The 55,485-nt window shown below is 66.6% G+C and carries 52 protein-coding genes and 1 tRNA gene (1 of these 53 only partly in view); 32 read left to right on the top strand and 21 right to left on the bottom strand.

Translation table 11 applies throughout. From position 1 onward, the window contains the following. Window positions 1-1,827 carry the 5' portion of a PAS domain S-box protein gene (locus tag ACW4E8_RS06845; protein WP_456803829.1) on the bottom strand. Its footprint begins 759 nt before the window's first position, so only the first 1,827 of its 2,586 coding nucleotides appear in the window; its start codon is at window positions 1,825-1,827; the stop codon falls past the left edge of the window. A 423-nt stretch (window positions 1,828-2,250) separates the two neighbouring features. Between ACW4E8_RS06845 and aceE the strand changes: the two genes are divergently transcribed. The 7 genes from aceE (at window position 2,251) to amrS (ending at window position 11,460) form a co-directional block, all read left to right on the top strand. Further along, window positions 2,251-4,938 (top strand): pyruvate dehydrogenase (acetyl-transferring), homodimeric type, encoded by a 2,688-nt coding sequence (gene aceE, locus ACW4E8_RS06840; RefSeq protein WP_456803828.1) that lies wholly within the window; start codon window positions 2,251-2,253, stop codon window positions 4,936-4,938. A gap of 167 nt (window positions 4,939-5,105) precedes the next feature. Continuing rightward, a complete protein-coding gene (gene aceF / locus ACW4E8_RS06835) occupies window positions 5,106-6,761 on the top strand; it encodes a dihydrolipoyllysine-residue acetyltransferase (protein WP_456803827.1) in 1,656 nt (551 codons plus the stop codon). A gap of 72 nt (window positions 6,762-6,833) precedes the next feature. Next, window positions 6,834-7,511: an MFS transporter gene (locus ACW4E8_RS06830; protein WP_456803826.1), complete on the top strand. Its 678-nt coding sequence runs from the start codon at window positions 6,834-6,836 to the stop codon at window positions 7,509-7,511. Between the two features lie 33 nt (window positions 7,512-7,544). Further along, the gene (lpdA, locus tag ACW4E8_RS06825) at window positions 7,545-9,329 is read left to right on the top strand and encodes a dihydrolipoyl dehydrogenase (protein ID WP_456803825.1); all 1,785 of its coding nucleotides are present in this window, start codon (window positions 7,545-7,547) and stop codon (window positions 9,327-9,329) included. A gap of 319 nt (window positions 9,330-9,648) precedes the next feature. Beyond that, entirely contained in the window at window positions 9,649-10,086 is a 438-nt protein-coding gene (locus ACW4E8_RS06820; RefSeq protein ID WP_316149167.1) for a universal stress protein, read from the top strand. A gap of 94 nt (window positions 10,087-10,180) precedes the next feature. Beyond that, complete coding sequence (locus ACW4E8_RS06815; protein ID WP_456803824.1) at window positions 10,181-10,375, top strand: hypothetical protein; 195 nt, start codon at window positions 10,181-10,183, stop codon at window positions 10,373-10,375. After that, window positions 10,372-11,460, top strand: coding sequence for an AmmeMemoRadiSam system radical SAM enzyme (amrS, locus tag ACW4E8_RS06810; RefSeq protein WP_456803823.1), 1,089 nt, complete (start codon window positions 10,372-10,374; stop codon window positions 11,458-11,460). The genes ACW4E8_RS06815 and amrS overlap by 4 nt, the downstream gene beginning before the upstream one ends. Before the next feature lie 281 nt (window positions 11,461-11,741). Here the strand turns inward: amrS and phaP1 are convergent, their stop codons facing one another. Then, entirely contained in the window at window positions 11,742-12,320 is a 579-nt protein-coding gene (gene phaP1 / locus ACW4E8_RS06805; RefSeq protein ID WP_456803822.1) for a TIGR01841 family phasin PhaP1, read from the bottom strand. 358 nt (window positions 12,321-12,678) lie between these two features. Between phaP1 and ACW4E8_RS06800 the strand changes: the two genes are divergently transcribed. From ACW4E8_RS06800 to pbpG, 5 genes are all read left to right on the top strand, one after another. Further along, window positions 12,679-13,599 carry a histone deacetylase family protein gene (locus ACW4E8_RS06800; protein WP_456803821.1) on the top strand — a complete coding sequence of 307 codons (921 nt, stop codon included), beginning with the start codon at window positions 12,679-12,681 and terminating at the stop codon, window positions 13,597-13,599. Next, on the top strand, window positions 13,596-14,519 hold the full coding sequence (locus tag ACW4E8_RS06795) for a DMT family transporter (protein WP_456803820.1): 924 nt from the start codon (window positions 13,596-13,598) through the stop codon (window positions 14,517-14,519). The genes ACW4E8_RS06800 and ACW4E8_RS06795 overlap by 4 nt, the downstream gene beginning before the upstream one ends. A 72-nt stretch (window positions 14,520-14,591) precedes the next feature. After that, window positions 14,592-15,050 (top strand): acyl-CoA thioesterase, encoded by a 459-nt coding sequence (locus tag ACW4E8_RS06790; protein WP_456803819.1) that lies wholly within the window; start codon window positions 14,592-14,594, stop codon window positions 15,048-15,050. 17 nt (window positions 15,051-15,067) lie between these two features. Further along, window positions 15,068-15,790, top strand: a complete 723-nt coding sequence (locus ACW4E8_RS06785) for a nitroreductase (RefSeq protein WP_456803818.1) — start codon at window positions 15,068-15,070, stop codon at window positions 15,788-15,790. Window positions 15,791-16,062: 272 nt separating this feature from the next. Beyond that, window positions 16,063-17,295 (top strand): D-alanyl-D-alanine endopeptidase, encoded by a 1,233-nt coding sequence (gene pbpG, locus ACW4E8_RS06780; protein ID WP_456803817.1) that lies wholly within the window; start codon window positions 16,063-16,065, stop codon window positions 17,293-17,295. A 68-nt stretch (window positions 17,296-17,363) separates the two neighbouring features. On the opposite strand, the gene ACW4E8_RS06775 is transcribed toward pbpG, so the two are convergent. From ACW4E8_RS06775 to ACW4E8_RS06765, 3 genes are all read right to left on the bottom strand, one after another. Then, entirely contained in the window at window positions 17,364-18,776 is a 1,413-nt protein-coding gene (locus ACW4E8_RS06775) for an FAD-binding oxidoreductase (RefSeq protein ID WP_456803816.1), read from the bottom strand. Window positions 18,777-18,791: 15 nt separating this feature from the next. Then, the gene (locus ACW4E8_RS06770) at window positions 18,792-19,541 is read right to left on the bottom strand and encodes a FadR/GntR family transcriptional regulator (protein ID WP_456803815.1); all 750 of its coding nucleotides are present in this window, start codon (window positions 19,539-19,541) and stop codon (window positions 18,792-18,794) included. 139 nt (window positions 19,542-19,680) lie between these two features. After that, window positions 19,681-20,466, bottom strand: a complete 786-nt coding sequence (locus ACW4E8_RS06765; protein ID WP_013956405.1) for an IclR family transcriptional regulator — start codon at window positions 20,464-20,466, stop codon at window positions 19,681-19,683. 236 nt (window positions 20,467-20,702) lie between these two features. On the opposite strand from ACW4E8_RS06765, the gene ACW4E8_RS06760 reads away from it, so the two are divergent. From ACW4E8_RS06760 to ACW4E8_RS06750, 3 genes are read left to right on the top strand one after another with little or no spacing between them, the layout of a single operon-like run. Then, complete coding sequence (locus ACW4E8_RS06760) at window positions 20,703-21,428, top strand: (Fe-S)-binding protein (protein WP_011615043.1); 726 nt, start codon at window positions 20,703-20,705, stop codon at window positions 21,426-21,428. Between the two features lie 29 nt (window positions 21,429-21,457). Next, complete coding sequence (locus tag ACW4E8_RS06755; protein ID WP_456803814.1) at window positions 21,458-22,870, top strand: LutB/LldF family L-lactate oxidation iron-sulfur protein; 1,413 nt, start codon at window positions 21,458-21,460, stop codon at window positions 22,868-22,870. Continuing rightward, window positions 22,867-23,136, top strand: a complete 270-nt coding sequence (locus tag ACW4E8_RS06750; RefSeq protein WP_456803813.1) for a hypothetical protein — start codon at window positions 22,867-22,869, stop codon at window positions 23,134-23,136. The genes ACW4E8_RS06755 and ACW4E8_RS06750 overlap by 4 nt, the downstream gene beginning before the upstream one ends. A gap of 18 nt (window positions 23,137-23,154) precedes the next feature. On the opposite strand, the gene ACW4E8_RS06745 is transcribed toward ACW4E8_RS06750, so the two are convergent. Next, complete coding sequence (locus ACW4E8_RS06745) at window positions 23,155-24,042, bottom strand: LysR substrate-binding domain-containing protein (protein WP_456803812.1); 888 nt, start codon at window positions 24,040-24,042, stop codon at window positions 23,155-23,157. Between the two features lie 151 nt (window positions 24,043-24,193). Here ACW4E8_RS06745 and ACW4E8_RS06740 point away from each other — a divergent pair, with 151 nt between their 5' ends. The 3 genes from ACW4E8_RS06740 to ACW4E8_RS06730 are packed head-to-tail and all read left to right on the top strand — an operon-like array spanning window position 24,194 to window position 27,131. After that, window positions 24,194-25,195, top strand: a complete 1,002-nt coding sequence (locus ACW4E8_RS06740; protein ID WP_011615047.1) for an ornithine cyclodeaminase family protein — start codon at window positions 24,194-24,196, stop codon at window positions 25,193-25,195. Further along, window positions 25,192-26,028 (top strand): phosphate/phosphite/phosphonate ABC transporter substrate-binding protein, encoded by an 837-nt coding sequence (locus ACW4E8_RS06735; RefSeq protein ID WP_456803811.1) that lies wholly within the window; start codon window positions 25,192-25,194, stop codon window positions 26,026-26,028. The genes ACW4E8_RS06740 and ACW4E8_RS06735 overlap by 4 nt, the downstream gene beginning before the upstream one ends. Window positions 26,029-26,084: 56 nt before the next feature. Beyond that, complete coding sequence (locus tag ACW4E8_RS06730) at window positions 26,085-27,131, top strand: tripartite tricarboxylate transporter substrate binding protein (RefSeq protein ID WP_456803810.1); 1,047 nt, start codon at window positions 26,085-26,087, stop codon at window positions 27,129-27,131. A 64-nt stretch (window positions 27,132-27,195) separates the two neighbouring features. On the opposite strand, the gene ACW4E8_RS06725 is transcribed toward ACW4E8_RS06730, so the two are convergent. The 3 genes from ACW4E8_RS06725 to ACW4E8_RS06715 all read right to left on the bottom strand — a co-directional run bounded on the left by ACW4E8_RS06725 (window position 27,196) and on the right by ACW4E8_RS06715 (window position 30,041). Beyond that, window positions 27,196-27,990, bottom strand: a complete 795-nt coding sequence (locus tag ACW4E8_RS06725; protein ID WP_456803809.1) for an ABC transporter ATP-binding protein — start codon at window positions 27,988-27,990, stop codon at window positions 27,196-27,198. Window position 27,991: 1 nt separating this feature from the next. Next, window positions 27,992-28,888, bottom strand: coding sequence for an ABC transporter permease (locus tag ACW4E8_RS06720; RefSeq protein WP_035815711.1), 897 nt, complete (start codon window positions 28,886-28,888; stop codon window positions 27,992-27,994). A 175-nt stretch (window positions 28,889-29,063) separates the two neighbouring features. Next, window positions 29,064-30,041, bottom strand: a complete 978-nt coding sequence (locus ACW4E8_RS06715) for an ABC transporter substrate-binding protein (protein WP_456803808.1) — start codon at window positions 30,039-30,041, stop codon at window positions 29,064-29,066. Window positions 30,042-30,241: 200 nt separating this feature from the next. Between ACW4E8_RS06715 and ACW4E8_RS06710 the strand changes: the two genes are divergently transcribed. Genes ACW4E8_RS06710 through ACW4E8_RS06700 form a run of 3 tightly spaced genes read left to right on the top strand, consistent with a single transcriptional unit; the run spans window position 30,242 to window position 31,992 of the window. Then, complete coding sequence (locus ACW4E8_RS06710; protein ID WP_456803807.1) at window positions 30,242-30,433, top strand: hypothetical protein; 192 nt, start codon at window positions 30,242-30,244, stop codon at window positions 30,431-30,433. Window positions 30,434-30,481: 48 nt separating this feature from the next. After that, window positions 30,482-31,498 carry a DUF2092 domain-containing protein gene (locus tag ACW4E8_RS06705; protein ID WP_456803806.1) on the top strand — a complete coding sequence of 339 codons (1,017 nt, stop codon included), beginning with the start codon at window positions 30,482-30,484 and terminating at the stop codon, window positions 31,496-31,498. A gap of 11 nt (window positions 31,499-31,509) precedes the next feature. Continuing rightward, complete coding sequence (locus tag ACW4E8_RS06700) at window positions 31,510-31,992, top strand: hypothetical protein (protein WP_456803805.1); 483 nt, start codon at window positions 31,510-31,512, stop codon at window positions 31,990-31,992. A 54-nt stretch (window positions 31,993-32,046) separates the two neighbouring features. On the opposite strand, the gene ACW4E8_RS06695 is transcribed toward ACW4E8_RS06700, so the two are convergent. The 11 genes from ACW4E8_RS06695 to ACW4E8_RS06645 form a co-directional block, all read right to left on the bottom strand. Then, window positions 32,047-33,081 (bottom strand): quinone-dependent dihydroorotate dehydrogenase, encoded by a 1,035-nt coding sequence (locus tag ACW4E8_RS06695; RefSeq protein WP_456804101.1) that lies wholly within the window; start codon window positions 33,079-33,081, stop codon window positions 32,047-32,049. Between the two features lie 89 nt (window positions 33,082-33,170). Continuing rightward, the gene (locus ACW4E8_RS06690; protein ID WP_456803804.1) at window positions 33,171-33,959 is read right to left on the bottom strand and encodes an arginyltransferase; all 789 of its coding nucleotides are present in this window, start codon (window positions 33,957-33,959) and stop codon (window positions 33,171-33,173) included. A gap of 68 nt (window positions 33,960-34,027) precedes the next feature. Further along, entirely contained in the window at window positions 34,028-34,780 is a 753-nt protein-coding gene (gene aat / locus ACW4E8_RS06685) for a leucyl/phenylalanyl-tRNA--protein transferase (RefSeq protein WP_456803803.1), read from the bottom strand. A gap of 40 nt (window positions 34,781-34,820) precedes the next feature. Further along, the gene (locus ACW4E8_RS06680; RefSeq protein ID WP_456803802.1) at window positions 34,821-35,405 is read right to left on the bottom strand and encodes an NUDIX hydrolase; all 585 of its coding nucleotides are present in this window, start codon (window positions 35,403-35,405) and stop codon (window positions 34,821-34,823) included. A gap of 215 nt (window positions 35,406-35,620) precedes the next feature. Continuing rightward, window positions 35,621-35,696: transfer RNA gene (locus tag ACW4E8_RS06675), tRNA-Met, on the bottom strand. A gap of 122 nt (window positions 35,697-35,818) precedes the next feature. Next, window positions 35,819-36,571: an RES family NAD+ phosphorylase gene (locus tag ACW4E8_RS06670; RefSeq protein WP_456803801.1), complete on the bottom strand. Its 753-nt coding sequence runs from the start codon at window positions 36,569-36,571 to the stop codon at window positions 35,819-35,821. Beyond that, the gene (locus ACW4E8_RS06665) at window positions 36,531-36,920 is read right to left on the bottom strand and encodes an MbcA/ParS/Xre antitoxin family protein (protein WP_316153494.1); all 390 of its coding nucleotides are present in this window, start codon (window positions 36,918-36,920) and stop codon (window positions 36,531-36,533) included. The genes ACW4E8_RS06670 and ACW4E8_RS06665 overlap by 41 nt, the downstream gene beginning before the upstream one ends. A gap of 93 nt (window positions 36,921-37,013) precedes the next feature. Continuing rightward, window positions 37,014-38,264: a benzoyl-CoA 2,3-epoxidase subunit BoxA gene (gene boxA / locus ACW4E8_RS06660; RefSeq protein ID WP_456803800.1), complete on the bottom strand. Its 1,251-nt coding sequence runs from the start codon at window positions 38,262-38,264 to the stop codon at window positions 37,014-37,016. 43 nt (window positions 38,265-38,307) lie between these two features. Further along, on the bottom strand, window positions 38,308-39,732 hold the full coding sequence (boxB, locus tag ACW4E8_RS06655; protein ID WP_456803799.1) for a benzoyl-CoA 2,3-epoxidase subunit BoxB: 1,425 nt from the start codon (window positions 39,730-39,732) through the stop codon (window positions 38,308-38,310). Window positions 39,733-39,767: 35 nt separating this feature from the next. Next, window positions 39,768-41,477, bottom strand: a complete 1,710-nt coding sequence (gene boxC / locus ACW4E8_RS06650) for a 2,3-epoxybenzoyl-CoA dihydrolase (protein ID WP_456803798.1) — start codon at window positions 41,475-41,477, stop codon at window positions 39,768-39,770. A 105-nt stretch (window positions 41,478-41,582) separates the two neighbouring features. Further along, window positions 41,583-42,542 (bottom strand): helix-turn-helix transcriptional regulator, encoded by a 960-nt coding sequence (locus ACW4E8_RS06645; RefSeq protein WP_456803797.1) that lies wholly within the window; start codon window positions 42,540-42,542, stop codon window positions 41,583-41,585. Window positions 42,543-42,810: 268 nt separating this feature from the next. On the opposite strand from ACW4E8_RS06645, the gene ACW4E8_RS06640 reads away from it, so the two are divergent. The 11 genes from ACW4E8_RS06640 (at window position 42,811) to ACW4E8_RS06590 (ending at window position 54,899) form a co-directional block, all read left to right on the top strand. Further along, the gene (locus tag ACW4E8_RS06640) at window positions 42,811-44,466 is read left to right on the top strand and encodes a benzoate-CoA ligase family protein (RefSeq protein ID WP_456803796.1); all 1,656 of its coding nucleotides are present in this window, start codon (window positions 42,811-42,813) and stop codon (window positions 44,464-44,466) included. A gap of 35 nt (window positions 44,467-44,501) precedes the next feature. Next, complete coding sequence (locus ACW4E8_RS06635; RefSeq protein WP_456803795.1) at window positions 44,502-45,338, top strand: alpha/beta fold hydrolase; 837 nt, start codon at window positions 44,502-44,504, stop codon at window positions 45,336-45,338. A gap of 123 nt (window positions 45,339-45,461) precedes the next feature. Next, on the top strand, window positions 45,462-46,664 hold the full coding sequence (locus tag ACW4E8_RS06630) for an ABC transporter substrate-binding protein (RefSeq protein WP_013956428.1): 1,203 nt from the start codon (window positions 45,462-45,464) through the stop codon (window positions 46,662-46,664). Window positions 46,665-46,736: 72 nt separating this feature from the next. After that, window positions 46,737-47,603: a branched-chain amino acid ABC transporter permease gene (locus ACW4E8_RS06625; RefSeq protein WP_153956163.1), complete on the top strand. Its 867-nt coding sequence runs from the start codon at window positions 46,737-46,739 to the stop codon at window positions 47,601-47,603. 1 nt (window position 47,604) lies between these two features. After that, window positions 47,605-48,702, top strand: a complete 1,098-nt coding sequence (locus ACW4E8_RS06620; RefSeq protein WP_456803794.1) for a branched-chain amino acid ABC transporter permease — start codon at window positions 47,605-47,607, stop codon at window positions 48,700-48,702. Further along, window positions 48,699-49,469, top strand: a complete 771-nt coding sequence (locus ACW4E8_RS06615) for an ABC transporter ATP-binding protein (RefSeq protein WP_114134773.1) — start codon at window positions 48,699-48,701, stop codon at window positions 49,467-49,469. Before ACW4E8_RS06620 ends, ACW4E8_RS06615 begins: the two co-directional genes overlap by 4 nt. Further along, window positions 49,466-50,191, top strand: coding sequence for an ABC transporter ATP-binding protein (locus tag ACW4E8_RS06610; RefSeq protein WP_456803793.1), 726 nt, complete (start codon window positions 49,466-49,468; stop codon window positions 50,189-50,191). Before ACW4E8_RS06615 ends, ACW4E8_RS06610 begins: the two co-directional genes overlap by 4 nt. Window positions 50,192-50,510: 319 nt before the next feature. Further along, complete coding sequence (locus ACW4E8_RS06605) at window positions 50,511-52,409, top strand: potassium transporter Kup (protein WP_456803792.1); 1,899 nt, start codon at window positions 50,511-50,513, stop codon at window positions 52,407-52,409. A 281-nt stretch (window positions 52,410-52,690) separates the two neighbouring features. Then, complete coding sequence (locus ACW4E8_RS06600) at window positions 52,691-53,095, top strand: hypothetical protein (protein ID WP_456803791.1); 405 nt, start codon at window positions 52,691-52,693, stop codon at window positions 53,093-53,095. A gap of 210 nt (window positions 53,096-53,305) precedes the next feature. Next, the gene (locus ACW4E8_RS06595; RefSeq protein WP_456803790.1) at window positions 53,306-53,695 is read left to right on the top strand and encodes a hypothetical protein; all 390 of its coding nucleotides are present in this window, start codon (window positions 53,306-53,308) and stop codon (window positions 53,693-53,695) included. A 67-nt stretch (window positions 53,696-53,762) separates the two neighbouring features. Then, on the top strand, window positions 53,763-54,899 hold the full coding sequence (locus tag ACW4E8_RS06590) for an alpha/beta fold hydrolase (protein WP_456803789.1): 1,137 nt from the start codon (window positions 53,763-53,765) through the stop codon (window positions 54,897-54,899). 29 nt (window positions 54,900-54,928) lie between these two features. On the opposite strand, the gene ACW4E8_RS06585 is transcribed toward ACW4E8_RS06590, so the two are convergent. After that, window positions 54,929-55,485: bifunctional UDP-4-keto-pentose/UDP-xylose synthase (locus ACW4E8_RS06585; RefSeq protein ID WP_456803788.1), on the bottom strand; the 557-nt coding region annotated here is incomplete at its 5' end.

The following is a 55,485-nucleotide window of genomic DNA, read 5'->3' as shown; positions in this document are numbered from 1 at the left end:
CTCGGCGGCCTTGCGCGCGGTGATGTCGGTGGCGATCTGCATCTGCGCCAGGTGGCCGTCGACCCACTGGATATAGCGGCGGCGCACTTCGAACCACTTCTGCATGTCCGGCACGAACACCTCGCGCGCGTCGGACGCATATGGCATCAGCTCGGACGCGGGCAGCCCGGCGTAGGCGTCGACGTAGTCGGTGTTGTCGCTGGAGACCTGGTCCTTGTCGAGTTCGTCGCCGGCCAGCTTCAGGTGGCCCTCGGCCTCCCAGCCGAACAGCTGGCGGTAATAGCGGTTGGCAAAGAGCAGCTCCGCCTTGTCGGTGGCCAGCACCGACACCGCGGCGTCCAGGCTTTCCAGCACCGTGGTGAAGCGGTCGTGCGCCGCGGCCAGTTCCTCGCGCGCGCGCTTGGGCTCGGTGATGTCCGTCATCGAGCTCATCCAGCCGGTATGGCGGCCGCGGCTGTCCACCAGCGGCGACACGTACATGCGCGCGTAGAAGCTGCTGCCGTCGCGGCGCATCACGCGCATCTCATAGCCGCCGGCGGGCGACTTGCCCTGCAGGGTCAGGTCGATCTGCTTCTGCATCTCCTGCTGGTCGTTGGGCGGCCAGTAGGGGAAGGGCGGCAGGCGCCCGACCAGGTCGTTCTCCTGCCAGCCGGTCATGCGGCAGAAGGCCGGGTTGACATAGGTGATGCGGCCGTTCAGGTCGAGCGCGCGCAGGCCGATCAGCATCGAGTTTTCCATCGCGCGCCGGAACGAGGTCTCGGCCAGCAGCGCGCGCTGCGCCTCGGAGCGGCGGCTGGTGTGGCGCCACATGCTCCACAGGCTCCACAGCAGGAAACACGACAGCCCCACCACCAGCCACAGCAGCATGTTGTTGGGCAGGTTCGACGCCGACGGGTAGGCATCGGCGCGCAGCGACAGCGAGTGGCCCGGCGGATCCAGCAGCACCTCATACGACAGCGCATTGCCCGGCACCGGCCGCAATGAGGTGCTGGCGCGGGTCTGGTTGTTCTTGTCGATCAGCGAGAAGCGGTAGCGCTCGGTCAGCTCGGGTGGCAGCAGGTGCGTCAGGATGCCGTTGATCGAGTACAGCGCGCCGAGCGTGCCGAGGAACTCGTTGTCGCGCACGATCGGCACTTCCATCAGCATGAAGCTGTCGCCGCGCTCGTTGACCAGCGGGCGCGAATAGACCACGCGCTGGGTCTCGCGCGCGGCGTCGAAGGTGTCGAGCACTTCCGGTTCGAGCGGCTGGTCCTGGTTCTCGCGCAGGCGGCTGGCGAATTCCGAGGTCGATGGCAGCGACCAGCGGCCGCGCTTGGTGGCATCGAGCCAGTTGATGAAGACGATCTCGGGGTTTTCGCGCAGGATTTCCTGCGCCGCGGTGCGGTAGGCGCCTTGCTCAAGCTGCGCGGCGGCGATGTCGCGCGCCAGCGAGGCCAGCTGGTCCTGGTTGCTCAGCAGCGACAGGCGCACGCGCTGCTGCGCCCAGGCGGCGTCGCGGTACAGGGCGTCGCGCTGCTGCTGGCGCTCGGTTTCGTGCAGGGACCACAGGATCACGCCCATGGCCACCGTGAACAGTACGATGGCAACCAGCGGGATAAACATGAACCAGCTGGTGGCCACCAGGTTGCGCCAGCGCAGCCACCACAGCCCGCGCGGTGCGGCCACGGGGGCGCCGTCGTCGGGGCCCAGCGCCTCGATCGGCCCCAGTCCGGCCGCCGGCGAAGGGGCGTGCGCGGGATCGCCTCCGGCCGCCTTGACTGACCCCGACGCGTCGGGAGGAAGCATGGCTGCACGCAGGCTGGAAAGGAGTCGGTCGAAAAACGGCATGGGAGGGATTGACGGCTGACCGACCAGTGTACCGAGATTATTGCGGTGCGTCGCTTGGGGAAAGCGCCAATGAAAACATTGCTGCTGCGGCCGGTGCGGGCAGGCTTATGGCACATGGCGGGCCGGCCGGGCGGTGATTCTTGGTGCGCTGCCGCATAATTCCACATTATAAAAAACGATACCGCAATTTGAAAATTTCGCTTGTGTTGGACTTTGGGCTTTCATAGAATCGGTTCGACCCAAGAATGCGGGCGGCAGCCATGCGCCTGCCGCGCGGAGAAACCGGAACAGGTTTCCCGGCGGTGGCCCCGATGCAAGGCGGCATGGCGCCGGATCCGCAAGTCGGTGCGAGTCATACGTAAAGTCGTGTCCGGGCGCTGCCAGCGCGGGCGCGGATGCAAAGAATTCACCCAGGAGACAGTCATGTCCGCCGTACCAGAGCAGATTCTCGGCGCCTCGAGCGCCAACGACGCCGATCCCCAGGAAACCCATGAATGGCTCGACGCCCTGCAGGGCGTCCTGGCCGCCGAAGGTCCGGCGCGCGCCGCTTTCCTGATCGACAAGCAGATCGAATACGCACGCGTGAACGGCGTCACCCAGCCGTTCCACGCCGAAACGCAGTACATCAACACGATTCCGGTCGAGCAGCAGGCCCGCATCCCCGGCGACCAGGACATCGAGCACCGCATCCGCTCGTACACCCGCTGGAACGCCATGGCGATGGTGCTGCGCGCCAACAAGCACACCAACGTCGGCGGCCACATCTCGTCGTTTGCCTCGGCGGCCACGCTGTATGACGTCGGCTACAACCACTTCTGGCGCGCCCCGTCGGAAGCCAGCGGCGGCGACCTGGTCTTCGTGCAGGGCCACTCGGCTCCGGGCGTGTATTCGCGCGCCTTCCTGCTCGGCCGCCTGACCCAGGACCAGCTCGACAACTTCCGCCAGGAAGTGGACGGCAAGGGCATTTCGTCCTACCCGCACCCGTGGCTGATGCCGGACTTCTGGCAGTTCCCGACGGTGTCGATGGGCCTGGGCCCGATCATGGCCATCTACCAGGCCCGCTTCATGAAGTACCTGGACAGCCGCGGCCTGGCCAAGGCCGGCGACCGCAAGGTCTGGGCCTTCCTGGGCGACGGCGAGACCGATGAGCCGGAATCGCTGGGCGCGATCGGCATGGCCGGCCGCGAGAAGCTCGACAACCTGGTCTTCGTCATCAACTGCAACCTGCAGCGCCTGGACGGTCCGGTGCGCGGCAACGGCAAGATCATCCAGGAACTGGAATCCGAGTTCCGCGGTGCCGGCTGGAACGTGATCAAGGTGGTGTGGGGCAGCAAGTGGGATTCCCTGCTGGCGCGCGACACCAAGGGCCTGCTGATGAAGCGCATGATGGAATGCGTCGACGGCGAGTACCAGACCATGAAGGCCAAGGACGGCGCCTACGTCCGCGAGCACTTCTTCAACACGCCTGAACTGAAGGCGATGGTGGCCGACTGGTCCGACGACGACATCTGGCGCCTGAACCGCGGCGGCCACGATCCGCACAAGATCTATGCCGCCTACAAGGCCGCCAGCGAGCACAAGGGCCAGCCCACGCTGATCCTGGCCAAGACCATCAAGGGCTATGGCATGAGCGAAGCCGGCCAGGCCATGAACGTGGCCCACCAGCAGAAGAAGATGCCGGTGGACGCGATCCGCAAGTTCCGCGACCAGTTCAGCATCCCGGTTGCCGACGACAAGCTGGAAGAGGTGCCGTACATCACCTTCGAGGAAGGCTCGAAGGAACTGGAATACATGCGCCAGGCGCGCATGAACCTGGGCGGCTACCTGCCGGCCCGCCGCCAGAAGGCCGAGGCGCTGCCGGTGCCGCAACTGGCTGCGTTCGACGCCCTGCTCAAGGCCACCGGCGAAGGCCGCGAAGTGTCCACCACCATGGCCTTCGTGCGGATCCTGAACACCCTGCTGAAAGACAAGCAGATCGGCAAGCACGTGGTGCCCATCGTCCCGGACGAGTCGCGCACCTTCGGCATGGAAGGCCTGTTCCGCCAGATCGGCATCTGGAACCAGGAAGGCCAGAAGTACGTGCCGGAAGACCATGACCAGTTGATGTTCTACAAGGAATCGCAGACTGGCCAGGTGCTGCAGGAAGGCATCAACGAAGCCGGCGCCATGTGCGACTGGATCGCCGCCGCCACGTCGTACTCGACGCACGGCGTGCAGATGATCCCGTTCTACATCTACTACTCGATGTTCGGCATCCAGCGTATCGGCGACCTGTGCTGGGCCGCTGCCGACATGCGCTCGCGCGGCTTCCTGCTGGGCGGCACCGCTGGCCGCACCACGCTGAACGGCGAAGGCCTGCAGCATGAAGATGGCCACTCGCACGTGTTCCACGCCGCCATCCCGAACTGCATCTCGTATGACCCGACCTTCCAGTACGAGTTGGCGGTGGTCATGCAGGACGGCCTGCGCCGCATGTACGCCGAGCAGGAAGATGTCTACTACTACCTGACGGTGATGAACGAGAACTACGAGCATCCGGAAATGCCGGCTGGCGTAGAGCAGGACATCGTCAAGGGCATGTACCAGTTCCGCAAGGGCGTCGAGAACAGCAACGCGCCGCGCGTGCAGCTGCTGGGCTCGGGCACGATCTTCCGCGAAGTGATCGCCGCTGCTGACCTCCTCAAGAAGGACTGGGGCGTGGAGTCGGACCTGTGGGGCTGCCCGAGCTTCACCGAACTGGCCCGCGAAGGCCACGACGTCGAGCGCTTCAACCTGCTGCACCCGACCGAGACCCCGCGCGAATCGCACGTGGCCAAGAGCCTGAAGTCGGCCCGCGGCCCGGTGATCGCCTCCACCGACTACGTGCGCGCCTTTGCCGAGCAGATCCGTCCGTTCGTGCAGCGCCGCTACGTGGTGCTGGGCACCGACGGCTTCGGCCGCTCGGATACGCGCGAGAAGCTGCGCCACTTCTTTGAAGTGGACCGCTACTGGGTCACGCTGGCCGCGCTCAAGGCGCTGGCCGACGAGGGTGCGATCGGCCGCGACAAGGTCGCCGAGGCCATCAAGAAGTACAACCTCGACCCGAACAAGCCCAACCCGATGTCGGTCTGATCCGGCAGCCAGCACCAACCCCCGCAGTACGGCAACGCCGTGCCGCGGGCGCCCCGGGCAGAGCCCGGACGGCGCCTTGCGGCATGGCGGCGTGACAGAAGCGGGCGGCGAAGGTAATCTCGCCGCTTGCGGACGTCGCGCGTGCCGGCCTGCCCAGGAGACACTGAATGAGTCAAGCGATTGAAATCAAGGTGCCGGATATCGGCGACTATGACGCCGTTCCCGTCATTGAAGTGCATGTGAAACCCGGCGACAGCATCGACGCGGAAGACGCGCTGGTGACGCTGGAGTCGGACAAGGCCACCATGGACGTGCCCTCGCCGCAGGGCGGCGTGGTCAAGGAAGTCAGGATCAAGGTTGGCGACAACGTTGCCGAAGGCTCGGTGCTGGTGATGCTGGAGCCGGCCGGGCAGGCCGCTGCTGCGCCCGCGCCCGCAGCCGCACCGGCGCCTGCCGCCGCTGCCCCGGCCCCGGCACCCGCCGCAGCCCCTGCGCCGGCCCCGGCCGCAGCGCCGGCTGGCGGTGGCGGCATCATCGAGGTGAAGGTGCCTGATATCGGCGACTACGACGCCGTGCCGGTCATCGAAGTCCACGTCAAGGCGGGCGACACCATCAACGCCGAAGACGCCGTGGTGACGCTGGAGTCCGACAAGGCCACCATGGACGTGCCGTCGCCGCAAGGCGGCGTGGTCAAGGAAGTCAAGGTCAAGGTCGGCGACAACGTCGCCCAGGGCACGCTGCTGCTGATCCTGGAAGGCGCGGCCGCTGCGGCCGCCCCCGCCGCCGCTGCGGCCGCGGCTCCGGCTCCGGCTGTCAGCGCGCCCGCACCGGCCCCCGCAGCCGCCCCGGCTCCGGCCGCAGCGCCTGCTGCCGCGCCGGCCGCCGCTGGCGCAACCGGCAAGGCCGCCCACGCCAGCCCCTCGGTGCGCAAGTTCGCACGCGAGCTGGGCGTGGAGGTGTCGCGCGTGCCGGGCACCGGCCCCAAGGGCCGTATCACCCAGGAAGACGTGCAGAGCTACGTCAAGGGCGTGATGAGCGGCCAGGCCGCCGCGCCCGCGCAGGCCGCCGCGGCTGGCGCCGGTGGTGGCGAGCTCGGCCTGCTGCCGTGGCCGAAGGTCGATTTCACCCGCTTCGGCGAGGTCGAAAGCAAGGCCCTGTCGCGCATCAAGAAGATCTCGGGCGCCAACCTGCACCGCAACTGGGTCATGATCCCGCACGTCACCAACCATGACGAAGCGGACATCACCGAACTGGAAGCCTTCCGCGTCCAGCTGAACAAGGAAAACGAGAAGGCCGGCATCAAGGTGACGATGCTCGCGTTCATGATCAAGGCCACGGTGGCGGCGCTGAAGAAGTTCCCGAACTTCAATGCCTCGCTGGACGGTGACAACCTGGTGCTGAAGAAGTACTTCAACATCGGTTTCGCCGCCGACACCCCGAACGGCCTGGTCGTGCCGGTGATCAAGGACGCAGACAAGAAGGGCGTGCTGGAGATCAGCCAGGAGATGAACGATCTGGCCAAGCTGGCACGCGACGGCAAGCTCAAGCCGGACCAGATGCAGGGCGGCTGCTTCTCGATCTCGTCGCTGGGCGGCATTGGCGGCACGTACTTCACGCCGATCATCAATGCGCCGGAAGTGGCCATCATGGGCGTGTGCAAGTCGTACCAGAAGCCCGTGTGGGACGGCAAGCAGTTCCTGCCGCGCCTGACGCTGCCGCTGTCGCTGTCGTGGGACCACCGCGTCATCGACGGTGCCGAGGCCGCGCGCTTCAACACGTACTTCGGGCAACTGCTGGCGGATTTCCGCCGGATCCTGCTGTAAGCGGGGTTGCGCCGGGCGGGCAGGGCGACGGCCTGGCCTGCCTGGCGCACCACGCGCAACCGGGAGCGAGCCATGACTACCTGCGTGGTCGTCAGGAAGGGCGCCGAGGTGGCCATCGCGGCAGACGCGCTGGTCACCTTTGGCGACACGCGCCTGTCGCGCGCCTACGAGCGCAACCAGAAGGTCTTCCCAGTCGGCGACGGCTTTATCGCGCTGGCCGGGACCACCGCGCACTTCCCGGTCATGCGCACGCTGCTGGCGGGGCTGGGCGACGAGTGCCGGCTGGGTTCGCGCGATGACGTGTTCCGCACCTTCCTGAAGGTGCATGAGAAGCTGAAGTCGGAATATTTCGTCAACACCAAGGAAGACGAGGACGATCCCTACGAGTCGTCGCAGATCGTATGCCTGATCGCCAATCCGGCGGGCATCTTCGGCGTCTACTCGTACCGTGAGGTGTTTTCGTTCGACCGCTTCTGGGGCATCGGCTCGGGCCGCAACTACGCGCTGGGCGCGATGCATGCGGTCTATGACCGGCCTGACCTGGATGCGGGCGAGATCGCGCGTATCGGCGTCGATGCGGGCGTGGAGTTCGACAAGAGTTCGGCGGGGCCGATCGAGGTGCACACCGTGCGGCTGCACGAGGGTGACGCCGCACCGGCACCGGCGGCTGGCGGTGCCACGGGCGGCAATCCGTCGGCCGGCAATACAGCACCCGACAGCGCGGCAACCAACAACGACGGCGCGCCCTGAAGCCGAGAGGCGGGCGCGCATAGAGGAGCAAACATGAGTGTGATCGAAGTCAAGGTGCCGGATATCGGCGATTTCGACGCTGTGGAAGTGATCGAGGTGCTGGTCAAGGCCGGCGACACGGTCGAGGTGGAACAGTCCCTGATCGTGCTGGAATCCGACAAGGCCAGCATGGACGTGCCGTCGTCGGCCGCCGGCAAGGTGGTCGAGGTCAAGGTCAAGGTCGGCGACAAGGTCGGCCAGGGCGCGGTGATCTGCACCATCGACGCCCAGCAGGCCGCGGCCGCCCCGGCGCCCGCGCAAGCCCCGGCACCGGCGCAGGCTCCCGCACCCGCGGCGGCTGCTCCGGCCCCGGCTCCTGCCGCCGCCAGCCACAGCGGCGGCGCCGATATCCAGTGCGAGATGCTGGTGCTGGGCGCCGGCCCCGGCGGCTACTCGGCCGCCTTCCGCGCCGCGGACCTGGGCATGAACACCGTGCTGGTGGAGCGCTACGGCACCCTGGGCGGCGTCTGCCTGAACGTTGGCTGCATCCCGTCCAAGGCGCTGCTGCACAACGCCGCCGTGATCGACGAAGCCAAGGCGCTGGCCGCCCACGGCATCCTGTTCGGCGAAGCCAAGATCGACCTGGACGGCCTGCGCCACTACAAGAACCAGGTGGTCGGCAAGCTGACCGGCGGCCTGGCCGGCATGGCCAAGGCACGCAAGGTGCAGGTGGTGCGCGGCGTCGGCAATTTCCTCGACCCGCATCACCTGGAGGTGGAGCTGACTGAAGGCGAGGGCAAGCAGACCACCGGCAAGAAAACCGTGATCCGCTTCGAGAAGGCCATCATCGCCGCCGGCAGCCAGGCGGTGAAGCTGCCCTTTATCCCGGAGGACCCGCGCATCGTCGACTCGACCGGCGCGCTGGAGCTGCCCGAAGTGCCCAACAAGATGCTGGTCATCGGCGGCGGCATCATCGGCCTGGAAATGGCCACGGTGTACAGCACGCTGGGTGCCGACATCGACGTCGTGGAAATGCTCGACGGCCTGATGAACGGCGCTGACCGCGACCTGGTCAAGGTCTGGGAAAAGAAGAACAAGGACCGCTTCGGCAAGGTCATGCTGAAGACCAAGACCGTCGGCGTGGAAGCCAGGCCGGACGGCATCTACGTCAAGTTCGAAGGCGAGGCCGCGCCGGCCGAGCCGCAGCGCTACGACCTGGTGCTGGTGTCGGTGGGCCGCTCGCCCAACGGCAAGCGCATCAGCGCCGAGAAGGCCGGCGTTGCCGTGACCGACCGCGGCTTTATCGACGTCGACAATCAGTTGCGCACCAACGTGCCGCATATCTTTGCGATCGGCGATATCGTCGGCCAGCCGATGCTGGCGCACAAGGCCGTGCACGAAGCCCACGTGGCAGCGGAAGCCGCCCATGGCGAGAAGGCCTACTTCGACGCCAAGCAGATCCCGTCGGTGGCCTTCACCGATCCGGAAGTGGCCTGGGCTGGCCTGACCGAAGACGAGTGCAAGGCGAAGGGGATCAAGTACAGCAAGGGCGTGTTCCCCTGGGCGGCTTCGGGCCGCGCCATCGCCAACGGCCGCGACGAGGGCTTCACCAAGCTGATCTTCGACGAGGAAACCCATCGCGTGATCGGCGGCGGCATCGTCGGCACGCATGCCGGCGACCTGATCAGCGAGGTCTGCCTGGCGATCGAGATGGGCGCCGACGCGGTGGATATCGGCAAGACCATCCATCCGCACCCGACGCTGGGTGAATCGATCGGCATGGCGGCGGAGATTTATGAAGGTACGTGTACTGACGTGCCGCCGCCGCGCAAGCGCTGAGCGCCGTTCGCTGCAAGCGAGAAAGCCCGCCAGCCCAGGCGGGCTTTTTCATAGGCAATTGTGCAATTAACCGCCAGAATTTGCCGGCGCCCGCGAGGTCTGGCTGCCACGGCCGCTTGCGGCGCGGCCAGGGTGCCGATTGCGCCAGGACCGGCGCAAGACCTTCGATGCCTATACTGAACTCAGCCGGCATGCACCCCAAGGCAACCGAGGGCGGCACTGCATATTCGCACGCGGCCGATCTCGCTTGCCGGGTGCCTGGTGGCGGGATCCGGTGGCCCCCCCGGTGGCTACCGTTTAGCTGACAAGGAGGCACGACGTGTTCAGGCATCTTCTTGTTGCGGTAGACGGCTCCGCTCTGGCCGAAGCGGCCTTTCGCAAGGCACTGGCGTTCGCGCAGGAGACGCAGGCCAGCATTACAGCGGTGCGCGCCTGCCCAGATTTCCACATCACGACTTACCACACCGAAATGCTCACCGACACCCGAGAGCAGTTCGAAGAGGCTGTCCTAGAGGACGCATCGAAATACCTCGACGGCATCGCGCGAGAGGCCGCCGCGGCAGGCGTGCCCTGTGACACCAGCAGCGTGGTCGACGATCACCCCTACGATGCCATCATCAAGGCTGCAGAAGAAAAGGATTGTGACCTGATTGTCATGGCGTCTCATGGACGCCGGGGTGTGAAGGGGCTGTTGATCGGCAGCGAAACCCTGAAGGTACTGACCCACAGCAAGATTCCGGTGCTGGTATATCGCTAAACGTCGCGTGAATGGGGTCGCCGGCGTCGATGATGCCGGACACCTTCGTGATGCCACCATGGTTGTCTGTAATGGGCGCCATAAAGGATCCGCCATGAGCACTCGCCGCTTTGTCGTGATGATCGACCAGCCCAGGGACGTTGCCGACGAGCAGATGGCAGAGTACATCAAGCATGCCATCGCCGGCTGGGGTGCCGGATTGCCCCCGCCTCCGGCGGACAGCCCGTTCTTCGACCTGGATGTGTTGTCGGTAACAGTGATCAGCAAACCGCACAAGGACCATCCATGAAGGATGTGCCCGGTTCAGGGAGCTATCCCGGCCGTTACTGGCATTTCCTGGATGACGGCCGCATGCAATGCGACCTGTGCCCGCGCCACTGCCGCTTGCATGACGAGCAGCGCGGCGCTTGCTTCGTGCGCCAGCGCGTCGGCGATCGGATGGTGCTGACCGCATACGGCCGCTCGTCGGGCTTCTGTATCGATCCTGTCGAAAAGAAGCCGCTCAACCACTTTTTCCCGGGCTCCGCCGTCCTGTCGTTCGGCACGGCCGGCTGCAACCTGGCCTGCAAGTTCTGCCAGAACTGGGATATCAGTAAATCGCGCGAGATGGAGACCCTGGCCGATGCGGCCATGCCCGAAGCGATCGCAGCATCGGCGGCGGCGCACGGTTGCAAGAGCGTGGCCTTCACCTACAACGACCCGGTGATCTTCGCCGAATACGCCATGGACGTAGCCGATGCCTGCCACGAACTGGGCATCAAGGCGGTGGCGGTGACCGCCGGGTATATGGGCGCCGAGGCGCGGCGTGATTTCTACGCCAGGATGGATGCGGCAAACGTCGATCTGAAAGGCTTTACCGACGCGTTCTATCTTGCCTTCACCGGGGCGCACCTGCAGCCGGTACTGGAGACGCTCCAGTACCTGAAGCACGAAACCGATGTCTGGCTGGAGATCACGACGCTGCTCATTCCCGGCAAGAACGACAGCGATGACGAGATTCGGGCCGAGGCCCAGTGGATCGCCAGGGAGCTTGGCCCTGACGTCCCGCTGCACTTCACCGGATTCCATCCGGACTACAAGATGCGCGACGTGCCGCCGACACCATGTTCCACCCTTGCGCGCGCCCGCAAGCACGCGCTGGCGGAGGGACTGCACTACGTCTACACCGGCAACGTCCACGACACCGCCGGTGCCACCACCTATTGCCCCGCTTGCCGCGCGCAGCTCATTGTGCGCGACTGGCATGCGATCGAAAGCTATCGCCTGACTCCCACGGGAACTTGCCCAGACTGCTTTGCGCAGATTGCAGGACGTTTCGGGAATTTTGAGCGTCAGTTTGGGCGGCGGCGGATTCCTGTGCACATCGGGGAATAAGCCGGCATGCAGGCGCAGGGCCCACAGCCGCTGGTCACTGGGACCAACCTGGTGGAAGGGTGAAGAGCAAAAAAAAGCCCGACCTGTAGAGGTCGGGTTTAACGATACCTTTGGACAAGGAGACCGCGGTACCGAGGAGACATCGGCAGGCAAGGCAGCGCCGGTGCAACTCAGTCAGGGCACTACCTTCATCGTTGGCAAAGCACACCGCAAACGCCAGGCGTCGATATGCTTTGCCAACGGACCGGCCGCAGCCGGTCCATCTTCAACGCAGGCAGCTATCAGGCAGCCGTCGTCTTCTTCGCCGTGGCCGTACGGGCCGTGGCGCTGGCTTGCTGGGCAGCCTTGGTGGCAGCCGATGCCGCAGCCTGGAAGTTGGTTTCAGCGATTTCGACCGCTTGCTTGGTCGCCTTCTGCACCGACTCGTAGGCGTTGTTGGCAGCGGAGATCGCCGACTTCACGATGGCCACGGTCGATTCCGAACCGGCCGGGGCGTTCTTGGCGAGGTTCTCGACCAGGGCTTGCACGTTCTTCGTGCCTTCGGCCAGTTGGGCCTCGGCTACCTTGGTGAACTCGCTCTGGGTTTCCGAAGCGATTTCATACAGGTGGCGGGTGTAGGCCAGGGTCTTTTCGGCAACCGGCTGCACGGCTGCGGCCTGGATGGCCAGCAGTTCCTGCGCGTCCTTGGCCGACAGTGCCTTCTTGGCGTTGTCGACGCCTTCTGCGAACGAGGTCTTGACGACCTGCAGGTTCAGCTCGACGAGCTTTTCGACGCCTTCAAACGCCTTGGTGGTCAGGCCGAACAACGTTTCGAGGTTGGCCTTTTGCGCTGCTGCAACTTGTTCCGGGGTGAGGATCATTGCTGGTCTCCAGTGGTGAACTTCAAGGTCTAGCAAATTAAGCCGCCTAGATGTCAGGGCCGTGACGGTGTTGTGCCCGATTCGGCCAGCCCAGGCGTGTGGGTGGGTCAAGGCGCATTTCTTGTTTGGTGCGCCGCAACAATTCCTATTTTAGAGACGCCGGATTCAATGTCAAGCGGATTTTGTGCGATGCACAAAATAGCGTTGCGGCGATGCACGGATGTGGCTGCGGCGCCATCCCGGGGCGCTCCGGCGATGGCCAGGCAGGGGTGCTACCATCGCAGATTGCCCGCGCCCGCACGGCTGGCCGCCGCCGGGAATCCAACAAGACGTGAACAGAACCGCCCAGGCCACTTCCATGCTCGCTTTCTACACCGACCACTTTGTGCTGCCACTGCCACCCGGGCACCGTTTCCCGATGCGCAAGTACAGCATGCTGCGCGATGCCGTCGCGGCTCAGGTGCCGGGGCTGCGCCTGGTGGAGGCGCCGCGCGCGGGCGACGACGCCTTGCTGCTGGCGCACACGCCCGGGTACGTGCAGGCCGCGTCAGCCGGCACGCTCGACGCGGCGCGCCAGCGCGAGATCGGCTTCCCGTGGTCCGAGGCCATGGTGGAACGCTCGCGGCGCTCGGCAGGCGCCACCATCGAGGCCTGCCGGACGGCGCTGCGCGAAGGCATTGCCGTGAACCTGGCGGGCGGCACCCACCATGCGTATGCCGACAAGGGCGGCGGCTTCTGCGTGTTCAACGATGCCGCCATTGCGGCCCGCGTGCTGCAGCGCGATGGCGCCGTGCGCCGCGTGGCCGTGGTCGACCTGGACGTGCACCAGGGCAACGGCACCGCGTCGATCCTGCAAGGCGATCCGTCCGTGTTCACGCTGTCACTGCATGGCGAGAAGAACTATCCGTTCCGCAAAGAGGCCAGCGACCTGGACGTCGGCCTGCCGGACGGCTGCGACGACGACACCTATGCGCAGGCGCTGCAGGCGGCGCTGGACACGCTGTTCAGCCGCTTCGATCCCGAGCTGCTCATCTACCTGGCCGGCGCCGACCCGCATGAGGGCGATCGCCTCGGGCGGCTCAGGCTGACCCTGGCGGGCCTGGCACGGCGCGACCGGCTGGTGTTCGATGCCGCGCATGCGCGCCAGTTGCCGGTGGCGGTGGCGATGGCGGGCGGCTACGGCAACCAGATCGAGGACACTGTCGCGGTCCACGCGCAGACTGTGAGCCTGGCCGCGCAATATCACGCGCGCCATGCACAGGTGGCGCTGGCCTCATGAGCGGCGTGATGGAGCAGGGCGGCGCAGCGGCAAGCGCCCGCGCCACGCTGTGGGTGGCGTCGATGCCGTGGCTGTTCGTGCTGATCTGGAGCACCGGATTTATCGTCGCCAAATACGGCATGCCGTATGCGGAGCCGATGACCTTCCTGTTCCTGCGCTTTGCCGGCGTGGTGGTGCTGATGGTGCCATTCGTGCTGCTGGCGCGCGTGCCGCTGCCGCGCCTGCCAGGCAAGGCGGAAACGGACTGGCGCGCGGTCGGCCATATCGCCGTCGCCGGGCTGCTGCTGCAGACGGGCTACCTGGGCGGCGTCTGGGCGGCGATCAAGCTTGGCATGCCCGCCGGCGTATCGGCGCTGATCGTCGGCATGCAGCCGATCCTGACCGCGCTGATCGCCACGCGCATGGGTGAGCGCATCGGCGCGCGCCAGTGGCTGGGGCTGCTGCTGGGCATTGCCGGCGTGGCGCTGGTAGTGGCCAACAAGCTGGGTGCCAGCGGGCTCACGCCGGCAAGCCTGGCACTGGCGGGTGGCGCCTTGCTCAGCATCACGATCGGCACGGTCTACCAGAAGCACTTCTGCGCGGTGTTCGACCTGCGCATGGGCTCGGTGATCCAGTTCGCCGCGGCGGCACTTGCGTGCGTGCCGTTCATGTTCCTGTTCGAGACTCGCGCGGTGCAGTGGAGTGCCGCGATGTTTGGTGCCATGGCGTGGTCGGTGGTGGCGCTGTCGATCGGCGCGATCTCGCTGCTGTTCCTGCTGATCCGGCAGGGTGCGGCCACCAAGGTGTCGAGCCTGATGTACCTGACGCCGCCCACTACCGCGGTGATGGCCTGGCTGCTCTTCGGCGAGCGCTTTCCGCCGCTGGCCGCCGCCGGCATGGTGCTCGCGGCGCTTGGTGTTGCCCTTGTCATCCGCCGCTAGCCACGGCGCGTTCGTGTCGCGTATGCGGTTACTTCAGAGTATTCCTATCCCATCCTGTCCCGTCCACGTCTCATGAAACCGCAAGCCGAGTCGCGCAGTGCCTATCCGTACTTCCAGCCGATCACCACGCGTTGGATGGATAACGATGTCTATGGCCACGTCAACAACGTTGTCTACTACAGTTACTTTGATACCGTGGTGAATACCTACCTGATCCGGCAGGGCGTGCTCGATGTCACGTCGGGCAACACGATCGGGCTGGTGATCGAGACGCAGTGCAACTACTTCTCGTCGCTCAGCTTCCCCGAGACCGTCGTGGCCGGCCTGCGCGTGGCAAGGCTGGGCACGTCGAGCGTGCGCTATGAGGTCGGGCTGTTCAGCGGCGACAACGAGACCGCCGCCGCGCAGGGGCATTTCATCCACGTCTATGTCGATCGCGCCACGCGCCGGCCGGTGCCGTTGCCGGAGCCGCTGCGCGAGGCGCTGCTGCCGTTGGTGATGACCGACGCAGTGACGGGCGGGCAAGGGTAAGGAAGGGGCAGCAGGAGATGAACAAGATGTCCCACGAGGTGCAATTCGGTTCGCAGGGTGCCGTGGACTGCGTGGATCGCGCGATCCTGACGCGGCGTTCGGTGCGGGCCTTTCTCGATACGCAGGTGCCGCGCCGGACCGTCGAAGAAATCCTGGCCGTGGCCAGCCGTGCGCCGTCGGGCACCAATACGCAGCCGTGGCGGGTCTATGTGCTGTCCGGCGAGGCCAAGGCCAAGCTGTGCGCCGATGTGCTGGGCGCCTACGAAGACCCCGAGCGTGACAGCAAGTACCTGGAGGAGTATCCGTACTACCCGCGCGAGTGGGCCGATCCCTACTTGTCGCGGCGGCGCAAGGTGGGCTGGGACCTGTATGGGCTGCTCGAGATCAGCCGCGAAGACAAGGCGCGCATGCACGAACAGCACGCGCGCAATTTCCGTTTCTTCGATGCGCCGGTGGGGATGATCTTCACCATCGACCGCATCATGGAGCAGGGCAGCTGGCTGGACTACGGCATGTTCCTGCAAAGCATCATGGTCGCCGCCCGGGCGCGCGGGCTCGATACCTGCCCGCAGGCGGCGTTCACGCAGTTCCACAAGATCATTGGCAGTCACCTGCGGCTGCCGCCGGAGGAAATGGTGGTGTGCGGCATGTCACTGGGTTTTGCCGACCCGGAAGCGATCGAGAACCAACTGACCACGGAACGTGAACCGGTCAGCGGGTTCGCGCGTTTCCTCTCATAGCAAAGTTTGTATCAATGTGTAACGATGAATGCCGATATACAAGGCGACTTCCCTGTATTGGCTGAAGTGTTTCCAAGGGGCAGCAAGGTGAACCCGGGTACGCCTGGGGCAAGCCAGAGGCGGTTCGCATGCAAACGTGACCTTTTGGTTGCTTTTTCCATAATGTGGAAATGTTTGCAAATCGAACTTTAAGGAGCGTCTGTAAGTCTTTAATCTTGCTAACAATTTCTTTCTTTCCTACACTAGCGCCATTCCTATGCGCTGAACGAATCATGTTCCGGTCTGATTCCATTTTTTCCAGATTCTTCGGTTCCGCACCCCTGTCCGCTGTTGCTGCCGCGGTCCTGGTGTCGGTGTCGATGGTCGCGGCGCCTGTGGCCGAAGCGGCCACCACGTCCGCAACTACCCAAAAAACGTCCAAGAAGCAGGCAAAATCGGCTAACGCCGAGAAAAAGAGTGCTTCGAAGACTGTTGCCAAGAGTTCGCGTGGCGGCAAGGTCGCCAAGAGCGAGGCAAGCAGCACGCGCAAAGTGGTGGTGCTGAAGAACGGCAAGCGCCATACCGTCGTGGCCCAGCGCGCCGCACCCGTGCGCGCCGTCTTCACCCCGGCCAAGCCGTCGCTGGGCGAAGCCATGGGCTTGCGCGACACCGATGACGCGCTGGCACTGCGTTCCAGCGTGGCGCTGGTGATGGACCAGAACTCGAACGAGGTGCTGTTCCAGAAGAACGCCAGTGCGGTGCTGCCGATTGCTTCGATCACCAAGCTGATGACCGCCTTGGTGGTGATGGACGCCCGCCTGCCGATGGACGAAGTCCTGACCATCTCCGAGGACGACCGCGACACCGAGAAGCACAGCGGCTCGCGCCTGCGCTTTGGTACGCAGTTGACGCGCCAGGAACTGCTGCTGCTGGCGCTGATGTCGTCCGAGAACCGCGCCGCGTCGGCGCTGGGCCGCCACTACCCGGGCGGCTTGCCGGCCTTTGTGCAGGCGATGAACCGCAAGGCCCGCGAGCTGGGCATGAACGACAGCCACTTCGTCGATTCCAGCGGCCTGTCGAGCAGCAATGTGTCGAGCGCAACGGACCTGGTGCGCATGGTCAACGCGGCGTACCGCAACCCGACCATCCGCGAGTTCTCGACGCAGACCGAGCATGAGGTCAACGTGCTGGGCCGCACCCAGCACTACGTCAGCACCAACCGCCTGGTGCGCGGCGGCAACTGGGAGATCGGCCTGCAGAAGACCGGCTTTATCTCCGAAGCCGGCCAGTGCCTGGTGATGCAGGCCAAGGTCCAGGGCCGCAACGTGGTGATGGTGTTCCTGGACTCGGCCGGCAAGCTGTCGCGCTTTGCCGATGCCAACCGCGTCAAGGACTGGCTGGAGCATGCGCCGTCGCCATCGTCGCCATCGTCGCCGCAGCGTGGCTTCCCGTCGTCGCCGAACCTGACGCAGGCTCCGGGCGGTGCGCACGCGATCCTGGCCTCGCAGCAGTCGCGCGGCATCTGATACGGAACGCCTGACCGGAAAAAACGCGCCGTGCTACGGCGCGTTTTTCTTTTGGGCGGCCGCAGCCGTCAGAGCAGCTTGCCGGGGTTCATGATCCCGGCCGGGTCGAACACGGCCTTGATCTCGCGCATCAGCCGCAGTTCCAGCGGGTCCTTCATGGCCAGGAACGCATGGCGCTTGAGCTGGCCGATGCCATGCTCGGCGCTGATGCTGCCGCCGTAGCGCATCACTTCGTCCAGCACCGCGTCGGTCACCGCATCGCCTAGCGTGGCCGCCCAGTCCTTGGGCGCGCCGGCTGGGCGCGACAGGTTGTAGTGCAGGTTGCCGTCGCCGAAGTGCCCGAAGATAAAGGGCCGGATGGCGGGATCGAGCACACGCAGCCGCGTTTCCATCGAGGTCATGAAGGCCGGGATCTGCTCGATCGGCAGCGAGATGTCGTGCTTCAGGTGCGGGCCGTCGGCGCGCTGTGCCTCGGAGATTTCCTCGCGCAGTTTCCACAGCGCCTGCAATTGTGCGAGCGAGGCAGACACGGCTGCATCGAGGCACAGCTCGCGCTCCAGCGCCTCGCCGATGACGCGTTCGAGCAGCGCGTTCAGCGCATCTTCGTCAGTGGTGTCGGCCAGTTCCACCAGCACGTAGGCGGGGTAGCGTTGCGCAAACGGTTCCTGCACCCCTTGCGCGTGCGTGAGCACCAGGTCCAGGCAGTCGCCGGTAAAGAATTCAAAGGCCTGCAGGCGCGCGCCGCATTGCGCGAACAGCAGCTCATAGAGCGCCAGCGACTGCGCCGGCGAGGCCACCGCCGCCAGCACCACGCTGCGCGTGTCGGTGCGCGGGAACAGCCGCAGCGCGGCCGCGGTGATCACGCCGAGCGTGCCTTCGGAGCCGATCAGCAACTGCTTCAGGTCATAGCCGGTATTGTCCTTGCGCAGCGTGCGCAGGCCGTGGAAGACCTCGCCGTTGGGCAGCACGGCTTCCACGCCCAGCACCAGCTCGCGCGCCATGCCATAGCGCACCACGTTCACGCCGCCGGCATTGGTCGCAAGGTTGCCGCCGATCTGGCATGAGTCTTCGGCCGCCAGCGACAGCGGCAGCAGCCGGTTGGCGTCTTGCGCCGCGCGGCGCAGGTTGCCGAGGACGCAGCCGGCCTCGGCAACCATGGTGTTGGCGATGGTGTCGAGCGAGCGCACCGCATTCATGCGATCCAGGCTCAGCACCACGTTCTGCGCCTGCGCATCGGGCGTGGCGCCGCCGCACAGGCCGGTATTGCCGCCGCGCGGCACCACCGGCACCGCGGCCTGCTGGCACAGCGCCAGGGCGCGCGACACCTCGTCCACGGTACGCGGCCGCAGCACGGCCTGGGCCTGGCCGCGGTAGATGCCGCGCCAGTCGGAGAGCCACGGGGCGATGTCGTCGGGGTTGGTCAGGACGGTGTCGGCGCCGAGGGCCTCGGTGAGCCGCTGGGCGAATTGGCCGGTTTGCATGATGGCAGTGTCGTCTCAGGAAAGGGAAGGGTGGCTGCCGGCGCGGGCTGTCGACGTTTCATCGGCGCGCCTGCGCAGCACAAGGCCAAGCCGGTGTGCGGCGCATTGCAGATGCGTCACCGCGGCCGCGCGGGCTGCCGCGGCATTGCCACGGCGGATGGCATCGACGATCGCTTCATGCTCGGCATGCACGGTCTCGGCCAGGCCTGCCTGGCGCAGCGTATTGGCGCGCGCGGTGGCCACGGCCTGGTGCAGCTGCAGGTTCAGGTACTGCAGCAGCTGGCGGTAGTAAGGGTTGTGCGTGGCGGCGGCAATGCCGATATGGAAGGCGGCGTCGATATCGGCGGCCGGCTGCGGGTCATAGAGATGAGCGTGCAGCCGCTGCAGCAGTGCGCTCAGTGCGGCCACGTCCTCATCGGTGCGGCGCACGGCGGCCAGCGCCGCGGCGGCGCCTTCCAGGTCGATGCGCAGGTCGTACAGGTCGGCCAGCCCGCTGGCGTCGATATCGGGTTCGCGCGGCAGCTGGAATCCCGCCGCGCCGGTACGCGAGCGCACCGTGCAGCCGACGCCCTGGCGTGACTCGACGAACCCCTGCGAACGCAGGTGCTCGGTGACTTCGCGGATCACTGCGGCGCTGACGCCGTACTGCTCGGCCAGCTGCCTGCCGGTCGGCAGCCGGCTGCCGACGGGGTAGGCGCCGCTTTCGATATCGGCGCGCAACTGGCGGGTGACCTGTTCGGTGAGGGTGACGGCGCGGGTTCGCATGGGTGCCGATTATAAGGTTTGCTGGTTATCTGAAAACTAAGGGTAAACCATTGAATAACGGTGGCCAGGGCGCCAAAGCAAAACGCGCGGACTGCCATGCTGGCAGCCCGCGCGTTGGCGGTGGCTGGTGATTCGGTCGTCAGGCGGCGGCTTCGGTCACGTAGCCCATGCCGCGCGAGATCTGCAGCGCCGTGTCCTTCAGGTTCTGCAGCCAGCTGTCCTGCAGCCGGTCGGCCGGCGCCGACAGCGACAGCCCGGCCACCAGCCGGCGCGAGTCGTCATAGATGCCGGCGGCAATGCAGCGCACGCCCAGTTCCAGCTCTTCGTTGTCGCGCGCATAGCCGTTGGAGCGCACCCAGCTGAGTTCCCGCTCCAGCTTGGTCAGGTCGGTGATCGAGGTGCGGGTATGTCCGGCCAGCCCGGTGCGGGTGGCATAGTTGCGCACGCGCGCAGCTTCGTCCGCAGCCAGGAACAGCTTGCCGACCGAGGTCAGGTGCAGCGGCGCGCGGCCGCCGATGGCGCGCACCACCTGCATGCCTGAGCGCTCGCTGTAGGCGCGCTCGATGTAGACGATCTCGTCGCCCTGGCGCACCGACAGGTTCACGGTCTGGCCGGTGACGCGGTGCAGCGCGCGCATCGGCGCCAGCGCCGCGTCGCGCACCGACAGGCGGGCCTTGACCAGGTTGCCCAGTTCCAGCAGCCGCATGCCGAGCCGGTAGCTGCCGGGATCGGAACGGTCGACAAAGCGGCAGGCCACCATGTCGTTGAGGATGCGGTGGGCGGTGGAAGGATGCAGCCCCGTGGCCAGGGACAGCTCTTTCAGGCTGACCGGATCGGCGTGCTGCGCGAGGGCGTCCAGCAGGGTCATCATGCGCTCGATGACCTGGATGGACGTCTTGCCGGGTGACTTGTCTGCGTCGGACATAGAAGGGAAAAGGAAAAATGTTGCCTTGCGGCATTTTTAAGCGTCTGGCTGATTCTATCTCGCATTGTGAAAATTTCAATAGGTGGAATGACATTACCGTAAGAAACGCCCGGTGATGTTGCTCCCGAAAGTGATGTTCATTGCACCGGATTCACGCCCTTGCTGAACGGTTTGTGCGCCACGCGCGACGCCAAGCGCGCATAATTGCGGGGTTTCGGGGTCTGGAGAAGTCGACAATGCGAGTTGGTCTGTTCGCCACCTGCCTGGTGGACCTGATGCGTCCGGAAATCGGGTTTTCGGTGCTCAAGCTGCTGGAAGCCGCCGGCTACGAGGTCATGGTGCCCGAGGCGCAGACCTGCTGTGGCCAGCCGGCCTACAACTCGGGCGAGCGCGCGGTGTCGCGCGACCTGGCGGAGAAATTCCTGCGCGAGTTCGAGATGTTCGACTACATCGTGGTGCCGTCGGGCAGCTGCGGCGGCATGATCCGCCAGCATTACGGCGACCTGCTGCACAACGATCCCGAACTCAACGGCCGCTACGAGCGCCTGCGCGAACGCGTGTTCGAGCTGACGGATTTCCTGGTCAACGTGGCCAGGGTGCAGACGCTGCCGTCGTCGTTCTCGGGCCATGTCACCTATCACGATTCCTGTTCCGGCCTGCGCGAGCTGGGCGTCAAGCAGCAGCCGCGTGAGCTGCTGTCGCGCCTGCCGGGCGTGCAGCTGACAGAAATGAAGGATTGCGAAGCCTGCTGCGGTTTTGGCGGCACCTTCTCGGTCAAGTACGGCAATATCTCGACGGCAATCGTCGACGAGAAGTGCGCCAACATCAAGGCCAGCGGCGCCGATACGGTGGTGCTGGGCGACCTGGGCTGCATCCTCAATATCGAAGGCCGCCTGCGCCGCACCGGCGACAGCAGCACGCGCGTGCTGCATATCGCCCAGGTGCTGGCGGGCGACGCCTGACATCCGCTGAAATCCGGGGAATCGCCACGATGCAAGTCCACAGCATGGAATTCAAGGCGCGCGCCGGCCAGAAGCTGGCCGACCAGCGCCTGCAGCAGAACCTGAAGAAGCTTTCGACCAAGTTCGTCACGGCGCGCGCCGACGCGATCCGCGATATCGACTTCGACGCCACGCGCGAGGCCATTAAGGAGCGCCGCAACCGCGCGCTGGAAAACCTCGACGTCTGGCTCGCCACCTTCGAAGAGAACGCGACCCGGCGCGGCGCCACGGTGCTGTTTGCCGAGACCACCGCCGATGCCGCGCGCCTGGTGGCCGAGATCGCGCAGAAGCATGGCGTGAAGAAGGTCATCAAGAGCAAGTCCATGGTGACCGAGGAAATGCGCCTGAACCAGGTGCTGGGCGAGATGGGCGTGCAGAGCATCGAGACCGACCTGGGCGAATACATCCTGCAGATCAACGACTCGGAACCGCCGTCGCACATCATTGCGCCGGTGGTGCACAAGGACAAGGACGAGATCGCCGACCTGTTCGCCAGGGTCCACCACAAGCCGCGGCTGACCGAGATCCCGGAGATGACGCGCGAGGCGCGCGAAGTGCTGCGGCCCGAGTTCCTGAGCGCCGACATGGGCGTCACCGGCGGCAACTTCATCATTGCCGAGACCGGCTCGGTGGCGGTAGTCACCAACGAGGGCAACGAAGGCATGTGCACGGTGATGCCGCGCGTGCACGTGGCCGTGACCGGCATCGAAAAGGTGCTGCCGACGCTGGAAGACCTGGCCACGGTGATGCGGCTGCTGCCGCGCTCGGCCACTGGCCAGGCCATCTCGAACTACTTCTCGCTGCTGACCGGCCCGCGCGCCGAGGGCGAGCGCGACGGCCCCGAGCATATGTACTTCGTGCTGGTCGATGGCGGCCGCACCGGGCTGATCGGCGGCGACTTCCAGGAGATGCTGCGCTGCATCCGCTGCGGCGCCTGCATGAACCACTGCCCGGTCTACCAGAAGATCGGCGGCCACGCCTACGGCTGGGTCTATCCGGGCCCGATGGGCAGCGTGCTGACGCCCAGCTACGTCGGCCTGGCCAACGCGGTGGACCTGCCGCAGGCAGCGACCCTGTGCGGCGAGTGCAACCGGGTGTGCCCGGCGTCGATCCCGCTGTCGGACCTGCTGCGCAAGCTGCGCGAGAGACAGATGGAGCGCGGGCTGCGCCCGTGGCAGGAGCGCTTCGCGCTGCAGGCGTGGGGCTACGTCGCCAAACGCCCGGAACTGTATGCCTTTGCCACCCGCATCGGCGCCTGGCTGCTGGGCCGCATGGGCGGCAGCAACAAGCTGATTGCCAGCCTGCCGATGGCGGGCAAGGGCTGGACCGAAACCCGCGACATGCCGGCCCCGTCGGGCCGCACGTTCCGCGAACTGTACAAGGAAAGGAGGGCACGTTCATGAGCGCAGCCAACAGCGAAGCCCTGGCGTGCATGCGTGCCGCACTGGACCAGCACCTGGCGGGATCGATGCCCGCTGGCGACCTGGTGCGCGCATGGCGCGAAGCCGGCACCGGGCTGGCGCTGCCGCCGGTCTACGGGCAGGCGATGGAAGAGCTGCTGCGCCGGCTCGAGATGTCGGCAGTGTTCGCGCAGGATAGTTGCTCGTTCTCGAGCTCGGCTGTGACGGACCAGCTGACGCGCTGGCTGGACAAGGCGGCAACGGTCTGAGGCTTCAGTACAGCACCACTAACCCTTCATCATCCCCGTCAGCGTATCCACGAATTCCAGCGACAGCCGCGACAGCGGTTCGGTCTGCACATGGAAGATCTGCACCGAGGCATTGACCTTGGTGCGTACCGGTACCGCGACGATATTGGGCCAGCTCTGGCCGAACACGGTCATGGCATCGACCAGCGCGATGCCGGCGCCGGCCTGCGCCAGCGCGCGCGCCACGTGCGCCTGCTCCACCTGCACGCGCATATCGGGCTGGTTGCCCTCGCTGCCGAACATCTCATGGACCAGCAATCCGAACGGCACGTCCGGTCCGTAGCCGATCAGGTCTTCCCCGACTAGCTCGGCCGGGCGCACCCAACTCCGCGTGGCCAGCCGGTGATCCGCCGGCACCAGCGCCACGATCGCGTTCTTCACCAGCAGGCGCGCCTCCAGGTTGGGGTGCACCAGCGGCATGTTCGACACGGCCAGGTCCACCTGTCCCGACAGTAACGCGCGCAGCATATTGCCGGGGATCTGCGTACGCACCACCACCCGCACCGCCGGGTGCGCCGCGCGAAAGCTGGCGATGGCGCGCGGCAGCACGGTCTGGCCCAGGTTGGGGCTGCACGTGAGGCGCAGGCTTCCGGTGCGGTTGGCCGCCAGGTCCTCGGCGATCTCGTTGACGCGCTCGATCCCTTCGTAGACCGCATTCACCTCGCCCAGCAGGCGCCGCGCTTCCGGCGTAGGGTAGAGCCGCCCCTTGGTGCGGCGGAACAACTCCAGGCCGAGGCGTTGCTCGGTGTGCGACATCAGCCGGCTGATGGCCGGCTGCGACACGTACAGCAGCTTGGACGCGCCGCTGATCGAGCCGGTCAGCATCACGGCGCGGAATACCTCGATCTGGCGCAGGTTCATTTTCATGACATTAACCTGATGTTAAGGCTGGCTGACATATAAGCATATGACAGTCAATGGCGCCATACCTACACTGAACTCCATCGACACACGCCGCGCGCCACAGGGCACACACCAGCGGTGTGCAGGGTTTTCCATCCCGGAGGCAGGAAACTGTATGAGCGACATTCATCTCACCTACATCAACGGCAAGGACATCGCGCGCCTGGAAATGACCGACGCCGAAATCCTCGACGCGGTCGAACAGGCGCTGGTGGCGCAGGGCAACGGCCAGACCGTGATCGAGCCACGCGTGCACCTGATTCCCGACCCCGCCTTCAACGGCCACTTCAACGTGTTGCGCGGCTATGTGGCGCCGCTGGGGCTGGCAGGCGTCAAGATCGTCGGCGACTTCGTCGACAACTACAAGCTCGGGCTGCCATCGGAAATGGCGATGCTCAACCTGTTCGATCCGCGCACCGGCATGCCGGTGGCGATGATCGATGCCACCTTCATTACCGATGCCCGCACCGGCGCGCTGACCGCGCTCGGCGCCAAGCATCTGGCGCGCCGCAACAGCAAGGTGCTGGGCCATATCGGCGCGCGCGGCACCTCCTACTGGAATGTGCGCCTGCTCGACAGCCTGTTCGACTTCGACGAGATCCGCGTGCACTCGCGCCGCCCCGAAAGCCGCAATGCCTTCGCCGCGAGGCTGGAGCGCGATCTCGGCAAGAAGATCGTCGTCACCGAAGACTGGGAGTCGTGCGTGCGCGGCGCCGATATCGTGATCGAGGCCTCGCGCCTGGAGCGGCCGACGCCGATGCTGAAGACCGAGTGGATCAAGCCCGGCGCCTTTGTCGTGCCGTACGGCACTATGAGCGCGGTCGAGCTGTCGCTGACCGACATCATGACCAGGATGGTGGTGGATGACTGGGGCCAGTGCAAGGGCGGCATGTTCGGCTCGCTGCGCGCGCATGTGGAAGCCGGCAAGCTGTCGGAACAGACGCTCTATGCCGAGCTGGGCGAGATCGTCGCCGGGCGCAAGCCGGGCCGCCAGAGCGACGACGAGACCAACCTGTTCTGGCACCGCGGCCTGTCGCTGAGCGATATCGCGCTGGGCCACGCCATCCTGAAAAAGGCCGAGAGCCGCGGCCTGGGCCAGAGGTTGCTCTACGCATGATCGCCAACGCCCGCATGTACTCGGTCAGCGCGCCGGTGGAGCAGGCGTGGCGCGCGCTGTTGGCGCACGTGGCCGACCGCGCCGGCGTGGACCTGCCGTATGTCGAACATCCCGCGCCTGCCCCGGTCAACGCGTTGTGGGCGCGGCCGGACTGCGGCTGCGTATTCATGTGCGGCTATCCCTATGCCAGCGCGCCGGTAACGCCGCAATTGCTGGCCGCGCCGGTGCCGGCGCTGGCGCGCTACGGCGGGCGCCCGGTCTACTTCAGCGAATTCATCGTGCGTGCTGACGCGCCGGTGCAGGCGCTGGCGCAGACCTTCGGCGCTCGGCTGGCATGCATGCTGCCTGAGTCCAACTCGGGCTACAACGCGCCGCGCCATCACCTGATGCGGCTGGCGCCGGCCGGCACCCATGCGCTGTACCGGCCTGCCGCCGCACCTACGCCGACACCGCGCGAGGTCATCGACGCGGTCATCGGCGGGGACGCCGAGGTGGGAGTGGTCGATAGCTATGTGCTGGACCTGCTGCGCCGCTTCGAACCCGGGCTCGCGGGCCAGCTGAAAACGCTGGAGGTGACCCCGGCCGCGCCGATCCCGCCGCTGGTCGCCTCCGCGCAGGCCGACCCGCACGAGTGCGCGTATGTGCGTGCCGCGCTGCTGACGCTGCATGAGGGTGCAACGGGGACCGCGTTGCTGTCCATGCTGGGGCTGGCGCGCTTTGCGCCGGTGCAACCGGCCGACTATGCCGTTCTGCCTGAACTCGCACGTGAAGCGGACCAGGCGGGGTTTGCGCTGACCGATGCCGGACCGGGCACGGCCAAGCACGATAACTAGACTGCCGGCGCGGTGGGGGCGCCAAGCCTGATCACTGCCAAATAGGGGAAACCGTCATGAAGACCGCTGTGAAACCTGATGTGGAAGCTGCCGTGAAGCTCGCCGTAAATCCTGTCCTTCGACGCATGGCCATGCGCTGCATGCTTGCCTGCATCGCGGCCTGCGCCCCGTGGCTCGCTGCCGCACCCGCGCTGGCCCAGCCGCCTGGGTATCCCGCCAAGCCGGTGCGCATCGTGGTGCCGTTCGCCGCCGGCGGGCCCGCCGATGTGCTCGGCCGCGCGGTCGGCGAAGGCATCGCCAAGGCCACCGGCCAGAGCGTGCTGGTCGAGAACAAGGCCGGCGCCGCCGGCACCATCGGCGTCGACATGGTGGCCAAGGCCGCGCCCGACGGCTATACGCTGGCGCTCGTGCCGGTCGGCAATATCGCGGTGAACCCCACGCTGATGCCGAACCTGCCGTACAAGCCGGCCGACCTGGCGCCGGTGGCGATGCTGGCCACCGCCGAGAACGTGCTGGTGGTCAATGCGGCCACGCCGGTCAAATCGCTGGCGGAACTGCTCAAGCTGGCCGGGCAGAAGCCGGGCGAGCTGAGCTTCGCCTCGCCCGGCGCCGGCAGCCAGGCGCACCTGGCCGGCGAACTGCTGCAGCTCGATGCCCATGTCAAGCTGAACCACGTGCCGTACAAGGGCGTCAGCCCGGCCATGACCGATCTGGTCGGCGGCCAGGTGACGATGATGTTCGCTCAGATGTCGGCGGCGCTGCCCTATATCAAGGCCGGCAAGCTGCGCCCGCTGGGTGTGGCCAGCGCCAAACGCTCGGCGGTGCTGCCCGATGTACCGACCATCGCCGAACAGGGCTTCCCGAAGTTCGAGGCGGTGTCGTGGTATGCGCTGATGGCGCCGGCGGGGACGCCCGCGGAGATCGTGCGCAAGCTCAGCCAGCATGTTGATGCGGTGCTGGCCGATCCGACGCTGAAGGAAAGGCTGGCCACGCTGGGGATGGAAGCGGCCGGCGGCACGCCGCAGCAGCTTGCCACCACCATCCAGAAGGAAAGCACGCGCTGGGCCGGCGTGATTCGGCAGCGGCATATCACTATCGACTGAAGCGTCGCGCACTGGCATGAAAAAGGGGAGCCGCCTGGCTCCCCGTCTTCATTGCCCGCCGTCTTCAACCCAGCAAGAGCGCATCATCATCCAGCTGCTCGTGCCGCGTCTGCTCAAACATCTTCAGCAGGTCCGGCACATCCAGGCCCTTGCGCTTGTCGCCCGACACATCCAGCACCACCTGCCCCTGGTGCAGCATCACCGTGCGCTGCCCATAGTCCAGTGCCTGGCGCATGCTGTGCGTCACCATCATCGTGGTCAGCTTGCTTTCCTCGACGATGCGCGCGGTCAGCTCCAGCACGAAGGCGGCGGTCTTCGGGTCCAGCGCGGCGGTGTGCTCGTCCAGCAGCAGGATGCGCGACGGTTGCAGCGAAGCCATCAGCAGGCTCACCGCCTGGCGCTGGCCGCCGGAGAGCAGGCCGATGCGGTCGGTCAGGCGGTTTTCCAGGCCCAGGTTCAGCAGGCGCAGCTTCTCGCGGAACAGCTCGCGCGAGGCGCGGTTCAGTGCCGGGCGGAAGCCGCGGCGGCTGCCGCGGGCCATGGCCAGGGCCATGTTTTCCTCGATGGTCAGCGCCTCGCAGGTGCCGGCCATCGGGTCCTGGAACACGCGGGCCACCAGGTGGGCGCGGTCCCATGCGGGCTGGCGCGTGACATCGGTGTCATCGATGGTGATGCGGCCCGAATCGACCATCTGGTCGCCGCTGATCGCGTTCAGGAAGGTCGACTTGCCGGCGCCGTTGGAGCCGATCACGGCCACGAACTGGCCGCTGGGGATCTCCAGGCCGAGGCCGCGCAGGGCGCGGGTCTCGATCGGGGTGCCTGGGTTGAAGGTGAGCTTCAGGTCTTGTGCGCGCAGCATCTCAGGCACCTCCGTTCTTGCGGGCGAACAGCTTCTTGCGGGTCGCCGGCAGCACCAGCGCGATCGTCACCAGCGCGGCGGTGACCAGGTTCAGGTCCTGCGCCTTGAGGCCGATGAAGTCGCTGTTCAGCGCCAGCGCGATGAAGAAGCGGTACAGGATGGCGCCCAGCACCACGGCCAGCGTGGTCCAGATCAGGCGGCGTGCCGGCAGGATGGTTTCGCCGATGATCACCGCGGCCAGGCCGATCACGATGGTGCCGATGCCCATGGAGATATCGGAGCCGCCCTGGGTCTGCGCGAACAGCGCGCCGGCCAGTGCCACCAGCGCATTGGACAGCGCCATGCCGGCCAGCGTGGCGCGGCCGGTGGGGATGCCCTGCGAGCGGGCCATGCGCGGGTTGGCGCCGGTGGCGCGCATCGCCAGGCCCAGCTGCGAGCTGAAGAACCAGTCCAGGCCGACCTTGGCCACCACCACCACCACGAGCAGCACCAGCGGGCGCAGCACGTAGTCAGGCAGCCATTCGGGCTGCAGGATGGTGAACAGCGTCGGCTCGGTGATCAGCGGCACATTGGGGCGGCCCATGATGCGCAGGTTGATCGAGTACAGCGCGATCATCATCAGGATACTGGCGAGCAGATCCATGATCTTCAGGCGCACATTGAGCCAGCCGGTGATGAAGCCTGCCAGCGCGCCGGCCGCGATCGCCACGGCAGTGGCCACGAACGGGTCCTGGCCGGCGGCGATCAGCGTCGCGGCGACGGCGCCGCCGAGCGGAAAGCTGCCATCAACGGTCAGGTCGGGGAAGTTGAGGATGCGGAAGGAGATCAGCACCCCGAGCGCCACCAGGCTGAAGATCAGGCCGATCTCCAGGGCGCCCAGAAGGGAAAAGAGGGACATGGGGGAATCCTGTTGCAGGGGCCGGCGGCTGCCTTGGCGCCGCCTTCGGGGCGGGTGGGCCGGCACGCCCGTGTGGGGCTGCCGGCCGCCTCGCCCTGTTCTGTCCCGTCGGGCCGGATAGGCCCGACGGAGCACCCGCCGTCTTGCGGCGGCAGGGGGCAGTGCTAGTCTGTGCTTACTTGATGACCGTCTTGGCTTCCTTGATCAGCTCCGGCGACAGCGTGACGCCTTGCTTGGCAGCGGCGCCCGTGTTGACGAAGAGTTCCAGGTTGTCGCTGGTCTGCGAGGCGATCGCGCCCGGCTTCTCGCCCTTCAGGATGCGCACCACGACCTTGCCGGTCTGGTGGCCCAGGTCGCCGTAGTTGATGCCCAGCGCGGCCACGGCGCCACGCTTGACGCTGTCGGTATCGGCGGCCACCAGCGGGATCTTGGATTCGTTGGCGACCTTGACCAGGGACTCATACGCCGACACCACGTTGTTGTCGGTGTTGGTGTAGATCACGTCGACCTTGCCGATCAGGCTCTTGGCGGCCGGGCCGATGTCCACGGTACGCGGCGCGGCGGCTTCCTTGAGCGTCAGGCCGTCCTTGGCCAGCAGCTCCTTCAGTTCCTTGACCACTACCACCGAGTTGGCTTCGCCCGGGTTGTAGACCATGCCCACGGTCTTGGCCTTGGGCACCACGCGCTTGATCAGCGCGACCTGCTTGTCCAGCGGCAGCTTGTCCGACACGCCGGTCACGTTGGTGCCCGAGGCCGACCAGCTCTTGACCAGCTGCGCGGCGACCGGATCGGTCACGCCCGAGTACACCACCGGCACGGTCTTGGTGGCGGCAACCACGGCCTGGGCCGACGGGGTGGCGATGGCAACGATGGCGTTCGGGTTGTCGCCGACGAACTTGCGGGCGATCTGCGCCGCGGTGCCGGTGTTGCCCTGGGCGCTCTGGTATTCCCACTTCAGGCTCTTGTCGGCGTCATAGCCGGCGGCCTTCAGCTCGGCGCGCACGCCGTCGCGGATGGCGTCCAGCGCGGGATGGTCGACGATCGACAGCACCTTGACGGTCTGGGCCTGCACGGCGCCGCCGTACAGCAGTGCCAGCGCCACGGCGCCGCCCAGGATGGACTTGGTTGCTGCGAGACCCTTGATGGACTTCATTGTCTGTTCTCCCCCGAAACTCGGTTCTGGATTGGATACGGCCGCGGATGGTTCGGTCCGCCGTCCTGGCCCGCGCGCATGCTGGCGTATGGTGCCGGTCCGGGCGGGCGCGGCGGCTTCCTGCGGCTGGAGGGAGCGTGCGCGGGCGCGTCGGATGCGACAGCGATAAGCCTGCGAGGATACCACTTCCCGCGCACGATATGGACAGTCATCATGCGGAAGTGGGGCATCGGATGCTGTCAGACGCCCGCAATCCGCCATCGAGGCGCATTTTATTGCGCGGGATTCATATTTTGCTTGTGGATTACCCTGATTGCGGCGGCGGCATCTTCATGCAATTGCGCGATCCGGGTGTCGAGGCTTTCCTCGAGTCCTGGCTTTCACCGGCATGATGAAAACGATGCGGCACGCGCCACGTATTGGCGGTCAAAGCGGGGATCTTGAATTCACGTTTCGAAAAGATTCATGTCTTCCCATCGATATCCGGAATTTCAGATCAGCTAGCATTCATCCACCGCAGCAGCGCCGGGACGCCTTGGAAGCGGGCTGTTGCCCCGAACTCTCCAACACAGCGCTGGATCCGCGAGCGATGGTATGGATTGTCCTCCGTGATGGCATCAAAACCTGTGAGGTTCGCTATGTATCGTGTCTTGAGTATTGCCGTGCTGGGGGTCTCGCTTGCGGCGTGCAGCAGCCCGGCGCCGACGGCTTCGGCTCCGGTCTCCCAGCCCGCGTCGGTCCAGCCCGCGGCTTCCACTGAACCGGCAGCTGCCAGCAAGCCGGCAGCCAATGCCGTGGACCCGGCGGTGATCCAGGCCCTGAACAACATGGGCACCTACCTGTCGACGCTGAAGCGTTTCAGCGTCGATATCGACCTGGACGGAGAGCGCGTCCTGGCCGATGGCCAGAAGCTGCAGCATTCGGCGACCGCCAAGATCGACATCGACCGGCCGAACAAGATACGGGCGCAGATGCGAAGCGCGCGCGCGCAACGTGACCTGATCTACGACGGCAAGACCGTTACGCTCTACCAGCCGGAGCAAAAGTACTACGCGTCTGCCGGCGTGACGGAAAACCTTGGCGATCTGATCGTTCATCTGCGCCAGCGGTTCGGGATCGAGGTGCCGATCGGCGACCTGTTCCTGTGGGGAACGCCCGCGGCACCCGTGGACAACATCACCTCGGCCATGTACGCGGGCAGTGACTACATCGATGGCACCCTCTGCGATCACTATGCCTTGCGCCAGGAGGCGGTCGACTGGCAGATCTGGATTGCAAGCGGCAGCCGTCCGGTGCCGCGCAAGGTGGTGATGACCAACCGGGCTGACGAGGCACGTCCGCAGTCGGTGACCTGGCTGGACTGGAAGCTGAAGCCGGCTTTCAAGGATTCCGTCTTCCACTTCACGCCGCCGCAGGGCGCCCGTGAGGCCAAGTTCGTTCCGCTCAAGACCCAGTGAAGGAGAGGCACATGAAACGAGTCGAAAAGTCCCTCCTCGCGGTCCTGGGTGCAGTCGTGCTTGCCACCTATGGCTGGGTGCCGCAGGCTGAAGCGCGTGGCGGCGGTCACGCCGCGGGGCGCGGCGGTGGTGGCGGCGCACAGGTGAGCAACGTGCGGGCCGACGCACGCACGAACAATGTGCGCAGCTCCAGCGTGAACAGTGTCAATGCCAACCGGAACGTCAACGTCAATACGAACCGGAACGTCAACGTCAATGTCGACACGCATGGCGGATGCTGCGGCGGCTGGGACAACGACTACCATCCGGTTGCCACCGCTGCCGCCGTTACCGCAACGGTGGCTGTGACCGCTGCCGTGGTGGGTTCGGTCGTGCGCTCGGTTCCGCCAAGCTGCGTCCCGGTCAGCTATGGCGGCATGGTGTACCAGCAATGCGGCAGCACCTGGTATCAGCCGCAGGGACCCCAATACGTTGTGGTGAATGCTCCGTACTGACGCGGCCGGCTGCAATGGGTTGAGCCGCGCCAGTTCTGCCTGACGGCGCGCGGCTCAGCCGCGCAGCGCCGCGGCGCACTCGCGCACCAGCGCCGGGCCGCGGTAGATCAGGCCGCTGTAGACCTGCACCAGCTTCGCGCCGGCGTCGATCTTGGCGCGCGCATCGGCGCCGCCGAAGATGCCGCCCACGCCGATGATCGGCACCGCGTCGCCGAGCACGCCGTGCAGCGCGCGCACCACCCGGGTCGAGGCCTCGAACACCGGGCGGCCGGACAGGCCTCCGGCTTCCTCAGCGTGGGGCAGGCCCTTCACCGCATCGCGCGAGATGGTGGTATTGGTGGCGATCACGCCGTCGATCTTGTGCCGCACCAGCGCGTCGCCGATATTGCCGATCTGGTCGGCATCCAGGTCCGGCGCGATCTTCAGCGCCAGCGGCACGTAGCGCTTGTGCTGGTCGGCCAGGCGCTGCTGCGCGTCCTTCAGCGTCGACAGCAGGCTGTCCAGCTCGCTCGCGCCTTGCAGCTGGCGCAGGTTCTTGGTGTTGGGCGAAGAGATATTGACCGTCACGTAGCTCGCGTGCGGGTAGACGCGTTCCAGGCAGTAGAGGTAGTCATCGTTGGCGCGCTCGATCGGCGTATCGGCGTTCTTGCCGATGTTCAGCCCCAGCACGCCGCCCTCGGCCTTCCAGCGCGATGCCCGCACATTGGCGACAAAGGCATCGACGCCGCCGTTGTTGAAGCCCATGCGGTTGATCAGCGCATCCGCTTGCGGCAGCCGGAACATGCGCGGGCGCGGGTTGCCCGGCTGCGCGCGCGGCGTGACCGTGCCCACCTCGATAGAGCCGAAGCCGAACGCAGCCAGCCCGTCAATATAGGCGCCGTCCTTGTCCAGCCCCGCGGCCAGGCCGACCGGGTTGGGGAAACGCACCCCCATGACCGTGCGCGGGTCGTCGGCAATCTTGTTGCCGATGCAGGCCGCCAGGCCCATGCGATGGGCGCGCAGCAGGTTGTTCAGCGTGAAATGATGGGCGTCCTCGGCATCCATCGAGAACAGGGCGGGGCGAAACAGGGGGTAGAGCGCGTTGAGCACGTGGGGCAGGGGCAGAGTGAATACCAGGCCCGCATTGTAGCGGCTGGGCCGCATACCCGGGCGGCGCGCGGCCGGATGCCGCGACCCGGCTATTCCTGGGTGGGTGCAGGCTCGGGGCTGGCCGCATCCCCGGCTTCGTCCTCGAACGCGTGCCAGTGGTTGCCGGTCAGCACCTGCAGCGGCCGGAAGCGTGCCTTGTAGGCCATCTTGCGGCTGTCGGCGATCCAGTAGCCCAGGTAGAGATGCGGCAGGCCCAGCTCACGCGTCTGGCGGATCTGCCACAGGATGTTGTAGGTGCCGTAGCTGGCGTTGCGTTCAAGCGGATCGTAGAAGGTGTAGACCGACGACAGCCCGTCGTCGAGCACGTCGATCATGCTGACCATGCGCAGGCGCCCGGCCTCGGGCGAGCCAGGCGGTTCGCGGAACTCCACCAGGCGCGAGTTGACGCGGCTCTGCAGCAGGAACTGTTCGTACTGGTCGCGGCTGTCCTGGTCCATGCCGCCGCCGGCGTGGCGCATCGACTGGTACAGCAGGTACAGCGAATAATGCTCTTCGACGTAGGTCAGCGGCGCCACCAGTGCCTGCAGGTGCTGGTGGCGGCTCCAGGCGCGGCGCTGCGAGCGGTCCGGCGCGAACTGGTCGACCACCACGCGGCATGGCGTGCAGGCGTGGCATTCGTCGCAATACGGCCGGTAGGTGAAGATGCCGCTGCGGCGAAAGCCGGCGCGCACCAGGCGTGAATAGACGTCGGCATTGATCAGGTGCGCCGGGGTGGCGACCTGGGAGCGTGCCATGCGGCCGTCGAGATAGCTGCAAGCGTAGGGCGCCGTGGCATAGAACTGCAGCGCGGAGAGCGGAAGTTCCTTCAGCTTGCTCATGACTCAGGGGGCTCCGGGCGGGACGATGCGGCCGGACGCGCAGTCAGCGGGGCGTCCCGTGCCAGGTTTCAGCCGGCCGGCGCGGCTGGCGTCCCGGCCCAGCGCTCCAGCACCGATTTGTCGAACCGCCACGGGCTGATCGCCGGCTGCGCGGTCGCCGCCCGGACATGGGCCACGAATTCTGCGCGGGGGATCGGGCGCGCACCCAGCGAGGCCAGGTGGTCGGTTTCCTGCTGGCAGTCTATCATCGCCACGCCGTGATTGCCGAGGAACGCGCACAGCGCCGCCAGCGCAATCTTTGAGGCATCGGTGCGGTGCGCGAACATCGATTCGCCGAAGAACATCCGCCCCAGCGCCACCCCATACAGGCCGCCCACGCGTTCGCCGCGGTACCAGCTTTCGACCGAATGGGCCATGCCGTTGCGGTGCAGCGTACCGTACGCGGCAATGATGTCGTCGGTGATCCAGGTGCCGTCCTGGCCGTCGCGCGGCGTGGTCGCACAGGCGCGCATCACCGCCGGGAAGTCGTCGTCGACGCGGATCTCCCAGTCAGCATCGCGCAGCACGCGCCGCAGGGTCTTGCGCAGGTTGAGAGAGACGCGCAGCGCCGGCGGGGGCAGCACCATGCGCGGATCGGTGCTCCACCACAGCACCGGCTGGCCGCTCGAATACCACGGGAAGATGCCCTGGCGGTACGCCAGCAGCAGCCGCTGGGGCGACAGGTCGCGGCTGGCGGCGAGCAGCCCGGGGGCCTCGGAATCGGGCCCGAGCGCCTCGTCAACCGGCGGGAACGGGTCTTGCGGGTCCAGCCAGGTGATCATGCGGGCTGCGCCGTAGGGCGATGCGCGGCAGCCGCGCCGCTCAGGGCGTGACCGTGGCCCGGCTGGTCAGCGGGCGCATGGGCTTGTCGATATCCAGGCTGTGCAGCCGGAAGCTGCCGTCCTGCAGCCGGCCGGCGGCGCGGTCGGCAAAGAAGCAGCGCAGGGTGTGGATCACGGTGGGGAACGCCAGTTCATCCCAGGGCACATCGGCCTCTTCCACCAGCTTGACCTCCAGGCTTTCCTCGCCGGGGGCGATATCCAGGTCGTCCAGCGTGGCCAGGTAGAAAAGATGCACCTGGTGCACATGCGGCACGTTCAGGATCGAGAACAGATCCCCGACCTGCACGCGCGCACCGGCTTCTTCCAGCGTCTCGCGCGAGGCGGCCTGCGCGGTGGTTTCGCCGATCTCCATGAAGCCCGCCGGCAGGGTCCAGAACCCGTAGCGCGGCTCGATGGCGCGCTTGCACAGCAGGATCTTGTCTTCCCACACCGGGATCGTGCCGACGACGTTGCGGGGATTGACGTAGTGGATGGTGCCGCAGTTGTCGCAAACACTGCGCGGGCGGTTGTCGCCGTCAGGCACGCGCAACACGACCGCATGACCACAGTTCGAGCAGAATTTCATGAGGGGCGTCCGGGAGGAATGGCGAAAGTGTATCACCCTCGCCGAGGGGGCCGGCAGGCATGATTGGGGCGGTGGGGCACCATCGGTCAACGCAGCCGGGTGCTGCACGGAGGGCAGCATCGGGTTGCCAGCGCCGCAGAGTACTAGAAAACAAAAAACCCGCCAGTGGCGGGTTTATCTGCTTTGACGGTGCCGCATGATACGCATCATGCGGTTGGTTGCGGGGGCAGGACTTGAACCTGCGACCTTCGGGTTATGAGCCCGACGAGCTGCCAACTGCTCCACCCCGCGTCCGTCGAAGAGAAGACTATATAGCATCTGGTTGCGCAATGCAACACCTGTTTAAAAATACCTTCCAGCGGTGAGCATTGCCGCGTGCCATAACGATTAGATCGCCGGCACGGGGCAGAGGTTCAGCCGTTTCCAGCGTTATCGATTGTGCGCTGCCACAGCGCGGCTTCGAACTCGAAGCTGTCGCGTTGCTGCAGGTCGTCGCGCTGCCAGATCACGCGGTCGCGGCGTACCGTCAGCATCCAGGTGGTGGTGGCCAGCGGCGCCGGGTGGGAGAACGCGCGCGGGGTCAGCACCGCGCCGCAGGGGCCATGCTGGGGATCGCGCACGGAGGTGTAGCGGATCATGCCAAGGCCGGCCTCGCGCGCGATGCGGCCGAAGGCCTGGCAGGGCTCGTGGTGGTCGGGGTCGGTCCAGGTTGCGTGGTCCTGGTCGAACGGCGGTGTGTCCAGCGCCACGCCCCAGGTGTCGACGCTCACTTCGAACAGCGTCTGCGCACGGGCGTCGATGCGCGGCAGCGCGGGGCTGTCGTTGAGGAAGCGCCAGCGCCAGTAGCCGAGTTCGGCGCAGGCGGTGCGGATCTCGTTGGCGCCATAGAACACGCCCGAGTCCTGGCTGGCGCGAAAGCGCGAGCCCCAGGGCGAGGGCGGATAGCGGAACGGGGTGAACAGCAGGTAGTGCAGGTGGCGTGCCTCGGCGGGCACGGCGGGTTTGCCGGCGTCGAGCACGGCTTCCAGCACAGCCTGTTCTTCCAGGCTGTCGACCAGCGGCATGGTGGATACGACGTGCTGGGCCTCCACCGCCCGCCACAGCGTGAGCGCGAACTGCCGGCGCTCAGATGCGACCGCGGGTGGCGTCCAGGTAGTGAACGACACGGACCAGACCTTCCGTTGTGCGGATCATTTCAAGGGGCTTGCCGCCCAGCGCCAGGTTTTCATTGGTCAGCCACAGCCGGGCCTGGTCACCGTGGCCCAGGATGGCATCCAGCGATCGGAACAGGCGTACGAACAGCACGCCGAATTCCCACTCCTTGCGGTGCGCATCGAGCACATAGCCGCCAGATGCCATGCGCGACACCGATGCCGTGCTGATGCCCAGCACGCTTGCCACGATGGCCTGGCTGATGCCAAGGAAGCCCGCGGCGCGCATCACCGCCTTGGTCAGCGTGGTGCCGGGGTCGGGGCCGCCGGCGGGATCGGTTTCCGGAATCCGCCTGGATTGCATCGCCATCACTCCTGTTTCTTCAGAAAGATTATAGGCGATGCATTTCAGAAGGGAAGCGATTGCCGAAGAAATCAGCAAGCAGCGGGGGCGGCGTCAGTAGGTCTCGATATGGAGCCGGCCCTCCGCCTTCATCGCGGTCTCGATCTCCGGCCAGGCGTGCCCGGCGCCGGCGCACACCGCTTCGAATGCCTCCAGCACGCCTGCTTCCATGCCCTTCAGTCCGCAGATATAGACATGGCCGTTGGGATCGGCCAGCAGGGCGACGGCGCTGTCCGCGGCCTCGCGGATCGCGTCCTGCACATAGCGGCGTGGCGCGGCGGGGTCGCGCGAGAAGGCGAAATGGATGTCGAGGAAGTCCTTGGGCAGCTTCAGCAGCGGGCCGAAGTAGGGCAGTTCGTTGGCGTTGCGGGCGCCGAAAAACAGCTGCCGGCGCCCGCCGAAGTGCGCCATGTTGCGGCGCATGCGCTCGGTCATGGCGCGCATCGGCGCAGAGCCCGTGCCGGTGCAGATCATCATTACACTGGCCTCGGCATGGTTGGGCATCAGGAAGGTCGATCCGAACGGGCCCACCACCTGTACGTTGTCACCCTTGGCCAGGTCGCACAGGTAGTTGGACGCGACGCCCTGCACCGGCTTGCCGTCGTGGTCCTGGTCGACCCGTTTGACGGTCAGCGCCAGGTTGTTGTAGCCCGGGCGCTCGCCGTCGCGCGGGCTGGCCACCGAGTACATGCGGATGTAGTGCGGCTTGCCCGACGCATCCGTGCCGGGCGGCACGATGCCGATCGACTGGCCTTCCAGGATCGGGAAGAAGTGCGTGCCGAAATCCAGCACGATATGGTGGATGTCGCTGGACGCGTCCTCGGCGGTCAGTCGGTAGTTGCCGGCCACGGTCGCCATGACCGGCGCGCGCACGCCATGCAGGTTCACATAGGGATGGGCCGCCGACCACGGCGCACGCGGCGAGGTGTGGCGGCTGGTTTCCACGGACTGGATGACGGCGTCGGGTGCGGCTCCGGTTGCCGTGCCGCTGCCGAGGGTTGCCTCCGGCGCCTCACCCAGGTCGGCCAGTTCCGGCAGCGGCACCTCGGCCGGCAGTTCGTCCCACAGCAGTTGCGCCTCGATCGGGTAGGCCTGGCCGCGCAGCATGGTGCGCCAGTTGTCGATGGCGCCGGTCGGGCAGGGCGACAGGCAGGCGTTGCAGCCGTTGCACACGTCCGCCCTGACCACGTAGTTGCGGTCGTCGTGGGTGATGGCATCGATCGGACAGGTGTCCTCGCAGGTATTGCAGCGGATGCAGATTTCCGGATCGATCAGGTGCTGCTTGATGATGTCGGGGGCGCCCATGGCGTGTCTCCGGTGGCTCCTGGCCTGTCCTTGTGGTTCTGGTTCAGTTGAAACGCACGTACTCGAAATCCATCGGCTGGCGGTTGATGCCTACCGCCGGCGGCGCGATCCAGTTGGCGTACTTGCCGGGCTCCACCACGCGGCCCATCAGCGACGCAACAAAGGCGCGGTCTTCGTCGGTGGCCAGCCACTTGCGCTCGTTGGCCTTCCACTCGGCTTCGGAAATCAGCTGGCCCTCGGGCGAGACATGCACATTGGCCAGCGTGCCGATCTTGCGGTTGAAGGCCTTGTGCGGCACGGTCAGGCGGAACGCGATCCCGGCCTTTTCGATGACCTTGTTCCAGCGCGCCACGCCGCCCATGCTGTCCTTGATGTAGTCGTCGCGCAGCACTTCATTGAGCGCGTTGAGCATCGGCACCTCGCGCTCGCCCAGGTGGCCGTCGCGCACTTCCAGCACACGATAGACATCGCCCTTGAGCACGTGGTCGTCGGCGCGCTTGCCTTCCTCGAAGCGGCCCTTCAGGCCGGCGCTGTAGAAGGTGGCGGCGTTGGACGACTGGTCGGCGCCGAACAGGTCGATGGTGACGCTGTAGTGGAAGTTCAGGTAGCGCTGGATGGTGTCCAGGTCGATCACCCCGGCGGCGCGCACTTCGGCGGGGTCTTCGATGCCGCGTTCGCGCATCACCTCGCAGGTGCGCTGGATCACGCGCGACACGCCGGATTCACCCACGAACATATGGTGCGCTTCCTCGGTCAGCATGAAGCGCGTGGTGCGCGCCAGCGGATCGAAGCCGGATTCGGCCAGCGCGCACAGCTGAAACTTGCCGTCGCGGTCGGTGAAGTAGGTGAACATGAAGAACGCCAGCCAGTCGGGCGTGCGCTCGTTGAAGGCGCCGAGGATGCGCGGATTGTCCTGGTCGCCCGAGCGGCGCTCCAGCAACGCCTCGGCTTCCTCGCGGCCGTCGCGGCCGAAGTAGCGGTGCAGCAGGTACACCATCGCCCACAGGTGGCGGCCTTCTTCCACGTTGACCTGGAACAGGTTGCGCAGGTCGTACAGGCTCGGCGCGGTCAGGCCCAGGTGGCGCTGCTGCTCGACCGAGGCGGGCTCGGTGTCGCCCTGCGTGACGATGATGCGGCGCAGGTTGGCGCGGTGCTCGCCCGGCACGTCCTGCCAGGCGGCTTCGCCCTTGTGCTCGCCGAAGTGGATTCTGCGCTCGGGGTCGGCCGGCTGCAGGAAAATGCCCCAGCGGTAGTCCGGCATCTTGACGTGGTCGAAATGCGCCCAGCCCGATGGATCGACCGACACCGCGGTGCGCAGGTACACATCGAAGTTGTGCGAGCCGTCCGGCCCCATGTCGCGCCACCAGTCGAGGAACGCCGGTTGCCAGTGTTCCAGTGCGCGCTGCAGCGTGCGGTCGTCGGACAGGTTGACGTTGTTGGGGATCTTCTGGCTGTAGTCGATGCTCACGTGCTGTCTCCTTGTTGTCTGGCGGGGGCCGGGCGCTACACCCGGTCCCAGTCGAAGCGTGCCTTGTTGCCGCTGCCGAAGACCTTCAGCGCGCCGTTCTCGCCGACGGCGTTGGGGCGCTGGAAGATCCAGTTCTGCCACGCGGTCAGGCGGCCGAAGATGCGCGTTTCCATGGTCTCGGCACCGCCGAAGCGCAGGTTGGCTTCCATCCCGGTCAGTGCATCCGGCGACAGGCTGGCGCGTTCTTCCAGGGCGATGCGGATTTCATCCTCCCAGTCGATATCGTCGGGCGCGGCGGTGATCAGCCCGAGCGAGTCGGCGCTGAGCGCATCCAGCGGCGCGCCGATATGCTCGCGCACTGCCGTGAGCGCGGCCTCGTCGCCATAGAAGCGCGCCGCCAGCCGGGTTTGCCCGTTGGGCATGGGGTAGTGGCCGAAGTTGAGGGCGGAGGCGAACACGCGCGGCGCGTCGTCCGGGGCGTCGGGCAGGTGCAGCATGTAGCTGCGGTCGGCGGCCAGCGCCAGTTCCAGCAGCGTGCCGGCAAAGCAGGAATCGGCTTCGATCAGCGCGATCAGGCTGCGCGACGACACATCCAGCCGCGCCAGCGTGCGGCGCAGCATGCCGATGGTCTCGCGCACGAACCAGTGGCCGGCATGCGCGTGCAGCAGCGCATCGGCGGCCAGCACCGCGGCCGGGTCGCCATCGGTCTTGAGCACCCAGATGCCGATATCCAGGTGGTTGGCGCGCAGTGTCAGGATGGCGTCGTCAAGCTCGCGCGCCATCTTCAGCGGCCACCATTGCGCGCCGGCCGCGACCACGCCGGCGAGATCCGCGGGCTGGTGCTTGTCGGGCCCGAATACGGTCAGCGTGGCCTTGCGCGCCGCGGCATCGATATGCACGCGCACGGTCTCGTAGCGGTAGCCGTCGGGCTCGATGGTGCGCGACAGCGGTGTCAGCGTGATGCCGTGGTGGCCCTGTGGCCGGTCGCTGGTGGCCGCCAGCGCCGCCGCGCGCTCGGCGATGTACCCGGCAAAGCGCGCCGGCTTGACCACTTCGTCAACCAGCTTCCAGTCCTTGGCGCGCTGGCCGCGCACGCCTTCCGTGGTGGTGCAGAAGATGTCCGCGTGGTCGCGGCGCACGTGGCGCTTGTCGGTCACGCGGGTCAGGCCGCCGGTGCCGGGCAGCACGCCCAGCAGCGGCACCTCGGGCAGGCTTACCGCGGACGAGCGGTCATCGACCAGCACGATCTCGTCGCACGCCAGCGCCAGTTCATAGCCGCCGCCGGCGGTGGTGCCGTTGCAGGCGGCGATGAACTTCAGCCCCGAGTGCCGGCTGGCATCCTCGATGGCATTGCGGGTCTCGTTGGTGAACTTGCAGAAATTGACCTTCCACGCATGCGACGACAGCCCCAGCATGAAGATATTGGCGCCCGAGCAGAAGATGCGGTCGCGCGCGCTGGTCAGTACCACGGTACGCACTTCGGGGTGCTCGAAGCGGATGCGCTGCAGCGCGTCGTGCAGTTCGATATCGACGCCAAGGTCGTAGGAATTGAGCTTCAGCGCGTAGCCGGGGCGCAGTCCGCCTTCCTCGTCGACGTCCATCGCCAGCGTGGCGACGGGGCCGTCGAAACTCAGTTTCCAGTGGTGGTACTGGTCGGGATGACGCTCGAAGGTGACGGGTGCGGGCCTGTCTGACGAGGCGGCTGCCTGGTCAGGGCACAGTGGGGCGTTTGCCGGCGCGGACATGGCTGTCTCCTGAATGCACTATAGTGCCTTGCGGCTTTTGATGAAATATAGTGCATGGAGACGGCCGGCGCAATCTCTTTGTCAGCCGCGCCGCCGGCCGGGTGGTCAGGCGCCGGCGGCCTGCAGCTGGGCGCGCAACTGTTGCAGCGAGGCGGTGGCGTCCCGGCCGCTGGTGTCGATCGAGATATCGGCGCGGTCATAGAGCGGCGCGCGTGCCTGCAGGATGCGGCGCAGGTCGGCCATGGCCTCGCGGTTGCCTTCCATCGGCCGCATGTCGCCCTGGGCCACCACGCGCGCCATGTGTTCCTCCGGCGAGGTGCGCACCCAGATGGTGTAGCACTGCGACAGCAGCAGGTTGAAGGTGGCGGGTTCAGAGACCAGGCTGCCCGGCGTGGCCAGCACCAGGCGGTCGTGCTCGCGCAGGGTGCGCTCCAGTGCGCGCATTTCGTAGCGGCGGTAGGCCGCCTGGCCGTAGAGCGAATGGATTTCCGACAGGCTGGCGCCGGCTTCCTGCTCGATCACGGTGTTCAGTTCGACAAAGGGCACGTCCCTGGCCGCAGCCAGCGCGCGGCCGAGGGTCGACTTGCCGGCGCCGCGCAGGCCGATCAGCGCGATGCGGCGGTGGCGCGCATCGCCGGACTCTGCGGGGGCCAGTGCATGGCGGCAGGCCTCACGCACGCGCGCCAGGTCGCCCGCGGGCAACTGCGCCAGCCATTGCACCATCTGCGCAAACTCGGTGGCCTGCTCGCCGTTCAGGCCGTCCACTTCGGCCAGCACCACCGGCAGCGGCACGTCGAGTGCGCGCGCCACCTGGCGCAGCAGCAGCACCGACGCATTGCCGGTGCCGGTTTCCAGGTTGGCCAGGTAGCGCTCGGACACGCCGGCGCCGCGCGCCAGGTCCTTGCGCGACATGCCGCGCGAGGCGCGCAGCGAGCGGATGCGCTCGCCCAGCAGCGTCAGGTAGGGGTCGCGCTCGGCGTTGGCGGCTGCAGCGGGCGCATCCCCGGCAGGGCGCGTGTCGGCTTCGGTCTCGTTGGCGGGCAGCGGGGCGGGATCGCGGCGCATGGTGTTCGTTTCGGGTTGACCGACAGGAAAAGCAAGGGCGCATTATACGAGCAGCCTTGGTGCGCCAAGTGGCGCGGCAGGCAGTCGGTTCGATAAAGCCTGCTCTATAGTGCATCCCCTCGCTTGCATAATAGTTGATATGAAATAAAATGCATCAACAAGCGGATGCCGGCATGCACATTGGCGGACATCGGCAAGCAGAACAGCGACTGGACTGACGTTGGCGCGGCGCCCATGGCCCGCGGCGCGACACCAAGGAGTGGAGACAATGACGCCCCCCAATACCGCCGCCGGCATGCCAGCGGCTGCATCGCCCGTGCCGCCGGCTGTCCCACCCGCCACCGATGCCGTTGCGGCACTGCCCACCCGCTACAACGCCGCCGAAGACCTGCTGTCGCGCAATCTGGAGGCAGGGCGCGGGGCCAAGACAGCCTACATCGACGACACCACCTCGCTGACTTATGGCGAGCTCGATGCCCGTGCCCGCCGCTTTGCCGGCGCGCTGCGCGACGCGGGCTTGCGCCAGGAAGAGCGGCTGCTGCTGTGCGCGCTCGATACCATTGATTTCCCCACGGTGTTCCTTGGCTGCCTGCTGGCGGGCGTGGTGCCGGTGGCGGTCAATACCCTGCTGACCGCGGACGATTACGCCTACATGCTTGGCCACAGCGGCGCGCGCGCCGTGGTGGTGTCGGAGCCGCTGCTGCCGGTGATGAAGGCCGCCATCGAGAAGAGCGGGCTGGCGCCGATGGTGATCCAGGCGGCGCCGCATGCCGATGGCGCGCCGGCGTGCAGCGTGGGCGCGATGCTGGCGCGCACGCGTTCTCCCGCGCAGACCGTGCGCAGCGGCCCGGACGACATGGCGTTCTGGCTGTATTCGTCGGGCTCGACCGGGCGGCCCAAGGGCACCGTGCATACGCATGGCAACCTGTTCCATACAGCTGACCTGTATGCCCGCCAGGTGCTGGGCATCCGCGAGGACGACGTGGTGTTCTCGGCCGCCAAGCTGTTCTTTGCCTACGGGCTGGGCAATGCGCTGACTTTTCCGATGTCGGTCGGCGCCACCACCGTGCTGATGGCCGAGCGGCCCACGCCGGCGGCCGTGTTCAGGCGGCTGCGCGAGCAGCGGCCCACGGTGTTCTGCGGCGTGCCCACGCTGTTTGCGGGCATGTTGGCGGCGCCTGAGCTGCCGCCGCGCGCCGAGGTGGCGTTGCGTGTATGCACCTCTGCCGGCGAGGCCCTGCCGCGCGATATCGGCGAACGCTTCCTGGCGCATTTCGGCTGCGACATCCTGGATGGCATCGGCTCCACCGAGATGCTGCACATCTTCCTGTCGAACCGGCCGGGTGAGGTGCGCTACGGTACCACCGGCAAGCCGGTGCCAGGCTACGCGCTGAAGCTGCTGGACGAGCGCGGCGAGCCGTGCGCGCCTGGCGAGATCGGCGATCTCTATATCAAGGGCCCCAGTGCCGCGCTGATGTACTGGTGCAACCGCGACAAGAGCCGCGATACCTTTGTCGGGGAATGGACGCGCAGCGGCGACAAGTACCTGTGCGATGCCGATGGCTACTACACCTATGCCGGCCGCAGCGACGACATGCTCAAGGTCGGCGGCATCTACGTGTCGCCGTTCGAGGTCGAGGCCGCGCTGGCGCAGCACCCGGCCGTGCTGGAGGCGGCGGTGATCGGCGTCACGGATGCCGACGAACTGGTCAAGCCCAAGGCCTTTGTCGTGCTGCGGCCCGGACAGCAGTGGCATGACGGCATGGCCGCGGAACTGCAGGCCTTTATCAAGTCGCGTCTCGCGCCGTACAAGTACCCGCGCCAGATCGAATGCGTGCCCGAACTGCCCAAGACCGCGACCGGCAAGATCCAGCGCTTCCGCCTGCGCCAGCGCGAGCAAGCCGCGCGGGAGGCGGCGCAATGAAGCGCCCGTAGCCGCTGGACATCCCTTCTGAACCAATGCAAGACAACAACGTGCCCATGCAAAGCAGCCTGGTGGAAATTCCCTTCGACAACCGCCGTATCCGGATCGAGTACCAGTGGCTGCGGCCTGAACGCGCGCAGCGCCCGCTGGTGGTGTTCCTGCATGAGGGGCTGGGCTCGGTCAGCATGTGGCGCGATTTTCCGCGCGATTTTTGTGAGGCCGGCGACTATCGCGGCCTGGTGTTCTCGCGCTACGGCTACGGACGTTCGACGCCGCGGCCGCACGACGAAAAATGGCGTCCCGACTTCATGCATCGCCAGGCACGCGAGGCGCTGCCCGCATTGTTCGACGCGCTCGACATCGGTCCCGGCCGCACGCACGGCATGCCCTGGCTGCTGGGCCACAGCGACGGCGGCTCGATCGCGCTGATCCACGCCGCCAGCTTTCCACAGGCGGTTGCCGGCATCACCGTGCTGGCGCCGCATATCGTGGTCGAAGACCTGTCGGTGCGCAGCATCGCGGGCACGCGCCAGGCTTACCTGGAGACCGACCTGCGCCAGCGGCTGGCGCGCCATCATGACGACGTCGATTCGGCCTTCTGGGGCTGGAACGATATCTGGCTCGACCCCGAATTCCGCCAGTGGGACCTGCGGCCGCTGCTGTCCGGGCTGCGCTGCCCGGTGCTGGCGGTGCAGGGCGAGGACGACGAGTACGGCACCATGGCGCAGATCGAGGGTATCCATCGATATGCCCCCCAGACCACCCTGCTTAAACTCGCGCGATGCGGGCACTCGCCACATCGCGACCAAAAAGATCCGTTGACGTTGGCCGCGGTTCGGCATATAAACGCATATACTTCAAACCTAAAATAATTCGGCTTCCCGCCAGTTGCGAAGGGTCTTCCGGGCGTTGTCGGCACCGGCGCGGACCACGGCAAGGGCAGGGGTGACCGGCAACGGTCCAGCGAGCCACCGGCTTGACCACCAGGAGACACCATGCGTCGCTTCACCTCGCGCAGGCTTGCGCCTGCCTGCCTTGCCGTCGCCACCGTCTTTGCCATGGCCGGTGCGTCCGCGCAGCCGGCGGCCCCCGCACCCGCTGCACCAGGGGGAAAGATCAAGGTCGGCTTCATGCTGCCGTACACCGGCACCTACGCGGCCCTGGGTACGGCCATCGAGAACGGCTTCCGCATGTACGTGCAGCAGCAGGGCGGCAAGCTCGGCGGACGCGACATCGAGTACTTCAAGGTCGACGATGAATCCGATCCGGCCAAGGCGCCGGAGAACGCCACCAAGCTGGTCAAGCGCGACCAGGTCGACGTGGTGGTCGGCACGGTGCATTCGGGCGTGCAGATGGGCATCGTCAAGGTGGCCAAAGAGAACAACACGCTGCTGATCATCCCCAATGCCGGCGTGGACGAGGCAACTGGTCCGCTGTGCGGCCCCAATATCTTCCGCACCTCGTTCTCGAACTGGCAGCCGGGCTACGCCATGGGCCAGGTGCTGGGCGAGCGCGGCCTGAAGAAGGTGGTGACGCTGACCTGGAAGTACGCCGCCGGCGAACAGTCGGTGAAGGGCTTCAAGGAAGCGTTCGAGGCCAAGGGCGGCAAGGTGGTGAAGGAACTGAACCTGCCCTTCCCCAATGTCGAGTTCCAGGCGCTGATTACCGAAGTGGCGTCGCTCAAGCCCGACGCCGTGTTCGTGTTCTTTGCCGGCGGCGGCGCGGTCAAGTTCGTCAAGGACTGGGCTGCGGCGGGGCTCAAGGACAAGATCCCGCTGTACGGCTCGGGCTTCCTGACCGACGGCACGCTCGAAGCACAGGGCAATGCCGCGCAGGGGCTGGAAACCACGCTGCATTACGCCGATGGCCTGACCAACCCGCGCGACAAGAACTTCCGCCTGGACTACGCCAAGACCTACAAGCTGCAGCCCGACGTGTACGCAGTGCAGGGCTACGATGCCGCCCAGCTGCTGGCGGCCGGCGCCACGGCGGTGAAGGGCGACATGACGCGCAAGGCCGACCTGTACAAGGCGATGGGCGCGGCCAGGATCGACAGCCCGCGCGGCGCCTTCACGCTGTCCAAGGCGCATAACCCGGTGCAGGACTTCTACCTGCGCAAGGTCGACGGGCGCGAGAACAAGGTCAGCTCGGTTGCCGTCAAGGCACTGGCCGACCCGGCCCGCGGCTGCCGCCTCTGATCGGCTCTTCCGGAGCAGCCTGATACCGCGCCTTCATCCCTCAGGGACAGGCGCGGTGGCGGCTGACGCAACATGGATATCGTCTCCTTCCTGATCCAGTGCCTGAACAGCGTGCAGTACGGCCTGCTGCTGTTCCTGGTGGCCAGCGGCCTGACGCTGATCTTCGGCATCATGGGCGTGATCAACCTTGCCCACGGCAGCTTCTACATGCTGGGCGCCTACCTGGCCTTCACGCTCGCCGGCCTGACCGGCAACCTGTTTATCGCCATCCCGCTCGGCATCGTGCTGGCGGTGGCATTCGGCTACGTGCTGGAATGGGCCTTCTTCAGCTACCTGTATGAGCGCGACCACCTGCAGCAGGTGCTGATGACCTACGGGCTGATCCTGGTGTTCGAGGAGTTGCGCAGCATCCTGGTCGGCGATGACGTGCACGGCGTGCAGGTGCCGGCGCTGCTGGACGGCTCATTGGCGATCGGCAACGACATGACCTATCCGGTGTACCGCCTCTTTATCTCCGCCGTATGCCTGGTGGTGGCCCTGGCGATGTACTACGTGATCCGGCGCACCCGGCTGGGCATGATGATCCGCGCCGGCGCCACCAACCGCGAGATGGTGCAGTCGCTGGGCATCAACATCACGGTGCTGTACCGTTTCGTGTTCGCACTGGGCGTGGCGCTGGCAGTGCTGGCCGGCATGATCGCCGCGCCGGTGTCGTCGGTATATCCGGGCATGGGCGCGCAGGTGCTGATCGTCTGCTTCGTGGTGGTGGTGATCGGCGGCATCGGCTCGGTCAAGGGCGCGCTGGTGGCGTCGCTGCTGCTGGGCTTCGTCGATACCTTCGGCAAGGTGTTCTGGCAGGAGGCGGCCGGCGTGCTGATCTACCTGCTGATGGCGGTGATCCTGCTGTGGAAGCCGCAGGGGCTGTTCAAGGCAGGATGACATGAACCCGACGACATTGCCGGCGCGCCGGCACTCCTTCCGCAACGCCACGCTGGCCACCGGGCTGGGCTGGCTGGTGGCGTTCGCGGTGCTGGCGGCACTGCCGCTGCTGCTGACCGCGGACAGCAACAAGTTCTACATCGAGCTGCTCAGCAAGGTGATGATCATGGCGATCTTCGCGCTGTCGCTGCAGCTGCTGATTGGCTACACCGGGCTGGTCAGCCTGGGCCATGCCGCGTACTTCGCCATGGCGGCGTATGCCACCGCAATCCTGGCGCCGCAGGCCGGCCCGGGCAACGGCTGGCTGCTGCTGGCGGGTGCGCTGGCCGCATCGGCGCTGCTGGCGCTGGTGGTGGGGGCGCTGGTGCTGCGCACCCGCGGCGTGTATTTCATCATGGTGACGCTGGCGTTCGCGCAGATGGTGTATTTCGTCTTCCACGACACCAAGATCGCGGGCGGCAGCGATGGCACCTATATCTATTTCCGGCCGGAGTTCCCGGTGCCTGGCGAGCACCTGCTGACGGTCAACGATCCCACGCACTTCTACTGGCTGGTATGGACCGGGCTGGTGCTGACGGTGGCGGTGCTGGCGCTTGTGCTGCGCTCGCGCTTCGGGCATGCGCTGGTCGGCATCCGCCACAACGAGCAGCGCATGCGCGCGGCCGGCTATGCCACCTACCGCTACCAGCTTGGCGCCTTTGTCGCGGGCGGGCTGCTGGCGGGACTGGCCGGGTTTCTGTATGCGATCCAGTTTGGCTTCGTCAATCCGGAGATCGCGTCGTGGCACCAGTCCGGCAACGCCATGCTGATGGTGATCCTGGGCGGCGTGGGCAGCCTGGCCGGCGCCGTGCTGGGTGCGTTCTCGTTCGTGCTGCTGGCCGAGTGGTTCAGTACGCTGACCAAGCACTGGCAGCTGCTGATGGGCGGCTTCATCATCGTCGCGGTAGCGCTGCTGCCGCGCGGGCTGGTCAGCCTGCCATCGGTGTTGCGGCACGGGCGTCGCGGGCGCCGCAATGGCGATGCCGGCACCGGCACGGATGAGGCAGCGGGCACTGCGGACAGCCGCCGCGAAGGACGCCGCAATACGGAGGCCGCATGACATCGCAAGGAACCCCGATCCTGCAGGCGCAGCAACTGACCCGGCGCTTCGGCGGCCTGACCGCCGTGGCCGGCGTCGACCTGTCGCTGGCACTGCATGAGATCCATGCCGTGATCGGCACCAACGGCGCGGGCAAGTCCACGCTGATCAATATGCTGTCCGGCGAACTGCCGCCATCGTCCGGTCGCCTGCACCTGAAGGGCGAGGACGTGACCGGCTGGTCGCAGCCGCGGCTGGCGCGCCATGGGGTGGGGCGCAGCTACCAGCGCAACAATATCTTCCTGCCGCTGACGGTGCGCGAAAACTGCCGGCTGGCCGCCCAATCGCGCGCGCAGCGCGCGTGGCGGCTGTGGGAAAGCGCCCAGGGCTGCCGCACCAGCGCCACGCTGGCCGACGAGGCCCTGGAGCGGGCCGGCCTGGCGCCGCTGGCGGACCGGCTTGCCAGCGACCTGGCGCATGGCCAGAAGCGGCAGCTGGAGGTGGCAATGTGCCTGGCCACGCAGCCGGTCGCATTGCTGCTGGACGAGCCGCTGGCCGGCATGGGCGCGGAGGAGTCGGCGCGGATGCTGGCGCTGTTGCGCGGCCTGCGCGAAGGCCACGCCATCCTGCTGGTCGAGCATGACATGGACGCGGTGTTCTCGGTCGCCGACCGCATCACCGTGATGGTCAACGGCGCCGTGATTGCCACGGGCAGCCCCGAGGCGATCCGGACCAACCACGAGGTCCAGGTCGCCTACCTGGGCGAGGAAGAGAGCGAGGCAGCATGAATGCACCGATCCATTCGCCGATGATCGAGGCCACCGGCATCAACGCCTGGTATGGCTCCAGCCACGTGCTGCGCGACGTCGACTTCATCGTGGGCGTGGGCGAAACGGTCGGGCTGCTGGGCCGCAACGGCATGGGCAAGAGCACGCTGTTGCGCACGCTGCTGGGCCATGTGCGCCAGCGCCAGGGGCAGATCCGCGTCGCTGGCCGCGACGTCTCGCGCGCGCAGCCGTTCGAGGTGGCGCGCCTGGGCGTGGCCTACGTGCCGGAGGGCCGCGGCATCTTCCCCAGCCTGTCGGTGCGCGAAAACCTGCTGATGGCCGCGCGCAAGGGCTGCAACGGCCGCAACGACTGGGACGAGGCGCGCGTGCTCGACCTGTTCCCGCGCCTGAAGGAACGCCTGTCCCATGGCGGCCAGCAGCTGTCCGGCGGCGAGCAGCAGATGCTGTCCATCGGCCGCGCGCTGATGACCAATCCCGACTGCCTGGTGCTGGACGAGGCCACCGAAGGGCTGGCCCCGCGCATCGTGCGCGAGATCTGGGAGGTCATCGCCACCGTGCGCGGCACCGGCATCGCCTCGGTCGTGGTCGACCGCAATTTCCGCTCGGTGCTGGTGCACGCCGACCGTGCCGTGGTGCTGGAGAAGGGCCGGGTGGTGATGGCCGGCCCCGCGTCGGACCTTGCCGGCAAGCCCGAAGCCCTGGACCGCTACCTGGGCGTTTGAGGTATAAAGCGCCGCATAAGGCTCTTATGTTGTCCTGCCGCAACGCTGCTTGCGGGCGCAAGGACACGCTGTTTTGCTCTCCCAGGGCTTGACCATCCGCCGCTTCCCTCCCATCCTTGCGAAGTCACGAAAGCGGCATCCCTGTTTGCCGCAGTGGTCGATAGTCGACAGTTCATCTAGAATTGCGCGCGTTTGTGCAATGCAATAAGTACCGCGAGAAGAACCGGAAGCGGGCGCAGCAACCTGTTGCGCTGGATGGGACCGGACCGCGGCAGAGCCAACAAAGCTGCCGGCGATCTGGTCGAGCAGACCCAATTTCATGACCCAATCCACAACCAGCCATTATTTTGTCGAGAGCCCGAGCACGCGCGCCCTGGTGCTCGGCGCGGTAGGCGTCGTCTTCGGCGACATCGGCACCAGCCCGCTGTATGCCCTCAAGGAGTGCTTCAGCAAGGAGCACGGCATCATGTTCAGCCCGGAGGCCGTGCTGGGCATCATCTCGATGCTGTTCTGGGCCATGATCATCGTGGTCTCGATCAAGTACGTGGTCTTCGTGATGCGGGCCGACAACGACGGCGAAGGCGGCGTGCTGGCGCTGATGGCACTGGTGCTGCGCTCCGTGGCGCCACGCTCTGGCAAGGCCAGGGTGCTGATGATGCTGGGCATCTTCGGCGCCTGCATGTTCTACGGTGACGCGGTCATCACGCCGGCGATCTCGGTGCTGTCGGCGGTGGAAGGGCTGGAGATCGCCGCGCCGCAGCTGTCGCAGTTCGTGATACCGATCACGCTGGTGATCCTGGCGGCGCTGTTTCTGATCCAGCGCCATGGCACTGCGACCATGGGCAAGCTGTTCGGGCCGATCATGACCGCCTGGTTCCTGGCGCTGGGGGCGCTGGGGATCTACCAGCTGGTGCAGGCGCCTGAAATCCTGAAAGCGGTCAACCCGTACTATGCGATCACCTTCCTGGTAGAGCATGCGCTGCAGGCCTTTATCGTGCTGGGCTCGGTGTTCCTGGTGCTGACCGGGGCCGAGGCGCTGTACGTCGACATGGGTCACTTCGGCGCGCGCCCGATCCGCATCGGCTGGTTTGTGCTGGTGATGCCCTGCCTGATGCTGAACTACTTCGGCCAGGGCGCGATGCTGCTGCACAACCCGGCCGGCGCCGAGAACCCGTTCTACCTGATGGTGCCTGAGCTGCTGCAGATCCCGATGGTGCTGCTGGCCACCTGCGCCACCGTGATCGCCTCGCAGGCGGTGATCTCCGGCGCGTTCTCGCTGACCAGCCAGGCGATCCAGCTGGGCTTCCTGCCGCGCATGCGCGTGCGCTACACCTCGGCCGCCGAGATCGGCCAGATCTATCTGCCGGTGATCAACTGGCTGCTGCTGGTGCTGGTGATCGGCGTGGTGATCTCGTTCAAGAAGTCCGAGAACCTGGCCGCCGCCTACGGCATCGCCGTGACCACCACCATGGTCATCACCACCATCCTGGCCGCGGTGTGCATGCGCAACGTCTGGAAGTGGAACCCCGCGCTGGTCGCGGTGGTGGGGCTGGGCTTCATCCTGGTGGACATGGCGTTCTTTGCCGCCAACCTGCTCAAGGTTGCCGAGGGCGGCTGGTTCCCGCTGCTGCTGGGCAGCGCGACGTTCTTCCTGCTGATGACCTGGTACAGCGGCCGCAAGCTGCTGCGCGCGCGCAGCCTGGAAGACGGCATTCCGCTCGAACCCTTTATCGCCGGGCTGCTGGCGCACCCGCCGCACCGCGTCGAGGGCACCGCGGTGTTCCTGACCGGCAATACCGAGGCCGTGCCGGTATCGCTGCTGCACAACCTGAAGCACAACCGCGTGATGCATGAGCGCGTGGTGTTCCTGACCTTCGTCACGCGCGACATCCCCTACGTGGACGACAACCAGCGCGTGAGCAGCAAGGACCTGGGCGGCGGCGTCTTTATCCTGAAGTCCGAATACGGCTTCAAGGAAACGCCCGATGTGCAGAGGGTGCTGGACCTGGCCGACCGCAAGCTTGGCATGCACTTCGAGCTCATGGAGACCTCGTTCTTTATCGCGCGTGAATCGGTGATTCCGTCCAAGCTGCCGGGCATGCCGATGTGGCGCGAGAGCCTGTTCGCCTGGATGCACCAGAACGGCGCCAAGCCGTCGGACTTCTTCCAGATCCCGGCCAACCGGGTGGTGGAGCTGGGCACCAAGGTCGAGATCTGAACGGGCGGGCCCCGGCGCCCGCTTTCGTCGAGCCTCAGCAACCCCCGGACGCGCCGCCAGGCGACCCGGGGGTTTTGCTTTCTGCTCGGTTCCCGCCGCCTGCCTGCCATGCGCCACCCGCAGCCCGGCCCTCGGGGCGCTTGTCCCGGGAAGTCGCGCATTGCGGACGCCGACCCGGGACACCGGCCTCATGCGTGCACACCGCCCCTCGCCAGACAATGCAACCCTCAGCTTGTCACTGACCGCCTTCATGGCGGTCCCTTCCAGAAGGAGCCTGTGCCATGTGCGCGTTGCAGCAGTGGTCTCGCCAGTCCAGCCGGCATGCCGACGGTACCCGTCGCATCCGTCGGCTGAGGCGGGCGCTGCCGCCGTGGCTGCCATCGCTGCTGCCGGCGCTCCTGCTGCTCTACGTCCTCTGTCATTCACATGCGAACTGGGAATCGTGCCTCGCCTCACTGCGTGAGCTGAATCACGATCACGGCGCGCCGGCGCGCGAGCTGGGACGCGCGTTGTCGCTGGCGCGCTCCCTGCGCGGACGCCAGGCACCGGATCCGGCTGCCTGGCACGCCGCGGTGCGGCTGGCCGCCGACCGGGGGTCGGCGTGCCTGGCGGCACTCTGGCGCAGTCCGGCGCGGCTGTTGCCGTCGCTGGCACCGCTGTTCGCGATGCTCGCATGGCTGCACTGACGCAGGGCGGCCGCTTCCCCGCATCCGCATACCACTGATCCAGGAGTCAGGCGCTGCGCCGCTGCCATGATGGGATGGCAGCCGGCCTGCGCCAGGCAACGGCTGGCACGGCCGAGGCGATCCCGTGCGGCCCGTGCCGTTTCGTAGCCGATCGCCTGCATGAGGCGTGCCGTCGCGGCAATGCCGCCGGCATCCCTGTTGGAGATAGCAATGCATAAGTATTTTGCCAAGACCCTGCTTGTCGCTGCCGCACTCGCCGCCGGGTTCAGTCATGCCGCCCACGCCGGTGCATATGGCGAAGCACTGGCCGCTGCCGTGCCGCGCCACAGCGCGCATCGCGACGCCTTCACGGAGGGCGCGCGCAGTCCGGCCGCCGAGGCCGCGATGCGGCCCGTGGTGGCGCGCGGCAGCATGTCAGTGTGCGTGGTCCGTGGCTTTGATCCGAACCGGGATGCGATGCGCAAGCCTGATCCCTATACGGATGGCGCGCGCATGGGAAGCTTCGATCCCTTTACCGAAGGGACGCGTATCAGTTCTCGCGATGGTTTCACCGACGGCGCGCGCAGCGATGCACGCGGCAGCGAGGAATGCCTGTCCTGAGTGATCGACGGTGCTTTGGCACCGCCCATCCTTTGTCTAAGCTAGGGAAGTCACGCGGCGCGCCCGCATGGCAGCTGCGGCCCGCGGCTGCCGGCAGGCCGTCCCAGCACCGCGCGGCCCCGACATGCCGATGTTCAAGCAGCAGCTCCGCCTGTGCACCAGCCGTGATGGCGTTCGCCTTGCGTACGCCATCACGGGCTGCGGTGCGCCGCTGGTCAAGGCGGCCAACTGGATGAGCCACCTGGAGTTCGACGTCGGCAGCCCGGTGTGGAGCCACATGATCACGGCGCTGTCCGCCACGCATACGCTGATCCGCTATGACGAACGCGGCTGCGGGCTTTCTGACCGGGATATCGAGGACCTGTCCTTCGACGCCTGGCTGCGCGACCTGGAAACCATCGTCGACGCCACCGGGGTCAACCATTTTCCGCTGCTGGGTATCTCGCAGGGCGCATCGATTGCCGTCGCCTACGCGGTCGCGCATCCCGAGCGGGTCAGCCACCTGGTCCTGCACGGCGGCTACGCGCGCGGGCGCCTGAAGCGCGACAACCTGAGCCAGCGCCTGCTGGAAGAGGCCGAGCTGATGAACAAGCTCGCCGAGCTTGGCTGGGGCCAGGAGAACCCCGCCTTCCGCCAGTTCTTCACCACCCAGTTCATCCCCGGCGGCTCGGCCGAGCAGCATGCATGGTTCAACGAGCTGGAGCGGGTCTCTACCTCGCCGCTGAATGCCGCACGCTTCATGCGCGTCTTCAATGAGATCGACGTGGTGAAGCTGCTGCCGCGGGTATCGTGCCCGACACTGGTGCTGCACGCGGTGCGCGATGCGCGCGTGCCGTTCGACGAAGGGCGCCTGATCGCCAGCGAGATTCCCGGCGCGCGCTTCGTGCCGCTGGAAAGCGGTAATCACCTGTTGCTGGAAACCGAGCCCGCATGGCTGCGCTGGCTGGACGAGGTGCGCGCCTTCCTGCCCGCCACGGAGCCGGTGCGCGATCCCGCCTTCACCGCGCTGACCCGGCGTGAGCGCGATATCGTCGAACTGATCGCGCAGGGCCGCGACAACGCCCAGATCGCCGCCCATCTCGACCTGTGCGAAAAGACCGTGCGCAACCACATCACCAGCATTTTCTCCAAGCTGGAAGTGGAAAACCGCGCGCAGGCCATCGTGCTGGCGCGCAAGGCCGGCTTTGACCGCGCCGGTGCCTGAGCAGCAGGCCGGCGCGCAACCTCGGTGGACTAGCCCTGGTTCACCAGCGTGCGTGCATCGGTCACGTGCCCGCGATACGCCTCGAAGATGCGGCGCAGCGCCGCTTCCATGCTGATCTCAGGCTTCCAGCCCAGCTCTTCGATGGTGTTGTCGATCTTGGGCACGCGGTGCTGCACATCCTGGTAGCCCTTGCCGTAGAAGTCGCCCGAGGAGGTCTCGATGATCTGCGTCTTGCGTGCTTCGTCGGCGTATTCCGGGTAGTCGGCGGCCATCTTCAGCATCATCTCGGCCAGCTCGCGCACCGAGTGGATATTGCCCGGGTTGCCGATGTTGTAGATCTTGCCGCTGGCCACGCCGTTGGGATTCTCGATGATGCGCATCAGCGCGTTGATGCCGTCGGCGATATCGGCAAAGGCGCGCTGCTGGGCGCCGCCGTCGACCAGCTTGATCGGTTCGCCGCGCACGATATGGCCGAGGAACTGCGTCACCACGCGTGACGAGCCTTCCTTCGATTCGAAGATCGAGTCCAGCCCGGCGCCGATCCAGTTGAACGGACGGAACAGGGTGTAGTTCAGGCCTTGCTCCA

Source organism: Cupriavidus sp. CP313 (assembly GCF_054072015.1).
Note: the sequence above shows the minus strand (reverse complement) of the source record. Positions and strands in the feature narration are given on the sequence as shown.

What these genes read in the sequence shown, in the direction of transcription:
- aceE (WP_456803828.1), top strand. Translation starts at nt 2,251, where the DNA reads ATGTCCGCCGTACCAGAGCAGATTCTCGGCGCCTCGAGCGCCAACGAC.
- aceF (WP_456803827.1), top strand. Translation starts at nt 5,106, where the DNA reads ATGAGTCAAGCGATTGAAATCAAGGTGCCGGATATCGGCGACTATGAC.
- ACW4E8_RS06830 (WP_456803826.1), top strand. Translation starts at nt 6,834, where the DNA reads ATGACTACCTGCGTGGTCGTCAGGAAGGGCGCCGAGGTGGCCATCGCG.
- lpdA (WP_456803825.1), top strand. Translation starts at nt 7,545, where the DNA reads ATGAGTGTGATCGAAGTCAAGGTGCCGGATATCGGCGATTTCGACGCT.
- ACW4E8_RS06815 (WP_456803824.1), top strand. Translation starts at nt 10,181, where the DNA reads ATGAGCACTCGCCGCTTTGTCGTGATGATCGACCAGCCCAGGGACGTT.
- amrS (WP_456803823.1), top strand. Translation starts at nt 10,372, where the DNA reads ATGAAGGATGTGCCCGGTTCAGGGAGCTATCCCGGCCGTTACTGGCAT.
- phaP1 (WP_456803822.1), bottom strand. Translation starts at nt 12,320, where the DNA reads ATGATCCTCACCCCGGAACAAGTTGCAGCAGCGCAAAAGGCCAACCTC.
- ACW4E8_RS06800 (WP_456803821.1), top strand. Translation starts at nt 12,679, where the DNA reads ATGCTCGCTTTCTACACCGACCACTTTGTGCTGCCACTGCCACCCGGG.
- ACW4E8_RS06795 (WP_456803820.1), top strand. Translation starts at nt 13,596, where the DNA reads ATGAGCGGCGTGATGGAGCAGGGCGGCGCAGCGGCAAGCGCCCGCGCC.
- ACW4E8_RS06790 (WP_456803819.1), top strand. Translation starts at nt 14,592, where the DNA reads ATGAAACCGCAAGCCGAGTCGCGCAGTGCCTATCCGTACTTCCAGCCG.
- ACW4E8_RS06785 (WP_456803818.1), top strand. Translation starts at nt 15,068, where the DNA reads ATGAACAAGATGTCCCACGAGGTGCAATTCGGTTCGCAGGGTGCCGTG.
- pbpG (WP_456803817.1), top strand. Translation starts at nt 16,063, where the DNA reads ATGTTCCGGTCTGATTCCATTTTTTCCAGATTCTTCGGTTCCGCACCC.
- ACW4E8_RS06775 (WP_456803816.1), bottom strand. Translation starts at nt 18,776, where the DNA reads ATGCAAACCGGCCAATTCGCCCAGCGGCTCACCGAGGCCCTCGGCGCC.
- ACW4E8_RS06770 (WP_456803815.1), bottom strand. Translation starts at nt 19,541, where the DNA reads ATGCGAACCCGCGCCGTCACCCTCACCGAACAGGTCACCCGCCAGTTG.
- ACW4E8_RS06765 (WP_013956405.1), bottom strand. Translation starts at nt 20,466, where the DNA reads ATGTCCGACGCAGACAAGTCACCCGGCAAGACGTCCATCCAGGTCATC.
- ACW4E8_RS06760 (WP_011615043.1), top strand. Translation starts at nt 20,703, where the DNA reads ATGCGAGTTGGTCTGTTCGCCACCTGCCTGGTGGACCTGATGCGTCCG.
- ACW4E8_RS06755 (WP_456803814.1), top strand. Translation starts at nt 21,458, where the DNA reads ATGCAAGTCCACAGCATGGAATTCAAGGCGCGCGCCGGCCAGAAGCTG.
- ACW4E8_RS06750 (WP_456803813.1), top strand. Translation starts at nt 22,867, where the DNA reads ATGAGCGCAGCCAACAGCGAAGCCCTGGCGTGCATGCGTGCCGCACTG.
- ACW4E8_RS06745 (WP_456803812.1), bottom strand. Translation starts at nt 24,042, where the DNA reads ATGAAAATGAACCTGCGCCAGATCGAGGTATTCCGCGCCGTGATGCTG.
- ACW4E8_RS06740 (WP_011615047.1), top strand. Translation starts at nt 24,194, where the DNA reads ATGAGCGACATTCATCTCACCTACATCAACGGCAAGGACATCGCGCGC.
- ACW4E8_RS06735 (WP_456803811.1), top strand. Translation starts at nt 25,192, where the DNA reads ATGATCGCCAACGCCCGCATGTACTCGGTCAGCGCGCCGGTGGAGCAG.
- ACW4E8_RS06730 (WP_456803810.1), top strand. Translation starts at nt 26,085, where the DNA reads ATGAAGACCGCTGTGAAACCTGATGTGGAAGCTGCCGTGAAGCTCGCC.
- ACW4E8_RS06725 (WP_456803809.1), bottom strand. Translation starts at nt 27,990, where the DNA reads ATGCTGCGCGCACAAGACCTGAAGCTCACCTTCAACCCAGGCACCCCG.
- ACW4E8_RS06720 (WP_035815711.1), bottom strand. Translation starts at nt 28,888, where the DNA reads ATGTCCCTCTTTTCCCTTCTGGGCGCCCTGGAGATCGGCCTGATCTTC.
- ACW4E8_RS06715 (WP_456803808.1), bottom strand. Translation starts at nt 30,041, where the DNA reads ATGAAGTCCATCAAGGGTCTCGCAGCAACCAAGTCCATCCTGGGCGGC.
- ACW4E8_RS06710 (WP_456803807.1), top strand. Translation starts at nt 30,242, where the DNA reads ATGGACAGTCATCATGCGGAAGTGGGGCATCGGATGCTGTCAGACGCC.
- ACW4E8_RS06700 (WP_456803805.1), top strand. Translation starts at nt 31,510, where the DNA reads ATGAAACGAGTCGAAAAGTCCCTCCTCGCGGTCCTGGGTGCAGTCGTG.
- ACW4E8_RS06690 (WP_456803804.1), bottom strand. Translation starts at nt 33,959, where the DNA reads ATGAGCAAGCTGAAGGAACTTCCGCTCTCCGCGCTGCAGTTCTATGCC.
- aat (WP_456803803.1), bottom strand. Translation starts at nt 34,780, where the DNA reads ATGATCACCTGGCTGGACCCGCAAGACCCGTTCCCGCCGGTTGACGAG.
- ACW4E8_RS06680 (WP_456803802.1), bottom strand. Translation starts at nt 35,405, where the DNA reads ATGAAATTCTGCTCGAACTGTGGTCATGCGGTCGTGTTGCGCGTGCCT.
- ACW4E8_RS06665 (WP_316153494.1), bottom strand. Translation starts at nt 36,920, where the DNA reads ATGCAATCCAGGCGGATTCCGGAAACCGATCCCGCCGGCGGCCCCGAC.
- boxA (WP_456803800.1), bottom strand. Translation starts at nt 38,264, where the DNA reads ATGGGCGCCCCCGACATCATCAAGCAGCACCTGATCGATCCGGAAATC.
- boxC (WP_456803798.1), bottom strand. Translation starts at nt 41,477, where the DNA reads ATGTCCGCGCCGGCAAACGCCCCACTGTGCCCTGACCAGGCAGCCGCC.
- ACW4E8_RS06645 (WP_456803797.1), bottom strand. Translation starts at nt 42,542, where the DNA reads ATGCGCCGCGATCCCGCCCCGCTGCCCGCCAACGAGACCGAAGCCGAC.
- ACW4E8_RS06640 (WP_456803796.1), top strand. Translation starts at nt 42,811, where the DNA reads ATGACGCCCCCCAATACCGCCGCCGGCATGCCAGCGGCTGCATCGCCC.
- ACW4E8_RS06635 (WP_456803795.1), top strand. Translation starts at nt 44,502, where the DNA reads ATGCAAGACAACAACGTGCCCATGCAAAGCAGCCTGGTGGAAATTCCC.
- ACW4E8_RS06630 (WP_013956428.1), top strand. Translation starts at nt 45,462, where the DNA reads ATGCGTCGCTTCACCTCGCGCAGGCTTGCGCCTGCCTGCCTTGCCGTC.
- ACW4E8_RS06625 (WP_153956163.1), top strand. Translation starts at nt 46,737, where the DNA reads ATGGATATCGTCTCCTTCCTGATCCAGTGCCTGAACAGCGTGCAGTAC.
- ACW4E8_RS06620 (WP_456803794.1), top strand. Translation starts at nt 47,605, where the DNA reads ATGAACCCGACGACATTGCCGGCGCGCCGGCACTCCTTCCGCAACGCC.
- ACW4E8_RS06615 (WP_114134773.1), top strand. Translation starts at nt 48,699, where the DNA reads ATGACATCGCAAGGAACCCCGATCCTGCAGGCGCAGCAACTGACCCGG.
- ACW4E8_RS06610 (WP_456803793.1), top strand. Translation starts at nt 49,466, where the DNA reads ATGAATGCACCGATCCATTCGCCGATGATCGAGGCCACCGGCATCAAC.
- ACW4E8_RS06605 (WP_456803792.1), top strand. Translation starts at nt 50,511, where the DNA reads ATGACCCAATCCACAACCAGCCATTATTTTGTCGAGAGCCCGAGCACG.
- ACW4E8_RS06600 (WP_456803791.1), top strand. Translation starts at nt 52,691, where the DNA reads ATGTGCGCGTTGCAGCAGTGGTCTCGCCAGTCCAGCCGGCATGCCGAC.
- ACW4E8_RS06595 (WP_456803790.1), top strand. Translation starts at nt 53,306, where the DNA reads ATGCATAAGTATTTTGCCAAGACCCTGCTTGTCGCTGCCGCACTCGCC.
- ACW4E8_RS06590 (WP_456803789.1), top strand. Translation starts at nt 53,763, where the DNA reads ATGGCAGCTGCGGCCCGCGGCTGCCGGCAGGCCGTCCCAGCACCGCGC.